The 57,671-nt window shown below is 72.0% G+C and carries 40 protein-coding genes and 1 pseudogene (1 of these 41 running past the window's edge); 23 read left to right on the top strand and 18 right to left on the bottom strand.

The genetic code is table 11. The annotated features are described in order from the left end of the window. Nucleotides 1–1,530 carry the 5' portion of a serine/threonine-protein kinase gene (locus MQP27_RS35285; protein ID WP_242772881.1) on the bottom strand. It extends 162 nt beyond the left edge of the window, so the window shows 1,530 of its 1,692 coding nt (coding positions 1–1,530); its start codon is at nucleotides 1,528–1,530; its stop codon lies beyond the left edge, outside the window. Between the two features lie 366 nt (nucleotides 1,531–1,896). Here MQP27_RS35285 and MQP27_RS35280 point away from each other — a divergent pair, with 366 nt between their 5' ends. The 7 genes from MQP27_RS35280 to MQP27_RS35250 all read left to right on the top strand — a co-directional run bounded on the left by MQP27_RS35280 (nucleotide 1,897) and on the right by MQP27_RS35250 (nucleotide 16,445). After that, nucleotides 1,897–5,754, top strand: coding sequence for an FHA domain-containing protein (locus MQP27_RS35280; RefSeq protein WP_242772879.1), 3,858 nt, complete (start codon nucleotides 1,897–1,899; stop codon nucleotides 5,752–5,754). Nucleotides 5,755–5,902: 148 nt separating this feature from the next. Then, a complete protein-coding gene (locus MQP27_RS35275) occupies nucleotides 5,903–7,276 on the top strand; it encodes an ABC transporter substrate-binding protein (protein ID WP_242772877.1) in 1,374 nt (457 codons plus the stop codon). An 8-nt stretch (nucleotides 7,277–7,284) separates the two neighbouring features. After that, nucleotides 7,285–8,637, top strand: coding sequence for a carbohydrate ABC transporter permease (locus MQP27_RS35270; protein WP_242772875.1), 1,353 nt, complete (start codon nucleotides 7,285–7,287; stop codon nucleotides 8,635–8,637). Beyond that, complete coding sequence (locus MQP27_RS35265; protein ID WP_242772873.1) at nucleotides 8,634–9,515, top strand: carbohydrate ABC transporter permease; 882 nt, start codon at nucleotides 8,634–8,636, stop codon at nucleotides 9,513–9,515. The genes MQP27_RS35270 and MQP27_RS35265 overlap by 4 nt, the downstream gene beginning before the upstream one ends. Nucleotides 9,516–9,648: 133 nt before the next feature. Then, nucleotides 9,649–11,856 carry a bifunctional glycosyltransferase/CDP-glycerol:glycerophosphate glycerophosphotransferase gene (locus MQP27_RS35260; protein ID WP_242772870.1) on the top strand — a complete coding sequence of 736 codons (2,208 nt, stop codon included), beginning with the start codon at nucleotides 9,649–9,651 and terminating at the stop codon, nucleotides 11,854–11,856. Nucleotides 11,857–12,004: 148 nt separating this feature from the next. After that, nucleotides 12,005–14,206, top strand: coding sequence for a bifunctional glycosyltransferase/CDP-glycerol:glycerophosphate glycerophosphotransferase (locus tag MQP27_RS35255; RefSeq protein ID WP_242772868.1), 2,202 nt, complete (start codon nucleotides 12,005–12,007; stop codon nucleotides 14,204–14,206). A 1-nt stretch (nucleotide 14,207) separates the two neighbouring features. Next, the gene (locus MQP27_RS35250) at nucleotides 14,208–16,445 is read left to right on the top strand and encodes a bifunctional glycosyltransferase/CDP-glycerol:glycerophosphate glycerophosphotransferase (RefSeq protein ID WP_242772866.1); all 2,238 of its coding nucleotides are present in this window, start codon (nucleotides 14,208–14,210) and stop codon (nucleotides 16,443–16,445) included. Here MQP27_RS35250 and MQP27_RS35245 read toward each other — a convergent pair. Beyond that, nucleotides 16,433–17,641 (bottom strand): hypothetical protein, encoded by a 1,209-nt coding sequence (locus tag MQP27_RS35245; RefSeq protein ID WP_242772864.1) that lies wholly within the window; start codon nucleotides 17,639–17,641, stop codon nucleotides 16,433–16,435. The two genes, MQP27_RS35250 and MQP27_RS35245, sit on opposite strands and share 13 nt — an antisense overlap. A gap of 118 nt (nucleotides 17,642–17,759) precedes the next feature. Here MQP27_RS35245 and MQP27_RS35240 point away from each other — a divergent pair, with 118 nt between their 5' ends. Then, on the top strand, nucleotides 17,760–19,319 hold the full coding sequence (locus MQP27_RS35240) for a hypothetical protein (protein ID WP_242772862.1): 1,560 nt from the start codon (nucleotides 17,760–17,762) through the stop codon (nucleotides 19,317–19,319). Nucleotides 19,320–19,334: 15 nt separating this feature from the next. On the opposite strand, the gene MQP27_RS35235 is transcribed toward MQP27_RS35240, so the two are convergent. Next, on the bottom strand, nucleotides 19,335–19,748 hold the full coding sequence (locus tag MQP27_RS35235) for an organic hydroperoxide resistance protein (protein ID WP_133046253.1): 414 nt from the start codon (nucleotides 19,746–19,748) through the stop codon (nucleotides 19,335–19,337). A gap of 131 nt (nucleotides 19,749–19,879) precedes the next feature. Between MQP27_RS35235 and MQP27_RS35230 the strand changes: the two genes are divergently transcribed. Continuing rightward, the gene (locus MQP27_RS35230) at nucleotides 19,880–20,365 is read left to right on the top strand and encodes a MarR family winged helix-turn-helix transcriptional regulator (protein WP_242772860.1); all 486 of its coding nucleotides are present in this window, start codon (nucleotides 19,880–19,882) and stop codon (nucleotides 20,363–20,365) included. Here the strand turns inward: MQP27_RS35230 and MQP27_RS35225 are convergent. After that, complete coding sequence (locus MQP27_RS35225) at nucleotides 20,362–21,912, bottom strand: glycosyltransferase family protein (protein WP_242772859.1); 1,551 nt, start codon at nucleotides 21,910–21,912, stop codon at nucleotides 20,362–20,364. The two genes, MQP27_RS35230 and MQP27_RS35225, sit on opposite strands and share 4 nt — an antisense overlap. Nucleotides 21,913–22,004: 92 nt before the next feature. Here MQP27_RS35225 and MQP27_RS35220 point away from each other — a divergent pair, with 92 nt between their 5' ends. The 3 genes from MQP27_RS35220 to MQP27_RS35210 all read left to right on the top strand — a co-directional run bounded on the left by MQP27_RS35220 (nucleotide 22,005) and on the right by MQP27_RS35210 (nucleotide 25,320). Beyond that, a complete protein-coding gene (locus MQP27_RS35220) occupies nucleotides 22,005–23,258 on the top strand; it encodes a glycosyltransferase family 87 protein (protein ID WP_242772858.1) in 1,254 nt (417 codons plus the stop codon). Between the two features lie 86 nt (nucleotides 23,259–23,344). Next, the gene (gene galE / locus MQP27_RS35215) at nucleotides 23,345–24,325 is read left to right on the top strand and encodes a UDP-glucose 4-epimerase GalE (protein ID WP_242772856.1); all 981 of its coding nucleotides are present in this window, start codon (nucleotides 23,345–23,347) and stop codon (nucleotides 24,323–24,325) included. A gap of 29 nt (nucleotides 24,326–24,354) precedes the next feature. Further along, the gene (locus MQP27_RS35210) at nucleotides 24,355–25,320 is read left to right on the top strand and encodes an ADP-ribosylglycohydrolase family protein (protein WP_242772854.1); all 966 of its coding nucleotides are present in this window, start codon (nucleotides 24,355–24,357) and stop codon (nucleotides 25,318–25,320) included. 21 nt (nucleotides 25,321–25,341) lie between these two features. On the opposite strand, the gene MQP27_RS35205 is transcribed toward MQP27_RS35210, so the two are convergent. Both MQP27_RS35205 and MQP27_RS35200 read right to left on the bottom strand, forming a co-directional pair. Continuing rightward, nucleotides 25,342–25,986 carry a response regulator transcription factor gene (locus tag MQP27_RS35205; RefSeq protein ID WP_242772852.1) on the bottom strand — a complete coding sequence of 215 codons (645 nt, stop codon included), beginning with the start codon at nucleotides 25,984–25,986 and terminating at the stop codon, nucleotides 25,342–25,344. Between the two features lie 75 nt (nucleotides 25,987–26,061). Further along, the gene (locus MQP27_RS35200; protein WP_242772849.1) at nucleotides 26,062–26,688 is read right to left on the bottom strand and encodes a TetR/AcrR family transcriptional regulator; all 627 of its coding nucleotides are present in this window, start codon (nucleotides 26,686–26,688) and stop codon (nucleotides 26,062–26,064) included. A gap of 289 nt (nucleotides 26,689–26,977) precedes the next feature. Here MQP27_RS35200 and MQP27_RS35195 point away from each other — a divergent pair, with 289 nt between their 5' ends. Next, nucleotides 26,978–27,895 carry an ABC transporter permease gene (locus tag MQP27_RS35195; protein ID WP_242772846.1) on the top strand — a complete coding sequence of 306 codons (918 nt, stop codon included), beginning with the start codon at nucleotides 26,978–26,980 and terminating at the stop codon, nucleotides 27,893–27,895. After that, nucleotides 27,888–28,775: an ABC transporter ATP-binding protein gene (locus tag MQP27_RS35190; RefSeq protein WP_242772843.1), complete on the top strand. Its 888-nt coding sequence runs from the start codon at nucleotides 27,888–27,890 to the stop codon at nucleotides 28,773–28,775. The genes MQP27_RS35195 and MQP27_RS35190 overlap by 8 nt, the downstream gene beginning before the upstream one ends. Before the next feature lie 80 nt (nucleotides 28,776–28,855). Here the strand turns inward: MQP27_RS35190 and MQP27_RS35185 are convergent, their stop codons facing one another. Beyond that, nucleotides 28,856–33,796, bottom strand: coding sequence for an NAD-glutamate dehydrogenase (locus tag MQP27_RS35185; RefSeq protein ID WP_242772840.1), 4,941 nt, complete (start codon nucleotides 33,794–33,796; stop codon nucleotides 28,856–28,858). 533 nt (nucleotides 33,797–34,329) lie between these two features. Here MQP27_RS35185 and MQP27_RS35180 point away from each other — a divergent pair. After that, nucleotides 34,330–34,896, top strand: a complete 567-nt coding sequence (locus tag MQP27_RS35180; protein WP_242772838.1) for a DJ-1/PfpI family protein — start codon at nucleotides 34,330–34,332, stop codon at nucleotides 34,894–34,896. A gap of 83 nt (nucleotides 34,897–34,979) precedes the next feature. On the opposite strand, the gene MQP27_RS35175 is transcribed toward MQP27_RS35180, so the two are convergent. Further along, entirely contained in the window at nucleotides 34,980–35,645 is a 666-nt protein-coding gene (locus MQP27_RS35175) for an HAD family hydrolase (protein ID WP_242772835.1), read from the bottom strand. A gap of 59 nt (nucleotides 35,646–35,704) precedes the next feature. Continuing rightward, on the bottom strand, nucleotides 35,705–36,220 hold the full coding sequence (locus MQP27_RS35170) for a DUF6912 family protein (protein WP_242772832.1): 516 nt from the start codon (nucleotides 36,218–36,220) through the stop codon (nucleotides 35,705–35,707). Between the two features lie 329 nt (nucleotides 36,221–36,549). On the opposite strand from MQP27_RS35170, the gene MQP27_RS51765 reads away from it, so the two are divergent. Next, nucleotides 36,550–37,353 (top strand): Rv3235 family protein, encoded by an 804-nt coding sequence (locus tag MQP27_RS51765; RefSeq protein WP_242772830.1) that lies wholly within the window; start codon nucleotides 36,550–36,552, stop codon nucleotides 37,351–37,353. Between the two features lie 114 nt (nucleotides 37,354–37,467). Here MQP27_RS51765 and secA read toward each other — a convergent pair whose 3' ends face one another. Further along, complete coding sequence (gene secA / locus MQP27_RS35160; RefSeq protein WP_242772827.1) at nucleotides 37,468–40,308, bottom strand: preprotein translocase subunit SecA; 2,841 nt, start codon at nucleotides 40,306–40,308, stop codon at nucleotides 37,468–37,470. Between the two features lie 281 nt (nucleotides 40,309–40,589). Between secA and MQP27_RS35155 the strand changes: the two genes are divergently transcribed. Together MQP27_RS35155 and MQP27_RS35150 are read left to right on the top strand one after the other, a co-directional pair. Continuing rightward, the gene (locus tag MQP27_RS35155) at nucleotides 40,590–41,171 is read left to right on the top strand and encodes a GNAT family N-acetyltransferase (protein WP_242772825.1); all 582 of its coding nucleotides are present in this window, start codon (nucleotides 40,590–40,592) and stop codon (nucleotides 41,169–41,171) included. A 55-nt stretch (nucleotides 41,172–41,226) separates the two neighbouring features. Then, a complete protein-coding gene (locus MQP27_RS35150; RefSeq protein WP_242772823.1) occupies nucleotides 41,227–42,426 on the top strand; it encodes a winged helix-turn-helix domain-containing protein in 1,200 nt (399 codons plus the stop codon). Nucleotides 42,427–42,446: 20 nt separating this feature from the next. Here MQP27_RS35150 and MQP27_RS35145 read toward each other — a convergent pair whose 3' ends face one another. The 8 genes and pseudogenes from MQP27_RS35145 to mtnA form a co-directional block, all read right to left on the bottom strand. Further along, nucleotides 42,447–43,193 carry a response regulator gene (locus MQP27_RS35145; RefSeq protein ID WP_242772821.1) on the bottom strand — a complete coding sequence of 249 codons (747 nt, stop codon included), beginning with the start codon at nucleotides 43,191–43,193 and terminating at the stop codon, nucleotides 42,447–42,449. A gap of 205 nt (nucleotides 43,194–43,398) precedes the next feature. Then, nucleotides 43,399–44,091, bottom strand: coding sequence for a ribosome hibernation-promoting factor, HPF/YfiA family (gene hpf / locus MQP27_RS35140; RefSeq protein WP_242772819.1), 693 nt, complete (start codon nucleotides 44,089–44,091; stop codon nucleotides 43,399–43,401). Between the two features lie 314 nt (nucleotides 44,092–44,405). Next, a complete protein-coding gene (locus tag MQP27_RS35135; protein ID WP_372511410.1) occupies nucleotides 44,406–45,104 on the bottom strand; it encodes a ComF family protein in 699 nt (232 codons plus the stop codon). 276 nt (nucleotides 45,105–45,380) lie between these two features. Continuing rightward, a pseudogene (locus tag MQP27_RS51915) lies at nucleotides 45,381–45,695 on the bottom strand (ComF family protein); the annotation flags it as partial. Between the two features lie 239 nt (nucleotides 45,696–45,934). Further along, nucleotides 45,935–47,764, bottom strand: a complete 1,830-nt coding sequence (locus tag MQP27_RS35130; protein WP_242772817.1) for an LpqB family beta-propeller domain-containing protein — start codon at nucleotides 47,762–47,764, stop codon at nucleotides 45,935–45,937. Continuing rightward, nucleotides 47,754–49,817 carry an MtrAB system histidine kinase MtrB gene (mtrB, locus tag MQP27_RS35125; RefSeq protein ID WP_242772814.1) on the bottom strand — a complete coding sequence of 688 codons (2,064 nt, stop codon included), beginning with the start codon at nucleotides 49,815–49,817 and terminating at the stop codon, nucleotides 47,754–47,756. Before mtrB ends, MQP27_RS35130 begins: the two co-directional genes overlap by 11 nt. A 1-nt stretch (nucleotide 49,818) precedes the next feature. After that, nucleotides 49,819–50,508 (bottom strand): two-component system response regulator MtrA, encoded by a 690-nt coding sequence (mtrA, locus tag MQP27_RS35120; protein ID WP_187284748.1) that lies wholly within the window; start codon nucleotides 50,506–50,508, stop codon nucleotides 49,819–49,821. Between the two features lie 177 nt (nucleotides 50,509–50,685). Then, entirely contained in the window at nucleotides 50,686–51,834 is a 1,149-nt protein-coding gene (mtnA, locus tag MQP27_RS35115) for an S-methyl-5-thioribose-1-phosphate isomerase (RefSeq protein ID WP_242772811.1), read from the bottom strand. A 140-nt stretch (nucleotides 51,835–51,974) separates the two neighbouring features. Between mtnA and MQP27_RS35110 the strand changes: the two genes are divergently transcribed. The 5 genes from MQP27_RS35110 to MQP27_RS35090 are packed head-to-tail and all read left to right on the top strand — an operon-like array spanning nucleotide 51,975 to nucleotide 57,591. After that, nucleotides 51,975–53,318, top strand: coding sequence for a proline-rich domain-containing protein (locus tag MQP27_RS35110; protein WP_242772808.1), 1,344 nt, complete (start codon nucleotides 51,975–51,977; stop codon nucleotides 53,316–53,318). A gap of 4 nt (nucleotides 53,319–53,322) precedes the next feature. Further along, nucleotides 53,323–54,099: a DUF4129 domain-containing protein gene (locus tag MQP27_RS35105; protein WP_242772805.1), complete on the top strand. Its 777-nt coding sequence runs from the start codon at nucleotides 53,323–53,325 to the stop codon at nucleotides 54,097–54,099. Next, a complete protein-coding gene (locus MQP27_RS35100) occupies nucleotides 54,096–55,292 on the top strand; it encodes a DUF4350 domain-containing protein (protein WP_242772802.1) in 1,197 nt (398 codons plus the stop codon). The genes MQP27_RS35105 and MQP27_RS35100 overlap by 4 nt, the downstream gene beginning before the upstream one ends. Then, complete coding sequence (locus MQP27_RS35095; RefSeq protein WP_242773464.1) at nucleotides 55,292–56,281, top strand: AAA family ATPase; 990 nt, start codon at nucleotides 55,292–55,294, stop codon at nucleotides 56,279–56,281. The genes MQP27_RS35100 and MQP27_RS35095 overlap by 1 nt, the downstream gene beginning before the upstream one ends. Next, on the top strand, nucleotides 56,281–57,591 hold the full coding sequence (locus tag MQP27_RS35090) for a DUF58 domain-containing protein (RefSeq protein ID WP_242772798.1): 1,311 nt from the start codon (nucleotides 56,281–56,283) through the stop codon (nucleotides 57,589–57,591). The genes MQP27_RS35095 and MQP27_RS35090 overlap by 1 nt, the downstream gene beginning before the upstream one ends. The last annotated feature ends 80 nt before the right edge of the window (nucleotides 57,592–57,671 follow it).

The following is a 57,671-nucleotide window of genomic DNA, read 5'->3' as shown; positions in this document are numbered from 1 at the left end:
GCAGCCCTTCAGGCAGCCGAGCCCGGGGATCTTCATCCGGTTGGGGCTGGGCTGCCGCGGCTGCCGCGGCTGACGCGGCTCCCGGACGGGCCGCTGCTGCTCCGGCGGCGGCGCGTAACGCTGCGGCTGCTGGTGCTGCGGCGGGGCGTACTGCTGCGGCTGTTGCTGCTGCGGATAGCCGTAACCCTGCGGACGTCCCTGCGGCCGTCCCTGCGGCGGCCCCTGGGGCCGGTTCTGCTGCTGGGGGCGCGGCTGCTGCTGCGGCCGGGCGACCTGGCGCTGGGGGCGGCGGCGCAGCGGGTCCTCGTTCGGGTCGAGGTACTGGACCTGCGTCTGTTCGTTGCGGTCGCGGGCGGCGCGCAACTGGTTCTGCCAGGGGTGCGGCTGCTCGGGCTGCTGCCCGGCCTGCCCCGGCTGTCCCTGCGGCATGGGCGGCATGACCGCGGTCGGGTCGGCCGCTCCGGTGCTCGGGAGTACGGCGGTGGGGTCGGCGGCGCCGACGGGGCCGGGCCGGCCGGTGTGCGGCAGGACGTTGGTCGCGGCGTTCGGGTCGTAGGCACCGGCGCCGCTGTGCGGCAGGACCTGGGTCGGGTCGGCGGAGCCGGGGACCGTGGCCGGGGCGAGGTCGGGTCCGAGCAGTGCGCCGACCGCCTCCGCGGCGGCGATCTGCCCGCTGTTGGCGTGCACCCCGACGCCCTCGGCGACCACGCGCAGGCCGCGGGCGAGGTTCTCGGCGCTCGGCCGCTCGTCCGGGTTCTTGCGCAGGCACCGCTCGATGACCGTCCACAGGGGGTCCGGGACCGTGGACGGGCGGCGCGGCTCGGCGCTGAGGTGCTGGTGGAGGACTTCGAGGGCGCTGCCGCCGGAGAACGGCGGACGGCCGGTGACCAGCTCGTACAGCAGGATTCCGGCGCCGTAGATGTCGACGGCGGAGGTCTGCGGGCGGCCCTCGGCGGACTCCGGCGCGACGTACGCGGGCGTGCCGACGAACTCGTGGGTGCGGGTCAGGCCCGGGGAGTCGGCGAGGCGGGCGATGCCGAAGTCGGTGAGCATCGGGTGCATCTGGCCGCCCTGCTGGGCGAGCAGGACGTTGGCCGGCTTCAGGTCGCGGTGGACGACGCCGTCGGCGTGGCTGGCGGCGAGCGCGTCGGCGATCTGGGCGGTGAGCAGGGCGGCGCCGACCGGGCTGAAGGGGCCGCTCTCGCGCAGGTAGCGGTGCAGGTCGGGGCCTTCGACGAGGTCCATGACCAGGGCCAGCAGATCGCCCTCGACGACCAGGTCGCGCACCCGCACGATGTTCGGGTGCGTCAGCCGGAGCAGGACGGAGCGCTCGCGCAGGAACCGCATCACGATGTCGGGGTCGCTCGCGAGCTCTTCCTTGAGGACCTTGATCGCGACCATCTCGCCGGGCTGACCGGGCACGGCGGCCTCGGCCCCGGCGGTCTCCCGCTGGCGGGCTCGCCAGACGGTGCCCGTGGCGCCGCGCCCGAGCGGCTCCTCGAGCAGGTACTTGCTGCCTACCGGCCGCACGTCATGCGCTCCCTGCTGCTTGCTTGCGTTCCGACCCACTGTAGTGCCGAGGGCCGCTGGACCGGGTTCTCATCTTTCTGTGCGTCTTACGTACCGGTTGTCGTACATGTTCGAAGGAAAGACGCTCGACTCGGTCCAGCCGGTTGCCCGACCCGGACGTGACCGATCTCAAGCGGTCATGTGTGAAGTACTGATCAGGCACTTTTGAGGGCAGAGCCGACCAATCAAGATCACTTCTGCCGGGAGCGTGGGCGCGTTGTCAGTGGCAGGTGCGAGGATGCGTGCAGTACTTGGCCGACGTGCTCGTGTGGGGTGGGGGGTAGTCCGCGCCCGCGCAGACCCGCGCAGAAGGGACCGCTGACGGCGATGCAGATCCGGCTGACCGTCGTAGACCCGCTGGGCCCGCCCGAGCGGACCCGGGGCCGCACCGCGAGCTGCGACGTGCTGGTCACGGCGCCCGCCGGCACGGCCCTGGCCGCGGTGGCCTCGGCCCTCGCCTCGGCGGTCTCCGGCGACGGGGGCGCGGACCGGGCGGAGCGCGGCCGCGAGAGCGGCGGCCCGGTGGTGCTGTACGCGGGCGCCGAGCGCCTCGACGACCGCCGCTGCACCCTCGGCGAGCCCCCGCTGGTCGACGGCGCGGTGCTGTCCCTGGGCGCCCCGGCCGAGCCCGAGCCCCACCCCGAGCTGGACGACGCCCCGACCCAGCTGCACGTGGTCGCGGGCCCGGACGCGGGCGGCGTCCACCTCCTGCACGGCGGCGAGATCCGCATCGGCCGCTCGGCCGACGCCGACGTCCCCCTCGACGACCCGGACGTCTCCCGCTTCCACTGCGCCATAACGGTCACGGCGGACGACCGCGTCGCGGTGACCGACCTGGGCTCGACCAACGGCACCACCCTGGACGGCACCCGCGTACACACCCGCCCGGTCCGGGTGACCCCGGGCGCGCTGCTGCGGATCGGCGAGTCGGCCCTGCGGGTGGCCGCGGCCGGGGGGCCGGGGGCGCGGGTGGCCACTACTCCGGACGGGGAGGGGCATGTGCGCGTGGCCCCCGGGGGCGGCGGCTCCGCGGGTGCCGGCCCGGGTCGCGCGGAGGGCCTGCCCTCCGGGGATCAGGGACCCGGCGGCGGGTACTCCGTCCGCACGGGCAGGCGTGAGCAGGCGGGCAGCGGGCGCGGTTCGGCGCCGATGCCGCACGCACGCGTGGCGGACGGCGGCGACCCGACCGCCACGGCCTCGCGGGCGACGCAGAGCGCCCAGGGGCATACGTCCGCCGAGCCGCCGGTGGTGCCGGGGCAGGGCGGGGCACCACGGATCGAGAGCCGGGGGGCGGGGCGTTCCGGTGGCATCCCGGCCGACGGCGGGGACACGCACGCGGGACGGTTCGGTGCGCTGGCGTGGGGGACGCCGGGCGGTGACGGCATGGCGAGCACGTCCGACTCGCACACACCGGCGCACGGCACGGCGGCCCACGAGGAGGCGTCCGGTGCACGCGCGCGTGGGGCGGAGAGCTCGGACGGCATGAGCCCGGTGGACACCGGGCCGCAGGAAACCGGCCGCCGCAAGGGCACGCCCCTCCGGGGCACCGACGTACCCGCCGGCGTCCGCAAGCGCGGCGGGCTCTCGGCGTGGGCCCGTCGGCTGGCGGGCGGGCGCGGCGAGCAGACCGCCGACGAGCACGGGATGTACGACGACGGAGACGACCCCGGCACCGAGGCCGGGCCCACCCCGGCCCCCGGCGCTCAACTCCCGGAGACCTGGCCGGATCCCGCGGCGCTGCTGCTGACGGCCCTCGGGCCGGGGCCGCGGCTGTGGGAGCGCGGGCCCGGACACCCGGAGGCGCTCACCGTGCGGCTCGGCACGGCGGACCGGCCCGCGCCCGACGGTTCCGGTCTGCTGCCCGCGGTCCCGGTGACCGCGGATCTGCGCGAGGCCGGTGCGCTGGGCCTGGCGGGCCCCCGCGCCCGGCTCTCCGGGCTGGCCCGCGCGGTACTGGCCCAGCTCACCGCGCTGCACTCGCCCGAGACCCTGGAAATCGTCCTGATCAGCGCGGACCGCTCGCGCCCCTTGGCGGAGCGCACGGCGGAGTGGTCCTGGCTGGGCTGGCTCCCGCATCTGCGCCCCGGGCACGGCCAGGACTGCCGCCTCCTGCTGGCCTACGACCGCGAACAGGCGACGGCCCGCACGGAGGAGCTCCTACGACGCCTGGAGGACCAGCAGGCGGAGCACCGGACCGGCGCGCACCGGACGGCGACGGCACCCTCAGCGACGGCGACGGCCAGGGGTACGAGTGGTCCCCGCGGTGCCGCCCGGCGCCCCTCCTGGGCCCGGGACGACGAGCCGGACGACGGCTTCGCCGGGCCGTACACCGTGGTCGTCGTCGACGGCGACCCCGGCGGCGCCGATGTCCGCCAGGCGGTGGCGCGGCTGGCGTCGGAGGGCCCGGCCGTCGGCATACACGTCGTCTGCCTCGCCGAGACGGCGTCGGCATCGCCCGCGTCCCCGGTGACGGAGACGTACGAGGCGGCCTGCGCGGTGGCACCGGCGTTCCGGGAGTGCGGCGCGGTCGCACTGCTGAGCGGCGACGTGGCGACGGCGCTGCGGCTGATGCGGGTGGCGAGGAGCGGCGCGCTCGACGCGGACGCGGCAGGTGCGCCGAACCCGCCCGGAGCGCCGGGCTCCACGGGCTCCACGGGCTCCACGGGCTCCACGGGCTCCACGGGCTCCACGGGCTCCACGGGCTCCACGGGCTCCACGGGCTCCACGGGCTCCACGGGCTCCACGGCAGCCAACGCCTCCGCAGGCCTCCTCGCCTCGGCGGAAACGGCCAGGCCCACGGCCGCAAGCCCCGTCGGCTCGACGGCCCAGGCCGACCGGACCCGCCCCGCTCACCACCCCTCCCACCCGGGCGACGCCACAGACCGCGTACCGGCCCCGGCGAACACCGCCCCGCACCCCACCCCCATACCCCCCGGCACAGTCGCCCGAGTGGACGCCGTGTCCCTGCCCTGGGCCGAGCGTTTCGCGCGGGCGCTCGCGCCGCTGCGGCTAGACGGCGCGTCCGCCGAGCGGCTCGCGCGGGTCTCCGTGCCGTTGCCCCAAGCGGCGCGGCTGCTGGACGAGTTGGGGCTGGCCCGGGCCACCCCGGCGTCGCTGATGGCGCGCTGGGCCGACGCGGCGGACGACACCGAGTCGCTCGGCGGACGCGCCTGGGCCGTGCTCGGCGCCGGTCCGCGCGGCCCGGTCTGCGCGGACCTCGCCGCCGACGGACCGCACCTGTTGATCGAGGGCCCGGCGGGCAGCGGCCGTACGGAGCTGCTGCGTGCCGTGGTCGCCTCGCTGGCCGCCGCCGAGCGCCCCGACCGCCTGGGCATCGTCCTGATGGACGGCCGGGACAGCGTGGGCGCGGGGGCCGGACACGGCGACGGACTGCGCGTGTGCACGGACGTCCCGCACGTGACGACCCACCTGACCGCCAACGACCCCGTCCGGATGCGGGAGTTCGCCCAGTCCCTGAGCGCCGAGCTGAAGCGCCGGGCCGAGCTGCTCGGCCGTTCCGACTTCGCCGAGTGGCACACGGGCCGCGAGCTGTCGGGCCGGATGGTCGCCCAGCGCCCCGTCTCGGCGGGGGCGGGCGACCTGGACTCCCCGCCCAGCTCGACGATCCGGCTCCGGCCGGGCGCGGCCCGCCGGCAGACGGAGGCGGCACCGCCGCTGCCCCGCCTGGTCGTGATCGTGGACGACCTGGACGCCCTGGTCTCCCCCGCCCTCGGCTCCCCCGGCCGCCCGGCCGCGGGCTCCGTGATGCGGGCCCTGGAGGCGGTGGCGAGGGAGGGCGCGCGGCTGGGCGTGCACCTGGTGGCGGCGACGGGCCCCGACGGCCGTACCGCGGAGACCGAACCGGCACGCCGGGCCACCCTCCGCGTGACCCTGGACGCCCCGGAAGCCTCCCCCGAGGCCCCCGCCCCGGGCCGCGGCCGGCTGACGACCCCGGACGGCCGAGCCACCCCGTTCCAGGGCGGCCGGGTCACCGGGCGCATCCCCCGCACCGCGACCCTGCGGCCCACAGTGGTCCCCCTGGACTGGCAGCGCATGGGCGACCCGCCGACCCGCAGGCCGGTCCGCGAGCTGGGCAACGGCCCCACGGACCTGGCCCTCCTGGCAAGCGCCCTGGAGCGGGCGGCACGGGAAGTCTCGGCGTCGGAGGTGCCGTCGCTGCTCTAGGGTCTGCCCACCCCGCACCTGGTCACGAGCGGATCACGATCCCCGGGTTGACACGGGACGCACTCTTGCCGCCCTACACCCGTCGGCGTAGACCAGATCGCACGGGACAGCGCTCGACGTTCGACGACGAACGAAGAACGGGGCAGTGATGCGCACCACGAGCAGCAAGAACGGGACACGCAGGGCAGCCAGGACAGCCGCCGCTCTCCTCGCGGGAGCGCTCACGCTGGCGCTGTCGGGATGCGGCGGTGACGACAACAAGAGCGACGGCGGAGGCAGCTCCGAGAGCAGCAGCGGTCTGAAGCTCCCCAGTCTCAGCGGCCAGACCCTGGAGGTCGCCGCCGTCTGGACCGGCGCCGAGCAGGACAACTTCATGAAGGTGATGGACGAGTTCAAGAAGCGCACCGGCGCGAAGGTCAACTTCGTGCCGACCGGCAACAACACGTCCACCTTCCTCGGTACCAAGATCCAGGGCGGGAAGCCGCCGGACGTCGCGTTCCTGCCCCAGGTCGGCGTGTTGCACCAGTTCGCGGACAAGGGCTGGCTCAAGCCGCTGGGCGCGGACGCCAAGGCCCAGCTCACCAAGAATTTCTCGAAGGGCTGGGTCGACCTCGGCGCCTGGAAGGGCACCCAGTACGGCGTCTACGCCAAGGCCGCCAACAAGTCGCTGGTCTGGTACAACACCGCGAACTTCGAAGCGGCCGGGATCAGTTCCACGCCGAAGACCTGGAAGGACTTCCTCACCACGGCGCAGACGCTGTCCGACGCGGGCACTCCGGCCGTGTCGATCGGCGGCGCGGACGGCTGGACGCTCACCGACTGGTTCGAGAACGTCTATCTCTCGCAGGCGGGCCCGGACAAGTACGACCAGCTGGCCGCCCACAAGATCAAGTGGACGGATCCCTCCGTCAAGGACGCCCTGACCACGCTCGCCCAGCTGTGGGGCAAGAACGACCTGATCGCGGGCGGCAACAAGGGCGCGCTGAACACGGAGTTCCCGAAGTCGGTCACCCAGACCTTCTCCGGCGACACCCCGGCCGGCATGGTCTTCGAGGGCGACTTCGTGGCCGCGAACATCAACGGCGACACCAAGGCGAAGCTGGGCACGGACGCGAAGGTGTTCCCGTTCCCGGCGGTCGGCAGCGACTCGCCGGTGGTCAGCGGCGGTGACGTGGCCGTGGCGCTGAAGGACGGCAAGGGCGCCCAGGCGCTGCTGACCTTCCTGGCCTCGACGGACGCGGCCGAGGTGTGGGCGGCGCAGGGCGGCATCCTCTCCCCGAACAAGGAGATGGACCAGTCCAAGTACAAGGACGCGATCACCAAGCAGATCGCCCAGCAGCTGATCTCGGCCGGTGACAACTTCCGCTTCGACATGTCCGACCAGGCCCCCGCGGCCTTCGGCGGCACGGCCGGTGTCGGCGAGTGGAAGGACCTGCAGGACTTCCTGCGCAATCCGAAGGACGTCGCGGGCACCCAGCAGAAGCTGGAGGCCGACGCGGCCAAGGCCTACGGCTCCGGCTGACGGCCGACATGACTTCGGTGGCGAACTCGACGGGGGGCGCCGGCGCACTGCCGGCGCCCGCCGCCGAACCGGGCAAGAGCGTCACGGGGACGCGGCTGTGGGTGGCGGTGCTCTTCCTGCTGCCCGCGTTCGTGCTCCTCGGGGCGCTCGTGGTCTACCCGATCGGGTACTCGATCTGGCGCAGCCTCTACGACGCCGACGGCTCCGGCTTCGTGGGGCTGAAGAACTACGGCGACATCTTCGCCAACGACGCCACGCTGACCGCCGTACGCAACACGGCGATCTGGGTCGCGGTGGCGCCCGCGATCGTCACCGCGCTGGGGCTGATCTTCGCGGTGCTGACCGAACGGGTGCGCTGGGGTACGGCGTTCAAGCTGATCGTCTTCATGCCGATGGCGATCTCGATGCTGGCGGCCGGCATCATCTTCCGGCTGGTCTACGAGCAGGACCCCAACCTGGGGGCCGCGAACGCGGTGGCGAAGTCCATCCACGACACGTTCGTCTCGTCGTCCGTCTACCCCAACGCCCGGCCGAACGCGGCGGTCAGCGATCTCAAGCCCTCCGGGGGCGGCTCGTTCACCACGACCGGCACCGTGCGGGCGGGCACGCCGGCCATGCTCCCGCTGGTCGGCATCGCGCCCAACAAGCTGCCGGGCAGCCCCGAGAACGCGAGGACTGCGAGCGGGTCCGGTGTCACCGGCACCGTCTGGCTGGACTTCAAGCTGGGCGGCGGCGGTACGAAGGGCAAGGTCGACCCGGGTGAGAAGGCGCTCAAGGGCGTCAAGGTGGAGGCGGTGAAGGGTGGCAAGGTGGTCGCCTCCGCCAAGAGCGGCGCGGACGGCACCTTCACGCTGCCCGCCTCCGCCGACGGGGCCCGGCTGCGGTTGCCGGCTTCGAACTTCTCGGCGCCGTACAACGGGATCGACTGGCTCGGCCCGACGCTGGTGACGCCCGCGATCATCGGGGCGTACGTGTGGATGTGGGCGGGCTTCGCGATGGTGCTGATCGCGGCCGGACTGGCCGGGGTGGACCGGAACCTGCTGGAGGCGGCCCGGGTGGACGGCGCCAACGAGTGGCAGGTCTTCAGAAGGGTCACGGTCCCCCTCCTCGCGCCCGTCCTGGTCGTCGTCCTCATTACGCTGATGATCAACGTGATGAAGATCTTCGACCTGGTCTACATCATCGCGCCGCAGCCCAGTCAGGACGACGCCAACGTCCTTGCCCTGCAGCTGTTCCTGTCGTCCTTCGGAGGCGGCGGCAACGAGGGCGTGGGCAGCGCGATCGGCGTGATCCTGCTGCTGCTCGTGCTGCCGGTGATGTTCGTGAACATCCGCCGGCTGAGGAGGGAGCGTCAACGATGACCACTCTCGACACGGCCGTGCGCGGCAGGCGTTCCTTCGCCTCCCGGGTGGCGAGCGGTGCGGCGGGCGGGGTGCTGCGGATCTTCCTGATCCTGGTCGCCCTGTTCTGGCTGGTGCCCACCTTCGGGCTGCTGGTCTCCTCGTTCCGCGACCCGACGGACATCGCCACCTCGGGCTGGTGGAAGGTGTTCACGGCACCCAGCCAGCTGACCGCCAAGAGCTACCAGTCGCTGCTGGAGAAGGACGCGATCACGCACGCGTTCTTCAACACCATCTGGATCACGGTCCCGGCCACCCTGCTGGTGGTGCTGCTGGGCGCGATGGCCGGATACGCCTTCGCCTGGATGGACTTCAAGGGCCGCGACTGGTGGTTCCTGGTCGTGGTGGCGCTGCTGGTCGTACCCGTGCAGGTGGCGCTGATCCCGCTGGCCGATCTCTTCGGCAAGATCGGGATCTTCGGCGACATCATCGGCGTGGTGCTCTTCCACGTCGGCTTCGGACTGCCGTTCGCCATCTTCCTGTTGCGCAACTTCTTCGCGGAGATCCCGCGGGAACTCCTGGAGGCGGCGCGGCTGGACGGCGCCGGTGAGACCCGGCTGTTCCTCACCGTCGTACTGCCGCTGGGCGCTCCGGCGATCGCCTCGCTGGGGATCTTCCAGTTCCTGTGGGTGTGGAACGACATGCTGGTCGCGCTGGTGTTCTCCAACGCCGAGTCGCAGCCGCTGACGGTCGCACTCCAGCAGCAGGTACGGCAGTTCGGCAACAACATCGACGTGCTGGCGCCCGGCGCGTTCATCTCGATGGTGGTCCCGCTGGTCGTGTTCTTCGCGTTCCAGCGGCAGTTCGTCTCCGGCGTCATGGCGGGCGCGGTCAAGTAGCCGGAAAGCAAGGCGAAAGGGGGACGCCGTTCACCTGGTGTCCCCCTTATGCCGTACGAAACCGTAACCAAGTCACTCCATCGGCCGTTCCCGGGCAAGGCCCCGTCGTCCGCGCCGACCCCATGGATGTGCCTTGCCCAGGTTCAGTGTCATCGTCCCCGCGTACAAGGTTCAGGCGTATCTCCACGAATGCCTGGAATCGGTGCTGTCGCAGTCGTATCCCGATCTGGAGCTGATCGCGGTCGACGACTGCTCGCCGGACGGATCCGGCGCGGTCATCGACGAGTTCGCGGCCCGCGACCCGCGTGTGCGCGCCCTGCACCTGGCCGGGAACCGGGGCCTGGGCGGCGCCCGCAACGCCGGTCTGGAGCAGGCCACCGGCGACTACCTGGTGTTCCTCGACGGCGACGACACCCTCACCCCGCACGCGCTGCGCTCGATCGCCGACCGCCTGAAGGAGACCGGCGAGCCGGACGTCCTGGTCTACGACTACGCGCGCACCTTCTGGACCGGCGAGACCGTCCGCAACATCGCCTCCGTGCAGCTCACCGAGCAGGGCCCGGCGCCCTTCCGGCTGGAGGACCGCCCGGGCCTGCTGCACCTGCTGATGGTGGCCTGGAACAAGGCGTACCGCCGGGAGTTCGTCCGGCGCGAGGGCTTCGCCTTCCCGCCCGGCTACTACGAGGACACCCCGTGGACCTTCCCGGTCCTGCTGTCGGCGGAGTCGATCGCGACCCTGGACCGGGTCTGCGTGCACTACCGCCAGCGCCGCCGGGGCAACATCCTCTCCACCACCAGCCGCAGCCACTTCGACATCTTCGAGCAGTACGACCGTGTCTTCGCGTTCCTCGACACGCGCCCCGAACTCGCGCGCTGGCGGCCGGTGTTGTTCCGCCGCATGGTCGACCACCTGGCGAAGGTCCTGGCCCGCCGCGACCGCCTCCCGCGCGGCTCGCGCGCCGAGTTCCTGCGCAAGGCCCGCGCCCACTACCGCCGTTACCGCGTCCCCGGCGCCCCCGTCCCCCTCAGCTCCCGCCTCCACCACACCCTGATCCGCTGGGGCCTGCACCGCACGTACGGCACCCTCCGCTCGATGGCGGCCGTCCGCCGCCGCACGGCCAAGCTGACCGCCAGACTCCTGCGCGCCGCCCGCGCGTCGGCCCTCCGCCTGCACTACCGCGTCCAGCTCCGTCTCCCCCTGCGCGCCGACCGCGCGGTCTTCACCACGTACGACGGCCGCCCGCACACCTGCAACCCGGGCGCCCTGGAGGAGGCCTTCCGCGCCCACGCCCCGCAGATCCGCACGTCCTGGCTGGCCCGTCCCGACACGGCCGCCCGCTGGACCGCCCTGGCCCGCTCCAAGTACCTGGTCTCCAACGGCGAGTTCGAGCCCCGCCTGGTCAAGCGCCCCGGCCAGGTTCTGATCCAGACCCACCAGGGCACCCCGTTCGGCCACATGGGCCTCGACCTCCAGGAGCGCCCGGCGGCGGCACGGGACCTGGACTTCGAGCGGCTGCTCGACGGCGTCGACCAGTGGGACTACGTCCTGTCCGGCAACCGCCACTCCACCCTCGTCTGGGAGCGGGTCCACCCGGGCACGTACACCACCCTCGAATACGGCCTCCCCCGCAACGACGTGTTCCAGAGGGCCACTTCGGCCGACGTCGCCCGCATCCGCGACTCCCTGGGCATCCCGGCCGACACCGTCGCCGTCCTCTACGCCCCGGTCCACCGCGACCACCGCCGCACCCAGCACTGCCCCCTGGACCTGGAACGCGTCCTGAACCGCCTCGGCCCCCGCTATGTCGTGCTGGCCCGCACCCCCGGCCCGGTCCCGCACAGCACGCGGATCATCGACGTCACCAGTCACCCGGGCGTCGAGCAACTGGCCCTCGCCTCGGACGCGTTGGTCACCGACTACGCGCCCCTGATGTTCGACTACGCGGGCCTGGACCGGCCGATCGTGATCCACGCCCCCGACGACGACTGGGCGGCCTACCAAGCGGCCCGCGGCACCTACTTCGACCTGCGCGCCTTCCCGCCGGGCGCGGTCGCCCGCAGCGAGGACGAGCTGATCGACATCTTCGCCACCGGCCACTGGCGCGGCTCCCGCTCCGTCCAGCTGCGCTCGGCCTTCCGCGAGCGCTTCTGCCCGTACGACGACGGCCGCGCCGCCGAACGGGTCGTACGGCACGTGGTCCTCGGGGAGACCGGCCTGCCGCCGGTCGTCCCGCTCGCCGAGCGGCACCCCGTGCCCTCCGCGGCCGCGGGCCTCGCGCGCTCCCCGCAGGCCACCGTGCCCCAACCCGGCGGTCCGCTGACCGTCACCGACAGCCTCTGAACGCCGTTCCCACTCCGGGGAGTTCCCATGCCCTCCAGCCCCTCGCGACCCACACCGAGCCGGCCGTCCACCTGGCGTCCCGCGGGGCGGCCGGGGCGCTGACGGCACCCGTACCTCCCGCCCGAACGACCCTGAGAGAAAGAGCAGAATGCCCCGCTTCAGCATCATCGTCCCGTCCCACGGGGTGGCCGGCCGGCTGTCCCAGGCGCTGGACTCGGTCCTCGCGCAGTCCTTCGGCGACTTCGAGCTGATCCCGGTCTGCGACGCCCCGGACGCGCCCGCGGCGGACGTCGTCGCCGGGTACGCCGAGCGGGACTCCCGGGTGAGCCCGGTGCACTCGCCGCCGTCGGCCGGTCTGGCCGGGGCGCGCAACGCCGGGACGCGGGCGGCGACCGGCGCGTATCTGCTGTTCCTCGACGGCGACGACACCCTGGTCCCGGGCGCGCTGACCGCCCTGGACGCCCGGCTCGCGGAGACCGGTGACGTGGACGTCCTGTACGTCGAGCACGAGCGGGTCCCCTGGTGGGAGGGCGAGCCCAGCAACCCGGCCGAGCTGCTCCTGCCGAAGACCCCGGCCGGGCCCTTCGCCCTCGACCAGGTCCCGCAGCTGACCGGAGTCCAGCTCCCGGCGTGGAGCGCGGTCTACCGCCGGGCCTTCCTCGCCGGCCACCGACTCGCCTTCCCCGACGGCCACTTCACCGACGTCGGCTTCGGCGGCCTCGTCGCGCTGCGGGCCGAGAAGGCGGCGGTGCTGCGCCAGGTCGTCGTACGGCATCTCGCGCGCCGGCAGGGCAACCGGCTGAACCTTCCGGGCACCCACCACCTCGAACTCCTCGACCAGACCGAGCTGGTGCTGACCCGGGCCGCCGAACTGGGCCTGCACGAGGAGCGGTTGGTGCCGCTCTTCGACCACCTCTTCGCCGCCGTCCTCAAGACGGCCGCCCACCCCCTCCGGCTCCGCACCGGCCGCCGCGCCTTCTTCCGCCGGGCGAGCGCGCTCTACCGCGGCCACCGCCCGGCCGGCTTCCGCACCCCGGCCGGGAGTCTCGGCGTACAGCACCGGCTCCTGGCGAGCGGGTCGTACGCGGCCTTCCGGGCCCTGCGCGGCGCCAACCAGTCGGCGGCGCGGGCGCTGGAGCTGCTGCCGCGCCCGCAGGGCCTGCGCACACGCCTGCGGTACCGGCGCGCCCTGCGCCGCCCGCTCGACCCCAACCTCGCGGTGTACTGCGCCTATTGGGGCCGCGGGTACGCCTGCAGCCCGGCCGCGATCCACGCCAAGGCGCGCGAACTCGCCCCGCACATCCGCTCGGTGTTCCTCGTCGAGCCCGACCAGGCGCACACCGTGCCCAAGGACGTCGAGTACGCGGTCATCGGCACCGCGAAGTACTGGGACGTCCTCGCCCGCGCCAAGTACCTGATCAACAACGCCAACTTCGCGGACGCCGTCGTCAAGCGCGAGGGCAGTGTGCACCTGTCCACCCAGCACGGCACGCCGCTGAAGAAGATGGGCGTCGACCAGGCGACGTACCCCGTGGTCGCCGCCGCGACCGGCAGCTTCACCAAGCTGCTGGCCCGCGTCGACCGCTGGGACTACAACCTCACCTCCAACGCGCACTCGACGCAGATGTGGGAGCGGGCCTTCCCCGCCGCGCACGAGACCCTCGAGTACGGCTATCCGCGCAACGACGTCTACTACACGGCGACCGCGGACGATGTCGACCGTATCCGGCGGGAGTTGGGCGTCCCTGAGGGCAAGACCGCCGTCCTGTACGCCCCCACCCACCGCGACTACCACACCGGCTTCGAGACCGGCCTCGACCTGGAGGCCTTCTGCGAGGAGGCCGGCGAGGACGTGGTCGTCCTGCTGCGCGCCCACTACTTCTACGACCGCGGTGAGAAGAGGACCACCGGCCGGATCATCGACGTCACCGCGCACCGCTCCTCCGAGGACGTGTGCCTGGCCGCGGACGCGCTGATCACCGACTACTCGTCCATCATGTTCGACTACGCCAACCTGGACCGGCCCGTCGTCGTGTACGCCGACGACTGGGACGTCTACCGGGAGACCCGGGGCGTCTACTTCGACCTGATGGAGCACCCGCCGGGGCCCGTCGCCCGCACCCCCGGTGAGCTGGCCCGGATCTTCCGCGACGGCTCCTGGGCGGGGCCGGAGTCCACCGCCGCGCGGGCCGCGTTCCGCGAGCGGTTCTGCGGGTTCGACGACGGGCGCGCCGCCGAGCGCGTCGTACGCCGGGTGCTGCTGGGCGAGCCGCCCGAGTCGATCCCGCCCGTGATCCCCCTCGCCGAGCGCGTCCCGGCCCCCGCCGCCACTCTCGTAAGGAGCCGCTGACGTGCCCCGCTTCAGCATCGTCGTCCCCGTCTTCAAGGTGCAGGGCTATCTGCACGAGTGCCTCGACTCGGTGCTCGGACAGTCGTACCCCGATCTCGAGGTGATCGCCGTCGACGACCGGTCGCCCGACGGCTGCGGCGCGATCCTCGACGAGTACGCGGCCCGCGACGAGCGGGTGCGGGTGCTGCACCTGCCCGAGAACGTCGGCCTCGGCCGCGCCCGCAACGCCGGACTGGAACAGGCCCGCGGCGACTACGTCCTCTTCCTCGACAGCGACGACTTCTACACGCCGGGCCTGCTGGCCGCCGTCGCCGACCGGCTGAGGTCGGCCGAGGACCCGGACATCCTGGTCTTCGACCACGTCCGCACCCACTGGTGGGGCCGCGGCGGCCCCAGCGACGCCTCCGCCCTGCTGGCCCGCGCCGGCCAGGACGTGTTCAGCCTGCGCGAGAAGCCCGAGTACGTCCACCTGTTCCTGGTCGCCTGGAACAAGGCGTACCGCAGGGACTTCTTCCAGGAGCACGGCCTCCGGTACGCGCCCGGCCTGTACGAGGACGCGCCCGTCACCTACCGCTCGATGGTCCTCGCCGACCGCATCGCCTGTCTGAACCGGATCGGCGTCGAGTACCGGCAGCGGCGGCAGGGGGCGATCACCAAGACGCCCGGGCGCCGGCACTTCGACATCTTCCAGCAGTACGAGGGCCTGTTCGCGTTCCTGGAGGAGCGGGACGACCTCGCGTGGGCCCGGCCGCTGCTGTTCGAGAGGGCCATGGACCACATGCTGTTCGTGATCGCCCGCGAGGACCGGGTGACCCCGTCCGACCGGGCCGACTTCCACCGCGAGATCCGCGCCTTCCACCGCCGCCACTGCCCCGAGGGCTTCACCCCGCCGGACGACGCCCGCGGCACCGAGATGCGGCTGCTCGCCTCGGCGCCCTACCCCGCGTTCGCGGCCCTGCGCGGGGTGCGCGGCCTGCGCCGGATCGCGGGTGCGGGCAAGCGCCGTACGACCGCCAAGGTGTCGAAGGCGGCCCAAAGCGCCTGGTACGCGGCCCAGTTGAGGCTTCCCCTTGACCCGCACCTCGTCGTGTACTCCGCCTCCCACCACTCCGGCGTGTCCGGCGATCCGGCCGCGATCCATGCCAAGGCCCGGGAGATCGCACCGCAGTTGCGCGGGGTGTGGGTGGTGCGGGAGGACGCGGTGGACGCGCTGCCGCCCGGCATCGACCACGTGACGCCGGGCTCGCGGCGCTACCACGCGGTGATGGCGCGGGCCACGTACTGGGTGAACAACGTCAACTGGCCCGGCACGGTGGTCAAACGCCCCGGCCAGATCCAGGTGCACACCCACGAGGGCACCCCGCTCAAGTACATGGGCGCCGACCTGCTGGCCAAGCCCGGTGCCCGGTACGGCTACAGCGTGCCGAAGCTGCTGCACCGCGCCGACCGCTGGGACCTGAGCCTGGTCGCCAACCGGCACTCGGAGCTGGTGTGGGAGCGGGCGTACCCCTGTCACTTCGCGTCGGTCCGCACGGGCAGCCCGCGCAACGACGTCCTCGTCAACGCCCCCGCCGAGCGCGGGAGTTCGGTCCGTGAGCGGCTCGGCATCCCCGCCGACCACACGGTGGTGCTGTACGCGCCGACGCGTCGCGAGTACCGGCGCGGCGGACACGTCGACCGGATCGACCTGGCCCGGTTCGCCGCCGACCTCGGCGCGGGCCACACCCTCGTCGTACGCCTGCATCCGACACTCGCCGCAGGCCCCGCGCGCGGCCTCGGCCTCGCCGATCTGCACGCGCGGGGCGTCCTGGTCGACGCCACCGACGAGCCGCACGTCGAGGACGTGATGCTCGCCTCGGACGTGCTGGTCACCGACTACTCGTCCCTGATGTTCGACTACGCCAACCTGGACCGGCCGATCGTGATCCACGCCGACGACTGGGGCGCGTACGCGGCGAGCCGGGGCGCCTACTTCGACATCACCGCCGAGGCGCCGGGCCATGTGTCGCGCTCCTACCGGGAGTTGGCGTGGCTGTTCGCCTCCGGGACCTGGCGGGACGAGGAGGCGGCAGGGCTGCGGGCGGCGTTCCGGGAGCGGTTCTGCGAGTTCGACGACGGGCACGCCGCCGAGCGGGTGGTACGGCAGCTGCTCCTCGGGGAGGCGCCGGGCGGCGAGGGAGCGGTGGTGAGCATCCCGCGGGCCGCCGACGGCTCGGCGCGGCTGCCTCAGTACAGCTGACTCTCGGGCGCCGGCAGCTGGCGTCCGACGCGAGGGGGCCGGGCCATCGGGTCCCGCCCCCTCTCCCGCAGGCTCTCGACCAGCAGCGGGATGCCGCACACCGGGAGCAGGCTCGCCATCACCAACAGCCTTGGCCCCATGGCCACTTCGGGGTGTCCGGCCTGGTTCACGAACCCGGCGGCCGCGATGCCGGTGATCAGGAACCCGAAGGAGCGGTGGTACCGCAGGGCTCCCCAGGCGCCGGCCGCGAGCAGGAGCGGTTCCATGGGGTGTACGAGCGCGTCGCGCAGCCATTCCCGCCAGAACGCGAGGTTCAGGCGCAGGAATTCGTGCAGGAGATGCGGGGGCACCGGCTTGTTGTAATGGACGGACAACAACTCCTGGACGCTGGCCCGGGTGCTCGGCAGACCGAGCGCGACGACGGTGAGTTCCAGCGCCAGGACGAATGCCGCGGTCGTGGCGAGGAGCACCCGTTCGGGCCGGGGCAATTCCCGTCGCCGTACCCACCGGACGCCGAGGAACAACGCGGTCGCGCCCGCGATTCCGGCCACGGCCAGCAGGGTCTGCGCGTATTTCACGCAAGCCGCCGCGGTGAATGCCGTCAGGGAAATCGCCACGCCCGACGGAATTCTCCCCTGGAGGATCCGGACACAGCCGAGAATGCCGCCGAGCAGAACGCACAACAGCAGCCCCTCGCACATCGGCTGCATCGAGTCCGTGCCCGTCGGCAGCGCGTAGTAGAGGACCTGTCCGAGCAGGGCGAGCGGTACGGACACGCCGAGCCGGCGCAGGATCAGCACCACGCACCCGCTCGCCATGACGGTCACCGCGATCCCCGCCGCCCACAACCCCCTGACCAGGCCGAACGCACGGATGAACGGGACCGTGAAGGCGGGGTAGGCGGGCCTGGTCGCGAAGATCTCGGAGATGCGCGGGTCGCTGAACAGGGCCATGTAGCCGGTGACGTCGGCGCGTTGGGAATTGACCTCGACGGTGTGCTCCATCGCCGTGACGCACTGTCGGTACGCGGAGTTTCCGCCGTCGCCGCCGCGATAGGTGCCGAGGTCCGCGCTCTGCCTTCGCGCGGTCGCGACACGCGCGCTGTCGCAGTAGTACCGGAGCGCCCGCCGGGAGGCCTCTTCGCGGCCGACGCCCTGCAACATGTAGGCGTGCGCGACGTATTGGCGGGTGTCCATGCGGGCACGCCCCTGGATTTCCGCCGATTGAGCGCCGACGAACACCAGGGCGATGACAGAGAACCAGAAAGGGAGCCTCCACATGGTGAAATGACATATCACGACAAAGGGAGAGATTGTGAGCGCCGACGTCCTCGTCCGCCGTATCGTGCACGGTGCTACGGCGTTGCGCGGCGGCGGCACCTGGCGGCCGACGCCGTATCAGTTCTTCGGCTTTCTGTTCTGGCTGGTGATGACGCTGGCCTTCTGGCGGATCCCGCTGTGCTGTGACGCCGGCCAGCACGCGGCGGTGGTCGAACGCCTCAAGGCGAACCTGCTCCACCCGGCCCACTCGATGGCCGACCTGCCGGGCGCGGGCAGCCCCTACTACGGGCCGTACGCCGTCGCGCAGGCCGTCTTCGCGCGGCTGACCGGGCTGTCCGGCTGGGCGGTGCTGCGGCTCGCGGGCCCGCTGCATCTGATCGTCATGCTCACCGGGATCGGCCGGTTCGTACGCACGCTCACGGACCGCCCGTGGGCGCCGGTGCTCGCGCTGCCCTTCATGACGCTGCTGTGGGGCGACGAGCGGATCCTGTGGAGCGGCTACCTGGGGCTGATGTCGATGACGACGAACATCAGCTATCCGTCGTCGTTCGCGATCGGGCTGACGTTCTGGGCCTGGGCACTGACGGCCACGCGCGCGTGCGAGCGCGAACGGGCCGTGCGGTTCGTCGGCCCGAGCGGCCTGGCGGGCTGGTGGGGGTACGCCGGGATCGGCGCCCTGTACGGCCTGATCCTGCTGGTCCATCCGGTGACGGCCGTGTCGGCGGCGGTCGGCGCGGTGGCGGTCGTGGCCGCCCGGCAGCGCGGCTGGCGCCGGCCGGTCGTGGCCCGGTGGGCGGCGGCCGGGCTGGCCGCGCTGGCAACGGCCGCCGTATGGCCGTACTACGACGTCTTCTCGCTCGGCGGCGACACCGCCATGGACTGGATGCACCGGCGGCTGTACGAGCACCTGGCCGGGAACTCCTGGCTGGCCCTCGTCGGGCTGCCCGCGCTGTGGTGGCGGGCCCGGGGCTCGTCCGGACGCGATCCGCTGCTGCTGATGTTCGTGCTGGAGAGCCTGGTGCTGGCGTACGGGTGGGTGAGCGGGCACTACACGTACGCGCGCGTGCTGTGGGCGGTGCTGGTGCCGCTGCAGTTCGCGCTCGCGGTGGAGCTGGCGGCGCCTCGGCCTTGGGGGGCGTTCCGCAAGGCGGTGGGCGCGGTGGCGGCGGTGTGGGCGTGCGTCGGGTTCTGCACGGTGCAGGGCGGGGCCGTGGTGCCGCGGGCGCTGGACCCGGTGGGGCTGGAGCAGCCGCCGCGCTGGCCGACGTACGACTGGGCGGCGCGCTGGGTCCGGCCCGGCGAGGTCGTGCTCACCGACGGCTACACCGCGGCCCACATGATCCCCGGGTACGGGCCGAACCTCGCCGCGCCGATCTGGCCCGACCCGGCCCTGGACGAGGTCCGGCGCCACCGGATGTCCGCCGACGTCCGCGCCTACCTCGCCCCGGACGCGACCCGCGCCGAGCGGGATGCCGTCGTCCGCCGCTACCACGTCCGCTGGCTGCTACTGACGCGGTGGCACCAGGTGCCCGAGGAGGCGGTGGTGGTGGCGTGGAGCCGGCGGACGGGGGAGGTGCTGGCGCGGGTCGGGTGAGCCCGGTCGGCGGTCTTACTCGATGACGAGGTCGACCTCGATGTTGCCGCGGGTGGCGTTGGAGTAGGGGCAGACCTGGTGGGCGGTCTCGACCAGCTTGCGGCCGGTCTCCTGGTCCACCGTGTCCGGGAGTTCGACGCGCAGCGTCACCTTGAGGCCGAAGCCCTCGCCCTGCTTGCCTATGCCGACCTCGGCGGTGACGGCGGCGTCGCTGACGTCGACCTTGGCCTGGCGGCCGACGAGGCCGAGGGCGCTGCCGAAGCAGGCGGCGTAACCGGCGGCGAAGAGCTGCTCCGGGTTCGTGCCCTCGCCGTTGCCGCCCAGCTCCACCGGCGGGGCCAGCTTGACGTCGATCTTGCCGTCGTTGGTGAAGGCGCGACCGTCGCGGCCGTGGGTGGCGGTGGCGACTGCGGTGTAGAGCGCGTCCATGGAAAACCATCCCTCTCGAGTCAAGTCAGTCATGCTCCGGCGGCTCTACCGGCGGCCGCCTCACGACGACAAGTAGAGCACACAATTCAATTGTGCACAACTAAATGGCTCGCAAGAGCTATCCTGGAGGCATGAGTGCGACGCCGACCCCGACACCCTCGACCGACTGGCTCCGCCTGGACCAGCAGATCTGCTTCTCCCTGAACGCCGCCTCACGCGCCTTCGGCGGCCTGTACCGCGGGATCCTCAAGGACCTGGGGCTCACGTATCCCCAGTACCTGGTGATGCTCGTGCTGTGGGAGCACGGCGGGCTGCCGGTCAAGAAGCTGGGCGAACACCTGCGCCTCGACTCCGGCACGCTCTCGCCGCTGCTCAAGCGGCTGGAGGCGGCCGGTCTGGTCCGCCGTGAGCGCAGCGCCCGTGACGAACGCTCGGTGGAGGTCCACCTCACGGAGGAGGGCACGGCCCTGCGGGAGCGCGCGCTGGAGGTGCCGCGGCGCATCGCGGCGGCGACGAGCTTCGACGTGGACGAGATCCGTGCGCTGCGGGCCCGCCTGGACGAGCTGACGGTGGCACTGGACGCGGCGGCTGAGGCGGACGCGGAGGCCGGGGCTTAAGGGGCGCCGGCGCCCGGCAGCGGGCGGCGGACGTACAGCCCGAGGGTGATCCGGCCGCTCGCGAAGTCCTCGACCGGCTTGAAGTGCCGTTCCACGAGCGCGAGTTTGAGGCGTTCGGTGGGGTTGCCCGGGGAGCGGCGGGAGCTCAGGACATAGGCCGGGGCGACGACCCAGACCCGGCGCACGGAGGCAAGCCTGCGCCGCACCTCCCCCGGCGGCGCCTCCAGCCCGCTCAGCGTCCCGGACCGCGCCCCGGACTCCGCGAGCGCCACATCACGGGCCCCCCGGAACCCCCGCGGATACGCCAACGCCCCGACCCGCCAGACCGACGGCAGGAACAGCACGGCGTCACCGGGCCGCGCCTGCCGGGCCACCACGGCGGAGACGGCGGCGAGATTCTCGGGCCGGTGATCGGCGGAACGGTTCTTGAGCTGCAGGGGAAGGCAGACGAGGAAGGCGATCGCGATGACGAGGACGCCGGTGAGGGTGACCGGGTGGGGGTGGGGCAACCGGGGAAATCGGGGGTACGGAAACCTCGGCGCCCTCCGCCACAGGCGCCCCGCCGACGTCACCACCCGGTCCGCCCCCGCCGCCGCCAGCAGCGGCGCCCCCGCGAGGGCGTACAGCACGTACCGGTCGTCGTAGAGCGGCTGGAGTTGGGACGCGAGCATCAGGACGGTCGGGGGCAGTACCAGGAGCGGCAGGGCCACCGACGCCAGTCGCCCCGCCCCGATGCCGACGACCACCAGGGTGACGTACACCCAGAACACCACCCCCGTCCGGCCGACCGCGAAGCATCGTGCGAGGCCCTCGACGTTCGCCCAGCCCGGCGTGCGCAGCCATGCCACCTGCCCCGACTGGGCCTGGGACACCCACACCAGCGGCAGCAGCGCCAGCGCCGCCGCCCCGGCCGCCCGCGCCCAGCCGGCCCACACCGCCCGCGGCACGCGCGCCGCCGCCAAGGTCGCCGCGTGCGCGCAGAGCACCAGGACGGCGAGTTCGTGCAGCAGACAGGTGGCCGCGAGGACACCGCCGTACATCCACCAACGGCGGGGTGCCGGGCGGCTGTCGACGGCCCGCACCAGCAGCAGGGTCGCCCCCGCCGCGCCCGCCGCGACGAGCGCGTAGGACCGCCCCTCCTGGGCGTAGTGGCCGGTCATCGGGGTGATCGCGTACAGCAGGCCGGCCCACAGTCCGACGCGCGGGCGGGCCAGGCGGGTGCCGAGGGCCGCCACCAGGCCCGTCGCCGCCGCGGCCCCGAACACGGACGGCAGCCGCAGGACCACCTCGCCGGGGTGTACGGCCAGCACGGCGTGCATGAGCAGGTAGTACAGGCCGTGCACCGCGTCCACGGTGTGCAGCAGCCGCCAGATCTGCGGCACCGTACGCCGCCCGACCAGGTACGTGACGCTCTCGTCGCCCCACATGCCGCCGCGGTCGAGCCCCCACAGCCCGAGCGCGAACATGACGGCCGTCGGCACCGCCACGGCCACCACCTCGGCACGTACCCGCCTGCGGCCCGGCCGCCCCGCGTCCTCGGTCTCCACACAGCCGATTTTGTGCTGTTAGCAAGCTCTTACCGACGATTGACGGTGTATTAGCGCGCACACGCCATTCGCCCGGCTTACGATCCACCGCGATGAACGCCCTCCGGAACCATCCGCGCCTCGCCCTCGCCGCCGCCTGGCTCGCCACCCGCGCCCTGATGCTCTGGCTGCTCGCGCACGACGCGCTGCCCCGGCTCGGCGACGGCGCGGTCGCCCGGGAGGTGTGGCGGCTGTACCACCACTGGTACGTCGTCCTCGCCCACGGCGGCTTCCCGGCGCACGACCCCCTGTGGCAGTACCCGCCGGGCGCCGGCGCGGTCCTGCTGTCGCCCGCGCTGCTGCCGGGCCTGACGTACTTCCGGGCGTTCGTCGCCCTCACCCTCGTCTGCGACGCGGCGATCACCGTGGCGCTGACCCGCGCGGGCCGGCGTCCCGGCCGCAGCCGGCTCGGCGCCGCCTTCTGGGTCGGCGGTCTCCCGCTCCTCCTGAACGTCCCGCTCGCCCGCTACGACGTGCAGGTCACGGCCCTGGCCGTCATCTCCCTGTTGACGTTGTCGCGCTCCACGCGCGCGTGCGGGGCGTTCGCGGCACTCGGCGCCCTGGTGAAGGTCTGGCCGGTGCTGGTGCTCCTGGGCGTCCCGAGGGGACGCGCGACGCGCTCGGCGTGGGGCTGGGCCGCCGTCACGGGCGCCGGCTCGCTCGCCGTCCTGGCGGCCCTGTTCGCCCACCCCTTCGACTTCCTGCGCCAACAGGGCGGGCGGGGCGTGCAGATCGAGTCCCTGGGCGGCACGGCGCTCGCCTTCGCGACCCACGCCGGCTGGCCGGGGCGGGTCCGCTACCAGTACGGCGCCTTCGAGTTCACGGGACCACACGTGCGTACCGTCGCGCACGCGTGCCTCGCGCTCACGGCGCTCGCCTTCGCGCTGCTGCTCGCGTGGCGGCTGCGGGCCCGGCACCGGACGCCGGCGACCCCGTACGACGCGGCGCTCAGCGCGGTGCTGCTCTTCACCGTCACCAGCCGCGTGATCAGCCCCCAGTACATGATCTGGCTGCTGGGCCTGGCGGCCGTGTGCCTGACCTCGCGGCACACCGCGCAGCGCCCGGTCGCGGTCCTCGTCCTGGCGGCGACCGCGGTCAGCGCGGTCGCGTATCCGGTCCTGTACGGCCAGGTCATGGCCTGCACCTGGACGGGCTGCGCCCTGATGCTCGTACGCAACGGGCTGCTGGCCGCGGCGGCCGTGCTGTCCTTCGCCCGGCTGTGGCGCTCGACCGCGACTGCGCCCACCGTCCGGACACCCCGTGTGTCCCCGGACGCACAGGGAGTGACCCCGGCCGTCCCCGTCTGACAGTCCCGCCTGCTTCACTGTTACCCGGAAGACGGCCCCGACCGTTGCGCGGGAGACGGGCCCACTGACGAAGGGGACGGTCGCACATGACCTGGCTGATCACCGGCGGCGCCGGCTACATCGGGGCGCACGTGGTCCGGGCGATGACCGAGGCGGGCGAGCGGACCGTGGTCTACGACGACCTGTCGACGGGCATCGCCGCGCGCGTGCCGCAGGGCGTGCCGCTGGTGACGGGCTCGACGCTGGACGGCGAGCGGGTGGCACGCGCGCTGGCCGAGCACGAGGTCACCGGGGTCGTGCACCTGGCGGCGAAGAAGCAGGTGGGCGAGTCGGTGGACCTCCCTCTGTACTACTACCGCGAGAACGTGGAGGGCCTGCGGGTCCTGCTGGAAGCGGTGACGGCCGCCTCCGTGCCCTCCTTCGTCTTCTCCTCCTCCGCGGCGGTGTACGGCATGCCGGACGTGGACCTGGTGACGGAGGAGACGCCGTGCGTCCCCATGTCGCCGTACGGCGAGACGAAGCTGGCCGGCGAGTGGCTGGTCCGCGCGACCGGCCGGGCCACGGGCCTGTCCACGGCCTCCCTGCGCTACTTCAACGTGGCGGGCGCGGCGACCCCCGAACTGGCCGACGTGGGCGTCTTCAACCTCATCCCCATGGTGTTCGAGAAACTCACGGAGAACGCCCCGCCGCGCATCTTCGGCGACGACTACGCGACCCCGGACGGCACCTGCGTCCGCGACTACATCCACGTGGTCGACCTGGCGGAGGCCCATGTGGCCGCGGCCCGCGCCCTCCGGTCCGCCCCCGGCCGCGATCTGACCCTCAACATCGGCCGCGGCGAGGGTGTCTCGGTCCGCGAGATGATCGACCGCATCAACGCGATCACCGGCTACGACCGTCCCCCGACGGTCACCCCGCGCCGCCCCGGCGACCCGGCCCGGGTCGTCGCCTCCGCCGACCGTGCGGCCACGGAACTCGCCTGGAAGGCCAAGCACGACGTCCAGGACATGATCGAGTCGGCGTGGGAGGGGTGGGTGCGGCTGCATCCGGAGGCGGCGCGGAGTTGACGCCGACCGGGCTCGCGTAGCCTGCGCGGATGACCGACCGGATCCCTTCCCCGTCCCCTTCCCGCGCCGACCGCGCCCTCGGCACGGTCATCGGCTCTGCCGTCGGTGACGCCTTGGGCGCGCCCTTCGAGTTCGGGCCGGAGGGGGCGTTCTCCGCGCGGTTCCCTGCGCCGGGCGGGGGCGGCGAGATGTGCGGTGGCGGCGGGTGGGACCCCGGCGAGGCGACCGACGACACGCAGATGGCGGTGCTGGTCGGCGAGTCGCTGCTGGCGCACGGCGGCCTCGAACCCGCCGACGTCTTCGCCCGGTTCCGGCGCTGGGCCGCGGCCGAGCCGAAGGACATCGGCCTGCAGACCGAGGCGGTCCTGACCAGCGGCGACCCTTGGGACCTGGCGGCGGCCGTGCACTTCCGGACCAGCCAACGGGCCGCCGGGAACGGCGCGTTGATGCGGGCGGCGACCTCCGCCGTGTTCTTCGCGCGCTCGGGCCGGGAGGCGACGATGGACGCGGCCCGCCGTATCGCCGCCCTCACCCATGGGGACCGGGCGGCCTGGGAAGGGACCGCGGTCTTCCACGAGTTGGTGCGGGTCGCCCTGGACGGGGGCGATCCGCTCACCGCCGTACCGGACACGCTCGCGGTGGTGCACGCCGAGCACCGCGAGCGGTACGCGCGCGTGCTCGCGTCGGACTGGCATCCCGACCTGGCGACGGAGTTCAACGGTGCGGTGTGGCCGTGTCTTGCCTCCGCCGTCTGGGCGCTGCGCACGACTTCCTCGTACGAGGCCGCCGTACGCGCCGCCGTCGACCTCGGCGGGGACACGGACACCGTCGCGGCCGTGACCGGCGGGCTCGCGGGTGCCGTGTACGGCGTCGGGGCCGTTCCCGAGCGCTGGACCACCGCGCTGCACGTGCCCCTGCCGGGCTTCGGTGAACGGGTGCTCCGCGTGGGCGAGTTGGCGGTACTCGCCGGGCGGCTGGACGATCAGGGGGCCTGAAGTCCCGGTTCCTCGGCCGGGCTACTGGTTGTTCAGGTACGTCAGCACGGCCAGCACCCGGCGGTGCCCGCTGTCGCTCGGCGGCAGGCCCAGCTTCAGGAAGACGTTGCCGATGTGCTTGTGCACCGCGCGTTCCGTGACGACGAGCGTCTCGGCGATGGTCGCGTTGTCGTGCCCCTCGGCCATCAACTTCAGCACCTCGCGCTCGCGCGGGGTGAGAGAGTCGAGGGGCGAGTCCTTGCGGCGGGTGAGGAGTTCGGTGACGACCTCGGGGTCGAGGGCCGTACCGCCGGAGGCGACCCGCTCCAGCGCGTCCAGGAACTCGTCCACGCGGCCCACGCGGTCCTTGAGGAGGTAGCCGAGCCCGTTCGCCCCGCCGGTCAGCAGCTCGGCGGCGTACGACTCCTCGACGTACTGGGACAGGACCAGCACCGGCAGCCCGGGGATCTCCTTGCGCGCCTCCAGCGCCGCCCGCAGCCCCTCGTCCCGGAAGTTCGGCGGCATCCGCACATCGAGCACGGCGGCGTCGGGGCGGTGCTCCAGCAGCGCGGGCAGGGTCTCGGGACCGGTGCCGGCGACGGCCACCACCTCGTGCCCGGCCGACGTCAGCAGCAGGACCAGGCCCTCCCGCAGCAGGGCGTTGTCCTCGGCGATCACGACTCTCACGGCTGTTCCGTCTCAACTCCGGTCACCGAACGGCGACCCTCCTGTGGCCACCGGCGGCCGGGGACCGCAGCATACTCACAACGCCTTCACGGCCTCCGCGGTGGCCCGGGCCAGCGCCCCGAGATAGCCCTTCGGCAGCTTCGGGCTGCGGATCACCACGGAACGCCAGTACAGGGGGCCCGAGATCAGGTCGAGGGCCAGCTCGTCGTCGAAGCCCTCGCGGATCTCGCCGCGCTGCTCGGCCGCCACCAGGATCTTGCTGGCGACGCCCTCCTGCCCCTCCCGCAGCGTCTTCTGCATGGCCTCGGCGATCTCGGGGTTGCGGGCCGCCTCGGCCTGCAGGTCCGGGATGATCTGCGAGGCCACCGGGTGCCGCAGCGCCCGGGAGGTCACCTCGTACAGCAGCCGCAGGTCGCCCTCCAGGGAGCCCGTGTCGGGCGTCGGCAGGCCCATCACGGCGATGGCCGAGACGACGTCGAGGACGAGGTGCAGCTTGGACTTCCAGCGGCGGTAGACCGCGGTCTTGCCGACGCCCGCGCGGCGCGCGATCCCCTCGATGGACATCCGCGCGTAGCCGACGGCCGCGAGTTCCTCGAAGACGGCCGCGCGAATGGCTTCGGTCACATCCTCGCGGAGAACGGCCGCTCCGGCGGGAGTACGGCGGCGCGGACGCGTCTGGGACTCCTCGGCGTTCGTCGTCATGCGGTCCAGCATAGGGCGTTGCGACGAAACGGTTGCGTCCTGACGCGGCAGGCGTTGCGACGAAACGGTGTCGTCCCGACGCGGCCCCGGCGGGCCGCCGGGGACAAACGCGTTACGACGAAACGGTTGCGTTCCGACGCCGACTGGGCCTACGCTCACGTTGCGACGATACGGTCCCGTCCCGACGTAAGAGAACGTGAAGAGAAGCGTAAGGAAACGTGGGGCAACGGACCGGCCGGCCGACGGGCCGGACGCCCGCACCCCCCTCCCCCGAGCGAAAGCAGCGGATGTGAGCCAGGTCCTCCACACACCGCCCCCGACGCCGGCCCCGGCCGACGACGATCTCGCGGCGCTGGCCGCCCGGCACGGCCTCTCGGTCAGCGGCGCGCGCCCCTCCCTGCCGGAGTACGTCCGTCAGCTGTGGGCCCGCCGCCACTTCATCAGCGCCTTCGCCACCGCCAAGCTCACCTCCCAGTACAGCCAGGCGAAGCTCGGCCAGGTCTGGCAGGTCATGACGCCGCTGCTGAACGCCGCGGTGTACTACTTCATCTTCGGCGTACTGCTGGACACCAAGCGGAACGTACCGGACTACATCCCGTTCCTTGTTACGGGCGTTTTCATCTGGACGTTCACGCAGAGCTCGATCATGTCGGGCACGCGCGCCATCTCCGGCAACCTCGGCCTGGTCCGCGCCCTGCACTTCCCGCGGGCCGCGCTGCCGATCTCGTTCGCCCTCCAGCAGCTCCAGCAGCTGCTGTTCTCGATGTGCGCGCTGGTCGTCATCCTGCTCTGCTTCGGCGTGCCGGTCGCGGCCTCCTGGGTGCTGGCGGTCCCGGCGCTGATCCTGCAGTTCACCTTCAACGCCGGCGTGGCGATGATCATGGCCCGGCTGGGCGCCAAGACCCCGGACATCGCGCAGCTGATGCCGTTCGTGCTGCGCACCTGGATGTACATCTCCGGCGTCATGTGGAGCATCGAGCGGCTGACCGGCCAGCACAAGGGCCTGCCGAGCTGGGTGGCTCCCGTCCTCAAGGCCAACCCGCCCGCCGTCTACATCGACCTGATGCGCTACTCCCTGATCGACAGCTTCAAGGCCAGCCAGCTGCCGCCCCATGTGTGGGCGCTCGCGACGGGCTGGGCGCTGGTCGCCGGAGTCGTCGGCTTCATCTACTTCTGGAAGGCTGAGGAGACGTACGGCCGTGGCTGAGAACACCTTCGAGATCAACGACCGCGTCCCCGCCGGCCGCACGCCCGCCGAGCGGATCCCCACCGTCGTCGTCGACGGCGTCGACATCGTCTACCGGGTCAACGGCACCGGCGCCGGCAAGGGCTCCGCGACCGCCGCGCTCAACCGCATGCTGCGCCGCAAGCAGGCCGAGAAGGCGGCCGGCGTGCGCAAGGTGCACGCCGTCAAGAACGTCTCCTTCGTCGCGTACAAGGGCGAGGCCATCGGCCTGATCGGCACCAACGGTTCCGGCAAGTCGACCCTGCTCAAGGCGATCGCGGGCCTGCTCCCGGTGGAGAACGGCCGGATCTTCACCGACGGCCAGCCCTCCCTGCTCGGCGTCAACGCGGCCCTGATGAACGACCTGACCGGCGAGCGCAACGTCTACCTCGGCGGCCTCGCCATGGGCATGTCCCGCGAGCAGGTCAAGGACCGCTACCAGGACATCGTCGACTTCTCCGGCATCAACGAGAAGGGCGACTTCATCACCCTCCCGATGCGGACGTACTCCTCCGGCATGGCCGCCCGGCTGCGCTTCTCCATCGCCGCCGCCAAGGACCACGACGTCCTGCTCATCGACGAGGCCCTGGCCACCGGTGACGCGGCCTTCCGCATCCGGTCCGAGGAGCGGATCCGCGCGCTGCGCGAGCAGGCGGGCACGGTGTTCCTGGTCAGCCACAGCGCCAAGTCCATCCGCGACACCTGCGACCGCGTGCTGTGGCTGGAGCGTGGCGAGCTGCGCATGGACGGGCCGACCGAGGAGGTCATGGAGCAGTACGAGGCCTTCACCGGGGACAAGGGCAACAAGCCGAAGCCCAAGGCCAAGCCGAAGCCGAAGCCGACGACCGCCGTGCCGGCCTAGGCTCCCGCACACGAAGAGGGCGCCCCCTGCTGTCCGGGGGCGCCCTCTTCGTCGTACCGCCTACGAGAAGCTCGTACCGCCTACGAGTGCTGGCGCAGCAGCGTGCGCATGGTCCGCATCGCCACCGACAGGTTGGCGAGGTCGAACGTCTCCGAGCCCTGGATCTCGTCCAGGGTCGTGCGCGCCCGGCCCAGGATCGCCGCGTTCTTCTCGTTCCACGCCTTGAAGCGCTGCTCGGGCGTCGAGGTGCCGTTGCCGACGGCCAGGACGTCCGAGGTCAGCGCCGCGTGGGCGGCGTACAGGTCCTCGCGGATGGAGGCGCGGGCCATGGACTGCCAGCGGTCCGCGCGGGGCAGCTCGATGATGCGGTCCATGAGCTGGGTGATGTGCAGCCGGTCGGCGAGGTCGTAGTAGACCTCGGCGACGTCCAGCGGCTCCTTGCCCATGCGGTCGGCGATCGAGACGATGTCGAGCGCCGGGAAGGCGGAGGAGAACCCGGCCACGCGCGTGGCGAGTTCGTCCGGCACGCCGGCCCCCGTCAGCTCGTCGTAGATCTGCTGCCACCACTCCAGGTCCGCGCCGCGCAGCAGCTTGGTCAGCTGCGACCAGACCTGCTCGACGCGCTCGGCGAAGAAGTCGACGGTCTCGGCGAGCTGGAGCGGCTGCGGCCGGTTGTTGAGCAGCCAGCGCGTGCCGCGCTCGACGAGCCGGCGCGAGTGCAGCCGGATCCGGGTCTGTACGGCGGCCTCGACCTGGTTGTCGAGGGCCTCCACCGCGTCCCACACCGGCGCCGAGCTGAAGATCGCGCGGGCCGCGGTCTGCGCCCGCACGATCTCCTCCAGGGACGCGCCCGTCTCCTCGCGCAGTCGGTGCAGATACGTCGTACCACCCGTGTTGACCGTGTCGTTGACCAGCACGGTCGTCACGATCTCGCGACGCAACGGGTGGTTGTCCATGTACTGCGGGAACTGCTCGCGCAGAGCCGTCGGGAAGTAGGCGTGCAGCAGACCACGCAGGTACGGGTCGTCCGGCAGCGAGGTGTGCAGCAGCTCGTCGGCGACCGTGATCTTCGTGTACGCCAGCAGCACGGCCGTCTCCGGGCCGGTCAGGCCCTGGCCCTGAGCGAGGCGTTCGCGGATCTGGCGGTCGGTCGGCAGGAACTCCAGGGCCCGGTCGAGATGGCCCTCGCGGACCAGGTGGCGCATGAAGCGCTGCTGGGCGTGGAGCATGTCCTTGGACTGGGTGAGCGCGTTGGCGATCGCCGTGTTCTGCGCGTAGTTGTTGCGCAGGACCAGGTGGCCGACCTCGTCGGTCATCTCGGCGAGCACCTTGTTGCGCTGCTTGACGGTCAGGTCGCCGTCCGCGACCAGGCCGTTGAGCAGGATCTTGATGTTCACCTCGTGGTCGGAGGTGTCCACGCCCGCGCTGTTGTCGATGGCGTCCGTGTTGATCTTGCCGCCGTGCAGCGCGAACTCGATCCGGCCGAGCTGGGTCAGGCCCAGGTTGCCGCCCTCGCCGACGACCCGTACCCGCAGGTCGGCGCCGTCGACGCGGATCGGGTCGTTGGCCTTGTCGCCGACGTCCGCGTGGGACTCGGTGGAGGCCTTGACGTACGTACCGATGCCGCCGTTCCACAGCAGGTCCACCGGCGCCTGCAGAATCGCCTTCATCAGGTCGGCCGGGGTCATCTTGGCGACCTTGCCCTCGATGCCGAGGGCCTCGCGGATCTGCGGGTTGAGCTGGATGGCCTTGGCGGTACGCGGGAACACGCCGCCGCCGGCCGAGATCAGCTCGGTGTCGTAGTCGGCCCAGCTGGAGCGCGGGAGGTCGAAGATGCGGCGGCGCTCGGCGTAGGAGGTGGCCGCGTCCGGGTTCGGGTCGATGAAGATGTGCCGGTGGTCGAAGGCGGCGACCAGGCGGATGTGCTCGCTCAGCAGCATGCCGTTGCCGAACACGTCACCCGACATGTCACCGATGCCGACGACCGTGAAGTCCTCGCTCTGCGTGTCCACGCCCAGCTCGCGGAAGTGCCGCTTGACGGACTCCCAGGCGCCGCGCGCGGTGATGCCCATGCCCTTGTGGTCGTAACCGGCCGAGCCACCGGAGGCGAAGGCGTCGCCGAGCCAGAAGTTGTACGACTCCGCGACCCCGTTGGCGATGTCGGAGAAGGTCGCGGTGCCCTTGTCGGCCGCGACCACCAGGTAGGTGTCGTCCTCGTCGTGCCGCACGACGTCGGCCGGGGGCACGACCTCGCCGGCCACCATGTTGTCGGTGATGTCGAGCAGGGCCGAGATGAACATCTTGTAGCTGGCGATGCCCTCGGCCAGCCACGCGTCCCGGTCCACGCTCGGGTCGGGCAGCTGCTTGGCGACGAAGCCGCCCTTGGCGCCGACCGGCACGATGACGGTGTTCTTCACCATCTGCGCCTTGACCAGGCCGAGGATCTCGGTCCGGAAGTCCTCACGCCGGTCGGACCAGCGCAGACCTCCGCGCGCGACCTTGCCGAAGCGCAGGTGCACGCCCTCGACGCGCGGCGAGTACACCCAGATCTCGTACGCCGGGCGCGGCGCCGGCAGGTCCGGGATGGCCTGCGGGTCGAACTTCATGGAGACGTACTCGTGCGGCTTGCCGCCCGCCGCCTCCTGGAAGAAGTTCGTACGGAGCGTCGCCTTGATGACGGTCAGGAAGGACCGCAGGATGCGGTCCTCGTCGAGGCTCGCCACCTGGTCGAGGGCCGCGTCGACCTCTTCGAGGAGGGCGTCGACGATCTCGTGGCCCGCGCGCTGGCGGTCCGGCGACATCCGCGCCTCGAACAGGGAGACGAGCAGCCGGGTGGTGTGGACGTTGTTGCGGAGGGTGTCCTCCATGTAGTCCTGCGAGAAGGTGGAACCCGCCTGCCGCAGGTACTTGGCGTACGCGCGCAGCACCATCGCCTGACGCCAGGTCAGCCCGGCGCTGAGCACGAGGGCGTTGAAGCCGTCGTTCTCCGCCCTGCCGGTCCAGGTCGCGGCGAAGGCCTCCTGGAAGCGCTCACGGGCGTCGTCGCCGAGGTAGTCCCCGGTGCCGTTCTGCGACTTGGGCAGACGCAGCCCGAAGTCGTAGATCCAGGCCGTCGTACGGTCCGAGCAGCGCAGTTCGTACGGCCGCTCGTCCGTCACCTCGACGCCGAGCCTGCTGAGGGCCGGCAGCACGGCCGACAGGGAGACGGCCTCGCCCTTGCGGTAGATCTTGAAGCGGCGCTCCTCGGGGGCCGTGCCCACCGGCTCGTAGAGGCTGAGGGCGAAGTTCCGCTCCTCGGTGAGCGCCTCCAGGTGGACGAGGTCGGCGACCGCGGCGCGCGGGGTGTGGTCGGCCTTGTAGCCCTCGGGGAAGCTGTTGTTGTAGCGGCGCAGCAGCTCGGCGGCGCGCTCCTCGCCGCACTCGGCGTTCAGCGCCTCCGCGAAGCCGTCGGCCCAGGAGCGGGCGGCCTCGACCAGGCGGGCCTCGATGCGCTCCTTGTCGGCGTCGGACAGCTCGGGCAGCTCGGTGCCCTGCGGGACCCGGACCACGAAGTGCAGCCGGGAGAGGATCGACTCGGTGTTCCAGGCGGTGAAGTCGACGCTGGTGCCGCCGAGTTCCTCCTTGAGGATGTCGATGATCCTGAGGCGGACGCCGGTGGTGTAGCGGTCGCGCGGGAGGTAGACGAGGGCCGAGTAGTAGCGGCCGTACTCGTCCTGGCGCAGGTAGAGCCTGAGCCGCCTGCGCTCCTGGAGGTAGAGGACCGAGGTGGCGATGGTCTCCAGCTCCGCGGCCGGCGTCTGGAAGAGCTCGTCGCGCGGGTACGTCTCCAGGATCTGCAGCAGGTCGCGCCCGTCGTGGCTGTTGGGCGAGAACCCGGCGCGCTCCAGGACCTCGTCGACCTTGCGGCGGATGACGGGGACCCGGCGCACGGACTCGGTGTAGGCGGCGGAGGAGAACAGGCCGAGGAAGCGGCGCTCGCCGACGACGTTGCCGTCCGCGTCGAACTTCTTGACGCCGATGTAGTCCAGATACGACGGCCGGTGCACGGTGGCACGGCTGTTGGCCTTGGTCAGGACCAGGAGCTTGTGCTCGCGGGCCTTGGCGCGGGCGTCGGCGGGCAGCCGCTCGAAGGACGGGCTGACCGGGTGGCCCTCCTCCTCGGAGTGCTGCGGGTCGGAGCGCAGGATGCCGAGGCCGGTGCCGGGGACGGCGCCCAGGGAGTCGTCCTCGCGCAGCTGGTACTCGCGGTAGCCGAGGAAGGTGAAGTGGTCGGCGGCCAGCCAGCGCAGCAGCTCACGGGCCTCCTCCACGTCCTGCTCGCGCAGGTCGGAGGCGATGGGCTCGGTGGGCAGCTCGTCGGCCATGCGCAGCGCCGCGTCCCGCATCTTGTCCCAGTCCTCGACGGCCTCACGGACGTCGGACAGGACGCGCAGCAGCTCGGCGGTGATCTGCTTGAGGTCGCCGCGGTCGGTCTCGCGGTCGATCTCGACGTGGATCCAGGACTCGGTGTGCGCGTCGTGCGGCCGCTCGCCGCCGGGCTGCGCGGTGAGCACCTCGATCAGCTTGCCGGTGACGTCCCGGCGCACGACGATCTGCGGGTGGATGACGACGTGGATGCCGCGTCCCTGCCGGGTCAGCTCGTTGGTGACGGAGTCGACGAGAAAGGGCATGTCGTCGGTGACGACCTCGACGACCGAGTGGCTGCACGTCCACCCGTTCTCCTCCACGGTGGGCGTGTGCACCCGCACGTTGGCCGTACCCTGCGGGCGGTTCTCGGCCAGCCGGTAGTGGGAGAAGGCGGCTCCGAAGATGTCGACCGGGTCCCGGTCGGCGAGGTCCTCCGGGGCGGTGTGCAGGTAGTAGCGCTGGAGGAACGCGAGCACGGTCTCACTGTCCGGGGTGACCGGCGTGCCCTCGTCCGTCGTCCCGGTCGGTAGGTGCCCCCCGACCGGGCTGTTCTCAGCTACCCGAGCGGCCCTCTCCAGCAGCTCGGCCTTGGCTTCGTCCAGCTTGGTCTGCATTGTCCTCTGGCTCCTGTCGCGCGCCGTTGCGTGACGTAGAAGGAAGTACGGTCTCTTCCCCTGCGGCTCTTCGCCACGGCCCGGGTTCTCCGGTCTGCTCAGACGCTATGCCGCAAGGTCGGATGAGCGGGAAGATATGAGCCATTTTTGAGCCCGCCGGGGAGTGTGACGCTGCTCTCTGCGGCGCTCCCGACCGGCTGCTGTCCGGCATCCCGGGGGCCTTGCGGGCCCCCTCTCGCCCGCGAGGACCAGCGACCGCCGCCCGGTCACGGAGATGATCCGTGCTCACCGGGCGCAGGGCAGGGGCAACAGTGCCCCCGCGAACTATCGCGCTGATCACGCCACCAAGGCTATCGCCCCCCACAGGGGGCCCGTCATGAGCCGTATGTGTACAAAACCGGGGGTGGAACTTTGACGTTCTGCACAGGGGCGAGGGGTGTGGGGGTGTGCGGTACGCCGAGCGGCACGCGCGGTACGCATCGGTCGCCGCGCGCCCTCTTGGCCAGGCCGTCCGCCGGAGGCACGTTGCCGACATGACAGCCAAAATCCTGATCGTCACCGGAGACGCGGCGGAGTCGCTGGAGGTCCTCTACCCCTACCAGCGCCTGCGCGAGGAGGGCTACGAGGTCCACATCGCGGCCCCCGCCCGCAAGAAGCTGCGGTTCGTCGTCCACGACTTCGAACCCGGCTTCGACACGTACACCGAGAAGCCCGGCTACACCTGGCCCGCCGACCTGGCCTTCGCGGAGGTCGATCCCGGCGAGTACGCCGCGATCGTCATCCCCGGCGGCCGGGCCCCCGAGTACCTGCGCAACGACCCCGAACTCCGCAAGATCCTCAAGTCCTTCTTCGACGCCGACAAGCCGGTCGCCCAGATCTGCCACGGGCCCCTGCTCACCGCCGCGGTCGACGGCCTGCGCGGCCGGAGGGTCACGGCGTACCCCGCACTGGAGCCCGACATGCAGTCGGCCGGCGCCACCTTCCAGGACGCGGAGGCGGTGGTCGACGGCACCCTGGTCTCGTCCCGGGCGTGGCCGGACCATTCGGCGTGGATGCGGGAGTTCCTGACGGTGCTGCGAGCGAAGGCGCCGGTCACCTAGTCACTCGGTCGCTCGGTCGCTCGGCCGCTCGGCCGCTCGGCCGCTCGGTCGCTTGGTTGCCGGCGGAGGTGCGTGCCGCCCGCTCAGGCCGCCAGCCGCTCCGCTTCCACGACGGCCTCCGCCAAGGTGTCCACGACCGGCACCCCGACCCCTTCCAGACTGGCCCGACTGTGCGACCCGCCGGTGTACAGCACGGCCCGCGCCCCCACGTGCAACGCGGCCACCGCGTCGTCGGCGGCGTCGCCTATCACCACCGTACGAGCCGGATCGACCATGGCGAGCGAGGCGAGGTGCCGCACCATGTGCTCCGCCTTGCTCCCGCCGGACGGCCCGGTGCGCCCGTCGACGCGTACGAAGTGGTCCGCTATGCCGAACCTCCGCACCAGCGGCACGAGTTCGTCATGCCCGTACATGCTGAGGATCGACTGGCTGCGCCCGGCCTCCCGCCAGCCGGCGAGCAGCTCCGCCGCGCCCTCGGTCAGCCCGCACCGGCCGCGGTGCTCGGAGTAGTACCGGTGGAAGGTCTCGTCCATGACCTCCCACTCGGCGTCCGTCGGCAGCCGCCCCAGCAGCCGCTCGTAGAACTTCGGCACCGGCACGCAGTACAGCGCCCGGTACCGCTCCATCGTGATCGGCTCCAGGCCCAGCTCCCCGAAAGCCGCGTTCGTCGCGCCGATGATCGCTTCGTTGTCGTGGAACAGCGTCCCGTTCCAGTCCCACACGATGTGCGCCCCAGTGTGCATCCCCATGCCAAGAACGTACCCGCCGCCACTGACAATCAAGAGAACGGCAGGTCAAAGGGGGCTTGTCAGTCCCCGAGCCCCACCAGGTTCGGGATCTCCTGCGTGGCGTACCACAGCAGTTCGTGGTCCTCGGCGCCGTCCACCACGAACTGCGCGTCGTCGTCCCCGGCGTCCGCCGCGGGCAGCGCCTCGGCCGCGGCGGCGACGTCCGCCTCAGCGTCGTCGAGGTCGACGTGCACGGCGGCGGCCTTGGCCAGCGGCACGGTCCCGGTCACGCGCACCTCGCCCAGCGCCGCCGGGTCGAGGGCACGGTCGGGGTCGGCGAGGGCCGTGCCGTCGGGGACGTCGACGGCGACCACGACCCGGCGCCGTACCGCCTCGGGATCGGCGGCGAGCAACCGCAGCGAGGCGAGCGCGGCGCGGTTGAGCGCGGCGTACTCCAGCTCCTCGATGTCGTCGGAGAGGTACCACTCGCGCAGTGCGGGCGTCACGGCGTAGGCGACGAAGGGTCCGACCCCCAGCTCTCCCGTCTTGTACGCCTCGGCGAGCCCGGGAAGGGTCAGGGGGACGTAGACGCGCATGGTGGCCGCTTTCGTGGTCGGAGGCTCCGCTGGGCCCCGGGCAAGTGCGGTGGTCCCGCGTCTCCCGGAGGGCCTTCAGGATACGTGCGGTGTCCCCTTTCGAGTCCCCGCGGGCGCCCTCGGGGCCGTCGACCTCGCTCCCGGAATTCACCCTGAACCCCCTTGTGAGCACGGGTTTCGGAGGCCTCCCCTCACCCTGATAGGTGAACTTCCCGGCCGCCCCGGCGCGACCCCGCCCTTCCTTGCGGCGGCGGTCCACACCCCCGTACAAGATCCCCAACGCCAAGTTACCGCCCGGTATCGCCCGGGCCGACTGAACGGGGATCCCGATGCACAAGGTCATGACCAGGGCGCAGCTCCAGCCGGGCACCCGTCCGCCGGGCCGCCGAGACTCCCGCCGCCCCGGCGGCGCCCCGCCACGCAACCCGGGAGCGTCCACGCCCCGCACCGCACCGGGAGACGGCCGCCCGCCCGGAGCCCGCGGCACCGCTCCCTACGGAAACACCAGGCCGACCGACGGCCGCCCCGCGCCGGCCCCCGGAAGCCCCGGCAGGACGGACCGCACGAGCCCGACCACGACCCGAAACGGAACGGCCGCGCTGCCTCCGCCGTCACCCCCTGCCACGCCGTTCACCCACGCTTCCCCTCCGGGCTCGGCGAACGGCCGGGCACCTCACAGCGCCGCTCACCCCGCCCCTCACCCGGCACCGCAAAGTGCCGCCCCGGCAGCCCTGGCCGTCGCCTCCCCCACCGCCACCCGTCCCGCCCAGGCCCTCCGCGCGCCCGTGCCGCAGCCCAGTCCCACCGACCTCTTCGCCGACCGGCTCCTCGCCGTCCTGAGCGGGCAGCGGCCCGTGCACTGGATGCTCCGGCACACGGTCGGCCGTGCCTACGACGAGCTCGCCTGGCTCGCCGAGCGGGGTCCCCTGCGCACCCGTGGCGCGCGTCCCGTCGTCCGTGACATCGGCTACTGCGTCCCGCGCCCCGGCGCCATCGAGGCCTTCGCCCGCATCGGCGCCGGCGACCAGCTGCGCGCCATGGCCTTCCGCCTGGAACAGGGCCCCGACCTGCGCTGGCGCTGCACCGCGGTGGAACTGGGCGGAGCCCGGCCGCCGCGCCCGGCCGACGACTAGCCTCCGCGACCACACACGCCGAAGGGCCGGGCACCCTCGGGTGACCCGGCCCTTCAAGCCGCTGCGCGACCGCGGGCACCGGCACTTACCGGCCCGCGACCACCCTTCGCCTGCTTACTTCTTACGGCGACGCCCGCGCGACTGCTTGCGCCGCTCCGCGCGCGTGAGGCCGTCGGCCTCCGAGCGGACCGGCTCCTCGTCGCCGACGAAGTCGCCCTCGATGGTGCCGCCCTCGCCGTCCACGGTCGGCGCGGAGAAGTGGAGGTTGCGGCGCTGCGGGGCGTCCAGCCCCTTGGCGCGGATCTCCGGCCGGGAACCCGCCTGAGCCGGCACCGCGTCCTGCTTCTCCATGTCGACCGGCGTCGCGTCCTCGACCGGGACCTCCTCGACCTGCTGCTCGACCTGGACCTCCAGGTTGAACAGGTAGCCGACGGACTCCTCCTTGATGCCCTCCATCATGGCGGTGAACATGTCGAAGCCCTCGCGCTGGTACTCGACCAGCGGGTCCTTCTGCGCCATCGCGCGCAGGCCGATGCCCTCCTGGAGGTAGTCCATCTCGTAGAGGTGCTCGCGCCACTTGCGGTCCAGGACCGACAGCACGACCCGGCGCTCCAGCTCACGCATGATCTCGGAGCCGAGCTGCGCCTCGCGCGCCTCGTACTGCTCGTGGATGTCGTCCTTGATGGACTCGGAGATGAACTCGGCGGTCAGACCGGCCCGGTCACCCGCGGCCTCCTCCAGCTCCTCGACGGTGATCTTCACCGGGTAGAGCTGCTTGAAGGCGCCCCAGAGGCGGTCGAGGTCCCAGTCCTCGGCGAAGCCCTCGGCGGTCTCGGCGTTGACGTACGCGTCGATCGTGTCGTCCATGAAGTGGCCGACCTGCTCCTGCAGGTCCTCGCCCTCCAGGACGCGGCGGCGCTCGCCGTAGATGACCTCGCGCTGGCGGTTGAGGACCTCGTCGTACTTCAGGACGTTCTTACGGGTCTCGAAGTTCTGCTGCTCGACCTGCGACTGGGCGGACGCGATCGCGCGCGTGACCATCTTGTTCTCGATCGGCACGTCGTCCGGGACGTTCGCCATCGACATCACGCGCTCGACCATCTGGGCCTTGAACAGGCGCATCAGGTCGTCGCCGAGGGAGAGGTAGAAGCGGGACTCGCCGGGGTCGCCCTGACGGCCGGAGCGGCCGCGCAGCTGGTTGTCGATACGGCGCGACTCGTGCCGCTCGGTGCCGAGGACGTAGAGCCCGCCGAGCTCCTTGACCTCCTCGAACTCCGCCTTCACGGCCTTCTCGGCCCGCTCCAGGGCGGCCGGCAGGGCCGCGGCCCACTCCTCGATGTGCTCCTCGGGGTCGAGGCCGCGCTGGCGCAGCTCGGCCTCGGCGAGGTCGTCGGGGTTGCCGCCGAGCTTGATGTCCGTACCGCGGCCGGCCATGTTGGTGGCCACGGTGACGGCGCCCTTGCGGCCGGCCTGGGCGACGATGATCGCCTCACGGTCGTGCTGCTTCGCGTTCAGCACCTCGTGCTGGACGCCTCGCTTGGACAGCTGCTGCGAGAGGTACTCGGACTTCTCGACCGACGTCGTACCGACGAGGATCGGCTGGCCCTTCTCGTGCTTCTCGACGATGTCGTCGACGACCGCCTCGAACTTCGCGACCTCGGTGCGGTAGATCAGGTCCGACTGGTCCTTGCGGATCATCGGCCGGTTGGTCGGGATCGGGACGACGCCGAGCTTGTAGATCTGGTGGAACTCGGCGGCCTCGGTCATGGCCGTACCGGTCATGCCGGACAGACCGGGCAGCTCCTTGCCGTTCTGGTCGTGGCGCTTGTAGAGGCGGAAGAAGTTCTGGAGGGTGATCGTGGCGAGGGTCTGGTTCTCGTCCTTGATGTCCACCCCTTCCTTCGCCTCGATCGCCTGGTGCATGCCCTCGTTGTAGCGGCGGCCGGCGAGGATACGGCCGGTGTGCTCGTCGACGATCATGACCTCGCCGTCGAGGACGACGTAGTCCTTGTCCTTCTTGAAGAGCTCCTTCGCCTTGATGGCGTTGTTCAGGTAGCCCACCAGAGGCGTGTTCACCGACTCGTAGAGGTTGTCGATGCCCAGCCAGTCCTCGACCTTGGAGACACCGGACTCGTGGATGGCGACCGTGCGCTTCTTCTCGTCGACGTCGTAGTCGCCGGTCTCCTCGACGCCCTTGAGCGGGTTGCCCGCCTCGCCCTTCTTCAGGCGCAGGACCAGCTTGGCGAAGTCGCCGTACCACTTGGTGGCCTGGTCGGCCGGGCCGGAGATGATCAGCGGCGTACGGGCCTCGTCGACCAGGATGGAGTCGACCTCGTCGACGATCGCGAAGTTGTGGCCGCGCTGGACGAGCTCGTCCTTGGACCACGCCATGTTGTCGCGCAGGTAGTCGAAGCCGAACTCGTTGTTCGTGCCGTACGTGATGTCGCACGCGTACTGCTCGCGGCGCTGGGCCGGCGTCATGTTGGCGAGGATGCAGCCGACTTCGAGGCCGAGGAACCGGTGGACGCGGCCCATCATCTCGGAGTCGCGCTCGGCCAGGTAGTCGTTGACCGTGATGAGGTGGACGCCCTTGCCCGACAGCGCGTTCAGATACGCGGGCAGGGTGCCGACGAGCGTCTTGCCCTCACCGGTCTTCATCTCGGCCACATAGCCGAGGTGGAGGGCCGCGCCACCCATGATCTGCACGTCGTAGTGGCGCTGGCCGAGGACGCGCTTGGCGGCCTCGCGCACGGTGGCGAACGCCTCGGGGAGCAGGTCGTCCAGGCTCTCGCCGTCTTCGTAACGCTGCTTGTACTCGTCGGTGAGGGCCCGCAGCTCGGCGTCGGAGAGGCCTTCGAAGTCCTCTTCGATGGAGTTGACCTGGTCCGCGATGCGGTGCAGCTTGCGCAGGATCTTGCCTTCGCCTGCACGCATGATCTTCGAGAGGACGGACACGGGGGTTGGTCTCCTTGCCGGTCGGGCCTGGGACGGTCGGTTTCCATTTGACTTACTGAGCAACGGCCATCGTATGCGAGGACCCGGCCCGGTCGGGAGGCCTGCTGTGACGACGGCCGCCGACTGCTCGGCACACCGCTTCAAATCTTCTTCAAAGGGGACAACGGACGGGCCCCGCGGATGGTGCCGTCCCGCTCCGACGAATTGCGCGAATTGTGATCACCCGCTCACGCACGGCAAAAAATTGGCGTGCCCGTCCGGGCCCCGAGCAGAATCGGCCGATGGACCCCGTGACGCTCACGACCCCCCGCCTTCTCCTTCGCCCGCCCGGCCCGCAGGACACCGACGCCGTCTACAAGGCCGCGCAGGATCCCGAGATCCAGCGCTGGACGACGATTCCCTCGCCCTATCTGCCCGAGCACGCCCAGGCTTTCACGCAGCAGATGGTGCCCGACGGCTGGGCCGACGGCACGATGCTCGACTGGGGACTGTTCCTCCCCGAAGGGGAGGAACTGGTGGGCATGATCGGCCTCTACATGCGCTCACTGAGCACGGCCGAGATCGGTTTCTGGGGCACCAAGGAACACCGCGGCAAGGGTTACGTCACCGAGGCCGTGGCCACGATCTCGCGCTGGGCCTTCGCCGAACTGTCGGTCGACCGCGTGGAATGGCGCGCGGAGGTCGGCAACGCCCCCTCGCGCGCGGTGGCCGAGCGCGCCGGTTTCGTCGTCGAGGGCACCCTGCGCTCCGCGATGATCCATCAGGGCGTCCGCCGCGACGCCTGGGTCGGCGCCCTCCTGCCCTCGGACCTGGGCCTGCCGTCGACGGCGCCGTACCTGCCGGCGCCCGCCTCGCACGACTGACCGCGAAAGCGCAGCTCAGCCCGCGTTGTCAGACCCACCTTCTATCGTGCGGACCATGACGACCCCGCGCCCCACCACCGAGCTCTCGGCAGACGACGCCCGCCGAATCGCCCTGCGCGCCCAGGGTTTCCTCGGCTCCCCCGACCGCAGGGCCGGAGTCCGCGGCGTCCTCCGCCATCTCGGCGCGGTCCAGCTGGACACCATCTCCGTCCTCGCCCGCTCGCACGAGCTCATCCCGTACGCCCGCCTCGGCGCGGTGGGCCGCAAGACGGTCGAGGACGCGTACTGGAACACGGCCGCGACCGGCGAGCCCCACGCCTTCGAGTACTGGTCCCACGCGGCATGCATCCTCCCCGTCGAGGAATGGCCCCACTTCGCCTTCCGCCGCCGCGCCTACCGCGCCCGCCCGCACTGGAACCACGACCTCCCCGACGGCGCCTACGACCAGGTCATCAAGCAGCTCCGCGCCGAAGGCCCGCTCACCGCCACGGAGTTGGGCGGCGCCAAGCGCACCAGCGAGTGGTGGGACTGGTCCGGCGCCAAGGTCGCGGTGGAGCGCGCGCTGATGTACGGCGAGGTGGTGTGCGTGCAGCGCCGCGGCTGGAAGCGGGTGTACGACCTCGCCGAGCGCGCCGTCCCGGAGGCGCTGCTGCACGACGAGCTGGACGACGCGGAGTGCCTGCGCCGCCTGGTCCGCCTGGCCGGCCAGTCGCTGGGCGTGGGCACGCGCGCGGACATCGCCGACTATCACCGTCTCAAGGGTGAGCAGGTCGATGCCGTGATCGCCGACTCGGGCCTGGTCCCGGTCACGGTCGAGGGCTGGGGGAAACCGGCCTGGGCCGACCCGGAGGCACTCGCCACGCCCCCGCGCGGCCGCCACCGCACCACGCTGCTCTCCCCGTTCGACTCCCTGATCTGGGAACGGGCGCGCACGGAGCGGATCTTCGGCTTCACCCACCGCCTGGAGGCATACGTCCCCAAGCCGAAGCGGGTGTACGGCTACTTCGCGATGCCGGTCCTGGCGGGCGGCCGTCTGGTCGGCCGGGTGGACCCGGCGCGCGCGGGCGACACCCTGGTCGCCAAGCAGGTCACCCTGGACGGGCCGAAGGCGGTCCCGGCGGTGGCCCAGGCGCTGGTCGAGGCGGCGAGCTGGGTGAACTGCACCTCCGTACGAGTGGAGCGTGTGGACGCCCCCGAGCTGCGCGAGCCGCTCACCAAGGAGGTGACGCGGGCGCTGATCGCGGCGATGCGCTGAGCGGCGTCGACGAACCCCCGTCAGCGGATTTCGAGGATCTTCTCCCGCATCGCGTACACCACGGCCTCCATCCTGGAGTGCAGCTGCAGCTTCTCCAGGATGTTGCGCACGTGGTTCTTCACGGTGTTCTCGGAGATGAACAACTCCTTGGCGATGTCCCGGTTGTTCATTCCCGTGGCGACCAGCTTGAGGACCTCGAGTTCACGGTCGGTGAGCCGCGGCGCGGGCACGAGTCGGCGCTCGTCGGTGCGCTGGATCATCGATTTGAACTCGGTGAGCAGTTTCGACGCCATGGAAGGGCTGATCTGCGACTGCCCGTCGGCCACCGCGCGAATGGCGGTGGCCACCTCGTCCGTGGAGATCTCCTTGAGGAGATAGCCGGTCGCGCCCGCCTTGATCGCGTCGTAGAGATCGGCTTCCTCGTCGCTGATCGTCAGCATGATGATCTTCGCGCTGGGGGCGACCTCCTTGATGGAGGTGCACGCCTCGATCCCGCCGCGCTTGGGCATCCGTACGTCCATCAGGACGATGTCGGGCAGCAGGTCGGCGGCCTTGTCGACGGCCTCCGCGCCGTCCCCGGCCTCCCCGACGACCTGGATGTCCTCCTCGGCCGCGAGCACGATCTCCAGGCCACGGCGGAAGAGGGCGTGGTCGTCCACGACAAGGACTCTGATCGGTTCCTTGCGTGGAGAGCCCGCGTCCGGGCCCATGCCGACGACGCCGCCGTCGGCATCTCCGTCCTGCATCGGTCCGAAGCTGTCCGCCATCGTTCCTCCCCCTGAAGGCTGTGGCCTGTGGTGCTGTGCCAACGCCAACCCAAGGCAACGGCCCACCGGTTGGGCCATTGCGGCCATGATTCCATGCCCGGGCGACAACGCGGTGACAGAGCGGGGCGCGAAGTGGTCGCACACCGGTGCCCCTGGGGGCGCACAGGCGCTCCAGGGGCACTGGCTCAACTGCCGGCCGCGCGGATCAGCCACCCAGCGTGCCGCCGGGCGCGGGAGACTGCGCCTGGGCGACCATCGGGTCGGTGCTGAGGTGGATGACGCCGTAGTCGTACGCGTGCCGCCGGTAGACGACACTCGGTTCCTTGGTCTCGGAGTCGACGAACAGGTAGAAGTCGTGGCCGACCAGTTCCATCTCGTAGAGGGCCTGGTCGAGAGTCATCGGGGAGGCGACGTGGGTCTTCTCGCGGACGATGAGGGGGCCTTCGCCCTTGACCTCGAGCGAGCCGATCTTCTTCGTGGGGACGCCGTCCGTCTCTTCCTCGTGGACGGGGTGGCCGTTCCCGTTCAGCGTCGCCGCGCCAGGGACGTGGTCGGGGACCTCGGCGGCCGAGATCCGGCGCGCGCCACGGCGCGAGAACCGCTTGTCGTGCTGCTTGCGCAGCCGGGCGTCCAGCTTCTCCGCCGCCAGGTCGAGTGCCGCGTACGGATCGCTGGCCGCTGCCTCCGCCCGGATCACCGGACCGCGGGAGCGGAGCGTGATCTCCACTCGGTCGCAACGGTCGGCCTGTCGGGGGTTGGGCTCCTTGGACACCTCGACGTCGAGGCTGATCACCTTGCCATCGAGCTTCTGGATCTTCTCCAGCTTCAGCTTCTCGGCCACGTGCTTGCGGAACCGCTCGGGCACCTCGGTCTTGCGGCCCTTGACGACGATGTCCACGCAGAACTCCGTTCCCGGATCACTCCGCTCCAGTGGGCGGAGCATCTCCCTTTTGCACCAGGCTCCGGCGAACTCCGGAACCTACGGACTCGGTGACTTCCACCTCCTCCCCCACGGGCAAGATCTCCACTCCACCGGCACGGGTGATTGAGGAAAACCCGCAGCACGGCATTCGCGTATGAGAGGTGTGGCCTGCGCCTTTCTCTCACAACCGAACATATCTCGCCCGGACGGATGTCGTCACCCTCTACCGCGGCGTACCTCCGTTCAGGTGAATTGACCCTGTCATTACCTGCAACGATGCAAGTTTGCAGTCAGTTCCGGTTTATTTCGAAAGAATCAGGCGATGCCGCGACCACGGCCGCGCAGATCACGTCATGGGCGCCTCCTGCCCCTGTCTTTCCCGGCACGGCTCGCCGACGGCCGACCCCTTGGTCCGCCGGCCCGGCGAACGGTTCCCCCATGCCTTCCCGAGCAGCCGCCGTATACACAGCAGTTGTCACTTCCCCCTCTGTCCTGTCCGTCCTGTCCGCCATCGCCGCCCGCACGGCACGCGCCGCCTCGGTCAGAGACGCGCCGGTCGTCATCAGGTCGTCGACGAGCACGACCCGGCCTGCGCGCAACAGCCCTTCCCCACCGGGCGCCACGGTCAGCGCGCCCGCGAGATTCTCCAGCCGCTGCCGGGAGTTGAGCCCCGACTGGTCGGCCACGGCACGCCGCTGCCGCAGCACGGCGAGCACCCGCGCCGGAACCCCGCTCCGCCGCAGCTCCCCCGCCGCCGCAAGCGCGATCCGCCGCGCCGGATCATGCCCCCGCGCCCGCACAGCGGCCCGCCCCGACGGCACGGGAACGAGCAGCACGGGCCGACGGGCATCCACGGCAACGCCGCCCGGCCCGCAGCCGCGCCCGGCAGACGCATCCGTGCGCCCCACGGGCATCGCCGAGTCACCGAACAAGTCACCGAACACTGCTGGCGCACCCGCGCCACGGGGTCCTGCCGACGTGTCCGCCAGGCCGAGCTCCGCCGCCGTACCGCCGCCACCGAGCCCCGCCACCGTGCCCTCGCCACCGAGCTCCGCCACCGTGCCCTCGCCACCGAGCCCCGCCACCGTGCCCTCGCCACCGAGCCCCGCCACCGTGCCCTCGCCACCGAACTCGGCCGAGACACCCACACGACCTGGCCCCGCCGAGACGCCGACGCGACTTGGCTCCGCCGCGACACCCACGAGCCCCGGCCTCTCCATGACACCCCCGCCACCCGGCCCCGCCGTCACACCCCCATCGCCCTCACCCCATCCACATCTCCCTGTCTCCCGCAGCCCCGCCGCCACGGCCCCCGCCAGCGCCGTGCCCAGCGGCGTCGCCAAGGCCAGGGCGCCGCGCTCCTTGTGTGCCAGGAGCACTGCGCGCACCTCGTCGGCGTACCGGGCGGCCGCGTGCACCACGGGCAGCCCGGGCGGCTCCGGCACCGGTCGCACCCGGCTCGGTGCGGCCCCGCTCAGGGCGGCACGGCACTCCGGACAGAGCACCGTGCGAGGCCTCCCGCAGCCTCCGCACTCGGCCGGCAGCACCAGATCGGTGAGGTCCTGCCACCACCCCCGCATGCCCACCACTGTGCCAACGCCCGAGCCACCCGACCACCCCTGTGGATAACTCCCTGTGGACAACTCGCACGGCCCCGAAAACAAGCCTCCGCCTGCTCCACACCCGCGGCCCGGTCCGGCCCGAGAGATCCCCGTCCCGCGCCGACGAACCACAACCCGAAGCTGTCACCGCGCCCCGGACAACCGAAAGCGGCCGCCCCCGACCAGAAGCGACCGCTCTCTTCGAAGCCCTTGTCGGCTCACCCGGGATAGACCGGCGCCATCCCGGACGCGACCAGCTTCTGCCACTGGCCGCCCGACGCCAGCCGCACGATGCCGTCCTCCGAGTACGCCACCAACGGCAGCTGGTCGGACTCGGTCGCCGTGATCTCCTTGACGCCGGTGAGCGCCGCGGGCGCCGGCCCCTCCGGCGTGGAGCCGTCGACCTGGACGTAACGCATGGTCTGCACACCGTCGTGCTCGCGCCCCACCACCACGAGCTGGCTCTCACCGGCCCACGACATGGCGGTGACGTCCTCCAACTCCGGCGTCGCGGAGCGCAGTTCGAGCACCGAGACGGACTTCGGGTCACCGTCCGCACCACGCTCGATCCGCCCGATGAGCAGCGACTTCTTGTCGCCCTTCGCCACCACGAGCGCGATCCGCACCCCGTCGGCGGCCACCCGCACGTCCTCGATCCGCCCGTCCAGGTCCGGCGTCCGGACCACCAGCGGCTCGCCCTTGCCCTGCTCCAACAGGAGCAGCCGCGGGTCGGCGGGGTTGCGGTCGGCCACCCACAGGTCGCCGTTCGCGTCCCAGCTGGGTGCCGTGAGCCGGTCCGCCTCCGTCCTGCCGCCGCTGACCAGCACGGGCTCGCCCAGCGAACCGCCGGACACCAGCGAGGCGACGTACAGCTCCTTGCCGGCCGTGGCGACCCCGGCCGCGGTGTGCTCGTCCCGGGAGACGGCCACCGACCGCAGCGCCTTGGCGCCCTCGCCCAGTGCCCCGGGCACCGGATCGGCCTTGGTGCTGGGGCTGCCGGCCGCGATCCGCACCAGCCGGTTCTTGTTGTCGATGAAGTACAGGTAGGCGGGTTCGTCCACCGAACCCCGCGCGGCGACGGCGTCTTCCCGGTTCTCGGCGAGCGAGCACAGCCGCTTGCCGCCGGAGCTCAGCTCGACCTCGTCCACCGCGGGGCTGAGGTCCTGCAACGTGAACAGCAGCTGCGCCGCCATCTCGCTGCACTTGGTGTTCCCGACCCGGGCGGCGTTCGCGTTCAGCGGCACGGTCAGCTTGTTCTGGTCGTCAGGGGTCAGCGAGCTGACGCCCTTCTGGAGCGCCGTACCGGTCGGGAAACTCGTCCGCACCACCGGGTTCAGCCAGTTCGTCGGGCCGTTGAGCACCGAACGCACCATCTGCGTCATGGGATCGACGCGCCGCCGTACGTAGACGGGATCGGCGACCGCGGTCGGCTGCGGGGCCGTGCGCGCCACGGTGTTCGAGGCGAAGTAGTACTTGTTGACGGACATGTAGTTGCGCTGGAAGTCCGACTTCCCCATGACGACGCCCTGGGGCAGCGAGTCGATGCGCCACTGCTTGGTCTTCTTGTCCAGCGCGAGATGCAGCGGCGCACTGTAGCGCCCGCTCGCGGGCGCGTACGACTGCTGCGAGTCCACCCTCGCGACCTTGGTGCCGGTCAGCGTGTACGACACCTCGTCGGTCTCCTCGCGACCGTTGGTGTGATGGACGTCGGCGCCCGGCCCGTCCGTGAGGACCATGGTGGACAGCCCCGGCCTCCATGCCTTGGACGCCGCGGCGGTCAGGTACTGCCGTGCCGTCGAGTAGTTCGGATCGTCGCTGGTCAGCGCCTCCAGGAAGCCCGACACGATCTCCACGGGCTGCGCGTTCTCCTGCGGCGGCATCGCGAAGACCCGCACCTGTGTGTCCTGCTGCGGCGTGGAGTCGACGCCCCTGAGATCCCCGCTGTCCGGCATCGAGGCACACCCCGCCAGCAGTACGACGCCACAGGCGCCGTACGCCACCGCGCGCGCCCGTCTGCGCCGGGCACCCCCCTCGCGGTCAGCGCCCACGGAATGCCTCCCCTTGCTTCGTCGAGTCGCCCGCACCGGTGTCCGGACGGCTCGCGCTCTCACTCCGTGCCCCGTCCGCCGGGGGCGTCTCGTCCTGCCGCCGCACGCCCGAGGCGGGGCGGGGCACCACACGCGCGCCGTTGCCCGGCAAAGCCGTGGGATCGGCCGTGGGGGCCACTCCGGCGAGCCTCGGGGCAATGGGCGGTATCTGGTCTCCCAGGGGCTGTGCGGGCACGGTGGCGGGCTTGTCGGCGCCTCCACGCGGCAGCCCCGCGTCGTTGAGTCCGCGGTTGCGCCGCGAGTCCTTGGGCTCCAGCGGTATCGGCGAGCCCCGCAGCGGCTCGTCGGCCGTCCTGGGCAGCGTCAGCCGGAACTGCGAGCCGCCGCCCGGCTCGCCCCACGCCTGCAGCCAGCCACCGTGCAGCCGCGCGTCCTCCAGGGCGATCGACAGCCCCAGGCCCGTACCACCCGTGGTACGCGCGCGTGCCGGGTCGGCCCGCCAGAAACGGCTGAACACGCGCGTGGCCTCGCCGGGCTTGAGCCCGACACCGTAGTCGCGCACCGCGACCGCGACCGCCCCGCCCGCCGAGGCGAGCTTGACGACGACGTCCTTGCCCTCGCCGTGCTCCACGGCGTTGACGACGAGGTTGCGCAGCACCCGCTCCACGCGCCGTGCGTCCGCCTCGGCGACGACGGGCTGCTGGTCGCCCAGCACGCGTATGTGCGTGCCCTTGCGCTCGGCGAGCGGCTCGGCCCCGCTGACGACCCGTCGTACGACCTCGCGCAGGTCTATCGGCTCCGCCTCCAGCGCCGCCGCGCCCGCGTCGAAGCGGCTGATCTCCAGCAGGTCGGCGAGCAGCGACTCGAACCGGTCCAGCTGGTCGGCGAGCAGCTCCGCGGACCGCGCGGTCACCGGATCGAAGTCCTCGCGGGCCTCGTGGATGACGTCGGCGGCCATCCGTACGGTCGTCAGCGGCGTCCGCAGCTCGTGCGACACGTCCGACACGAACCGCCGCTGCATCCGCGACAGGTCCTCCAGCTGCTGGATCTTCAGCTGGAGGTTCTGCGCCATCTTGTTGAAGGCCTCGCCCAGGCGGGCGATGTCGTCCTCGCCGGTGACCTTCATCCGCTCCTGGAGCTTGCCCGCGGACAGCCGCTCGGCGATCCCGGCCGCCATCCGCACCGGCGTCACGACCTGCCGCACGACGAGCCAGGCGATCGCCCCGAGCAGTACGACGACGAAGAGCCCCGCGGTCGCCAGCGTGCCCTTGACCAGGCTCAGCGACTTCTCCTCCTGCGTGAGCGGGAAAAGGTAGTACAACTGGTACGGGTCGCCGTTCGGGTCGTTGACCTGCTTGCCGATGACCAGCGCGGGCTGCGACTCCTTGTCGCTGTCCTTGTAGATGATCCGCGTGTAGCTCTGTGCGGCCGTCGTGCTCTCGTTGATCCGTGTGCGCAGGTCGTCGGGGACGCTGGACGTCGGGTCGACTTGGCCGGAGGCGCGTGGCCCGCGCCCGCCGCCGCTGTTGTCGCCCGCTGGCAGCGTCACCACGTCGAAGGCGCCCTGGCCGCCGCTGGAGAGGGACTCGACGAGGTCGCTCATCCACGGGGTGAGGTTCTGCGCCTGCCGTCCGTCCGTCGAATCGGCGGTGTCACCGCTGCCGGTCCCGGCCTCGTCGGCCTTCTGCTTGGCCACCGCGAAACCGCCGGTGGCCTGGCTCTGCGAGGCCTTCACCTTGGCGTCCAGCAGACCGTTGCGCACCTGCCCGATGACGACGAAGCCGAGCAGCAGCACCACGCCCAGCGACATCAGGAGGGTCGTGACCACGACCTTGAGCTGGATGTTGCGCCGCCACAGCCGCATGACGGGCAGCAGCGGCCGCCGTACCCAGCGCATGAACAGCCGCAGCACCGGGCTGCCCTGGACCCCGCCCTGCAGCAGCCCGCCCTCCAGCAGACGCTGCCAACGCGAGCCCGGCGTCTTGTGGCCGACAGGCCGCCCCGCGCGGGCCCCTGCCGGCCCGGACGCCGAAGCGGCACTGTCACCGGTCATTTCAGCTCGGTCCTGCCTTGTATCCGACGCCCCGGACGGTCACCACGATCTCCGGGCGCTCCGGGTCCTTCTCCACCTTGGAACGCAGCCGCTGGACGTGAACATTCACAAGCCGGGTGTCGGCCGCGTGCCGGTAGCCCCACACCTGCTCGAGGAGCACCTCACGGGTGAACACCTGCCACGGCTTGCGCGCGAGCGCCACCAGCAGGTCGAACTCCAGCGGCGTCAGCGCGATCGACTGCCCGTCCCGCTTCACGGAGTGCCCGGCCACGTCGATGACCAGGTCACCGATGGCCAGCTGCTCCGGCGCCGGCTCCTCCGAACGCCTGAGGCGCGCCCGGATGCGGGCCACGAGCTCCTTCGGCTTGAACGGCTTGACGATGTAGTCGTCGGCGCCGCTCTCCAGCCCCACCACCACGTCGACGGTGTCGCTCTTGGCCGTCAGCATCACGATCGGCACGCCCGACTCGGCCCTGATCAGGCGGCACACCTCGATGCCGTCCCGCCCGGGCAGCATCAGGTCGAGCAGCACCAGATCGGGCTTGCTCTCCCGGAATGCGGCCAGCGCCTTGTCACCGTCGGCGACGAAAGACGGCTCAAAACCTTCACCACGCAGCACGATGCCGAGCATCTCGGCCAGTGCCGTGTCGTCGTCGACGACAAGGACTCGTCCCTTCATAAACGACATCATCCCATTCTCATAACGGTGGCGAAGGTGCAGGTGAGCAGCGTCACTGGCCCGTGACGATAGTCGTACTCGACCGTCACTGTCTGCCCCTGTCCCGCGACGTCGGTGTCGGCAACGGATGTCAGCTACCCAGGGTAGGCGCACCGTGACCATGCGACCGGGCCACCGGCTTCCGGCCGATCAGCCGATCGACACCTTCCGCGACCTCGCGCACAGCTCCGCGAGCGCCTCGGCCGTCACCGGCGAAACAGCACCCTCCTCGGTGACGATCGCTGTCACCAGCTCGGGCGGCGTCACATCGAACGCGGGGTTGTACGCCTGCGTCCCCAACGGCGCCACCGGTATCCCGCCCCCGGCCTCCGCACCGGCCGTCGGCACCTGCGGCGCGACGATCTCCGTCACCTCGTGCCCGGCCCGCTGCTCGACCTCGATGGACGCCCCGTCCGGGGTGTCCGGGTCGATCGTCGTCACCGGCGCCACCACGATGAACGGCACATGGTGGTACCGCGCCAGCACCGCCAGCGGATAACTCCCCACCTTGTTCGCCACCGACCCGTCGGCCGCGATCCGGTCCGCCCCGATCAGCACCGCGTCCACCTCACCGGCCGCGAACAGCGAACCCGCCGCGTTGTCCGTGAGCAGGGTGTACGCCATCCCGCTGCGCGCCGCCTCGTACGCCGTCAGACGAGCGCCCTGCAGCAGGGGCCGCGTCTCGTCGACCCACAGCCGCCGCAACTGCCCCGCCCGGTGCGCCGCCAGCGCTACCGCGAACGCCGTCCCCTCCCCGCCCGACACCAGCGACCCGGTGTTGCAGTGCGTCAGGATCCGGTGCCCGCCACCCGGCAACAGCTCCTCCAGCAGCGCCAGTCCGCGCTCGGCCATCCGGGCGCTCGCCTCGGCGTCCTCCCGGTGCAGCTGCCGCGCCGCCGCCAGCGCCGCCGCCGCGGCCCGCCCGGCATCGCCACTCCTGGCGAACTCGGCCCGGTGCGCGGCCTGCGCCCTGCGCACCCCCACGGCGAGATTCACCGCGGTGGGCCTGGCACCCGCCAGCACGGTCGACGCCTCGTCCACGTCGAACCCGCGCGCGGCGGCGAGCGCGACCCCGTACGCCCCCGCGATGCCGAGCAAGGGCGCCCCGCGCACGGCGAGCGACCGGATCGCCTCCACCAGCGCGGACGCGTCCGTACAGACCAGTTCGACCTCCTCGGCCGGCAGCCTCGTCTGGTCCAGCAGGACAAGTACGGGGCCCTCGGGTGGCTCCTCCCAGCGGATCGCCGGTATCTCGGTCGGCCTGCTGTCCTCGCCGTTTTGCGCGTACTGATCAGCCATGCGGTCAGTCTGCCCCTTGTACGGCGGACTATTGAAGGTGTGCAGCCCATACCGCGGCCGGTACCTCCGCCACCACCCCATGGCACGATGGCTGCCAACCTGCCGCCGCGACCGCGGACGGGCACCGTGAAGGAGCGACGATGAAAGACACTCCGGGCTGGGCCTCGCCCGGATCCGCCCCGTCCGACGGACAGGAACCCGGTGCGTCCGGCCCCGCCGAGCCCACCGACCGTCCCGGCGCCACGGAACCCGCCGACCAGCCGGGCCCGGACCCGCAGGGCCCAGGCGCGAACTGGTCCAAGGAGCAGCCGCCACCCGGCCAGTGGTCCGCCCCCACCGGTTCCGCGAGCCCCGGCCAGACCCCGCCGCCCCCACCGCCCGGCCCCGGCTGGGGCGGCAGGCCGCCCGGCGGCCCCAACGGCCCGGGTGGCTACGGCGGTTATGGTCCCCAGGGTGGCTGGGGCGGCGGTTGGAGCGGCGCCTGGGGCGGTCCGCCGCCCGCGGCCAAGCCCGGCGTGATCCCCCTCCGCCCGCTCGGCGTCGGCGAGATCCTCGACGGCGCGGTCTCCACCATGCGCACCTACTGGCGCACGGTCCTCGGCATCTCGCTGACCGTCGCGGTCGTCACGGAGATCGTCGTCATCCTTCTCCAGGGCCTGGTCCTCAACGACACCGCCACCAGCGAGACCCTGAACGACCCGAGCGCCAGCCTCAGCGAGATCACCCGCGCCTTCACCGACGCCATGGTCGGACTCGGTGTCGTCTCCCTCATCACCCTCATCGGCCAGGTCGTGGCGACCGCCATGCTCACGACAGTCACCAGCCGTGCTGTCCTCGGCAAGTCGGTCACCGCCGGCGAGGCCTGGCGCGACGCCCGGCCGCAGGTGCTCAGGCTGTTCGGCCTGATCTTCCTGCTGCTGGTCATCGCCGTCGGCATCGTGTTCGGCGGCACCCTGCCGGGCATCCTCGTGGCTCTCTCCGGATCGGGCGGCCTGGGTGGCGCGCTCGCCGTCCTGGGCGGCCTCGGCGCCGGTGTCGTCGCCCTGTGGCTGATGATCCGCTTCTCCCTCGCCTCGCCCGCGCTGATGCTGGAGAAGCAGGGCATCACGAAGTCCATGAGCCGCTCCGTGAAGCTCGTCCGCGGCTCCTGGTGGCGGGTCTTCGGCATCCAGCTGCTCGCCACGGTCATCGCGAACATCGTCGCGTCGATCGTGGTCATCCCCTTCACGCTCATCGCCGCCGCCTTCAGCGGGGACGGCATCGTCGGCTTCTTCAACGGCGCGAGCAGCGGCCTCGGCTGGACCTTCCTCATCATCAGCGGCATCGGCTCGGTGATCGGCTCCATGGTCACCTTCCCGATCACGGCCGGCGTCACCGTGCTCCTCTACATCGACCAGCGCATCCGCCGCGAGGCCCTCGACCTCGACCTGGCCCGCGCCGCCGGTCTCCAGGGCTACGGCACCGAAACCGGCTCGGGGAGCTGATGCGGTGAGTCCGACGGGGGGAGTTCTCACGGCGGCATTCGCGCACACCGCCGAGTCGGCCGTACGGGCCCTGCTGCGCGCCGGCGACACCGCCGTACTGTCGCTCGCGCGCTCCGGCGACGAACCGCCGGTGACGATCCCGCGCGACCCCGCGCGGGAGGCGGCCCGGCGCGAACTGTCCAAGCGCATGTACCACGAGAACGACCCCAGCCTGTTCCAGCGCGCCCTGAACGCCTTCTGGGACTGGGTCGACAAGCTCTTCGGCACGGCCGCGTCCGCGACACCCGGAGGAGCGCTCGGGCTGGTCGTCGTCATCGTGGCCGTCGTCGCCGCGCTGGGGGCGCTGTGGTGGCGCCTGGGCACCCCGCGCCGTGAACCCGCCTCCGCCGCCGCCCTGTTCGACGACCGTCCCCGCAGCGCCGCCGAACACCGCGCGGCCGCCGAGGCACACGCCGCCCAGGGCCACTGGAACCAGGCCGTCCAGGAACGCATGCGCGCCATGGTCCGCTCCCTGGAGGAGCGCGCCCTCCTGGACGCCCGCCCCGGCCGCACCGCCGACGAGGCCGCCGCGGAAGCGGGCCGCGCGCTGCCCTCCCAGCTGGACCGACTGCGCGCCGCCGCCCGGGACTTCGACGACGTCACGTACGGCGGCCGCAGGGCGAGCGAGACGTCGTACCACCGCATCGCCGAACTCGACCGCGACGTCGAACGCACCAAGCCCCAGCTCACGAGCAGCACTTCCAGCACGGCCCACAACGTCCGCCAGGGAGCCGCCGAATGACCGCGGAGGCCACGCTCCCCACCACCTCGGCCTCGCCCACCGCCCGCCAGGTGTGGACCCGCGCGCGAGGCATCGCCCTCGCCGTCGTCCTCCTGCTGGCCGGGGCCGTCGTCATCGCCGTGGTCCGCTCCGACACCCGGCACGGCGACCTCGACCCGCGCTCCGTCGACCCCTACGGCAGCCGTGCCGTCGCCGAACTCCTCGCCGACCGCGGCGTGTCCACGCGCGTGGTCACCACCCTGGACGAGGCCCGCGCCGCGGCAACCCCGGACACCACCCTCCTGGTGGCCGTCCCCGACCTGCTGACGAACCGTCAACAGTCCGGCCTGCACTCCGCGATCAGCGACTCCGGCGGCCGCACCGTCCTCGTCGCCCCCGGCAGCTCGTCCGTCGAGAAGCTCGTACCCGGCGTCACCGCCGACCCCGCCACCAGCTTCGACTCGACGCTCGCCCCCGCCTGCCGGCTCCCCGCCGCCCAGCGCGCGGGCAGCGCCGACACGGGCGGCATCCGCTACACCACCACCCACCTCGACGCCGACAAGTGCTACCCCAGCGAGCGCCTGGCCACCCTGCTGCGCGTCCCCCAGACCTCCGGGGACGGCGACACCGTCGTCCTCGGCGCGCCGGACATCCTCTTCAACGACCGCCTCGACGAGCAGGGCAACGCCTCGCTCGCCCTCCAACTCCTCGGCTCGCGCCCCCATCTGGTCTGGTACCTCCCCTCGCTCTCCGACTCCTCGGCCGCCGGCTCGGGCGACGAGAAGAGCTTCTTCGACCTGCTCCCCGACGGCTGGATCTGGGGCACGGTGCAGCTCTTCGTCGCGGCAGCCCTCACCGCCCTCTGGCGGGCACGCCGACTCGGCCCTCTCGTGCCCGAAAGACTCCCCGTCGCGATCCGCGCCTCCGAGACCGTCGAAGGCCGCGCCCGCCTCTACCGCAAGGCGAACGCCCGCGACCGCGCGGCCGCCGCTCTTCGCTCCACCACCCGCACCCGCCTCGCCCCCCTCGTAGGCGTCCCCATCTCCCAGGCGCACGCGCCCGAGGCCCTGCTCCCCGCCCTGTCCGCCCACCTCCACGGCGACGGCCAGGCCCAGCACTCCCTCCTCTTCGGCCCGCCGCCCGGCGACGACGCGGCCCTGATCGCCCTCGCCGACCAACTCGACGCCCTCGAAAGAGAGGTACGCCGTCCATGATGGCCCCGACCACTGACAACGCCGGGAACACCGGGGACCCGGGCCGAGCCCGAGCCTCCCTGGAGGCCCTGCGCGCCGAGATCGCCAAAGCCGTGGTCGGCCAGGACCCCGCCGTGACCGGCCTCGTCGTCGCCCTCCTCTGCCGCGGACACGTTCTACTAGAAGGAGTCCCTGGAGTCGCCAAAACGTTGCTCGTCCGCGCCCTCGCGTCCGCACTCGAACTCGACACGAAGCGCGTCCAGTTCACTCCGGACCTCATGCCGAGCGACATCACGGGCTCCCTCGTCTACGACGCCCGCACCGCCGAGTTCTCCTTCCAGCCCGGCCCGGTCTTCACCAACCTCCTCCTCGCGGACGAGATCAACCGCACCCCGCCCAAGACCCAGTCCTCCCTCCTGGAGGCCATGGAGGAGCGCCAGGTCACGGTCGACGGCACCCCCCGCCCGCTCCCCGAGCCCTTCCTGGTCGCCGCGACCCAGAACCCGGTCGAGTACGAGGGCACGTACCCCCTGCCCGAAGCACAGCTGGACCGTTTCCTCCTCAAGCTCACCATCCCCCTCCCCTCCCGCCAGGACGAGATCGACGTCCTCACCCGCCACGCCGAGGGCTTCAACCCGCGCGACCTGCGCGCCGCCGGCGTCCGCCCGGTCGCCGGCCCCGCCGACCTCGAGGCCGCCCGCGCCGCGGTCGCCAAGACGACGATCTCCCCCGAGATCACCGCCTACGTGGTCGACATCTGCCGCGCCACCCGCGAGTCCCCGTCCCTCACCCTGGGCGTCTCCCCCCGCGGCGCGACCGCCCTCCTGGCCACCTCGCGCGCGTGGGCATGGCTCACCGGCCGCGACTACGTCATCCCGGACGACGTAAAAGCCCTGGCCCTCCCCACGCTCCGACACCGCGTACAGCTCCGCCCGGAGGCCGAGATGGAGGGCGTGACGGCCGACTCCGTCATCAACGCGATCCTCGCCCACCTCCCCGTACCCCGCTGATGGCGCTCACCGGACGCGCCGCGCTACTCGCGGCCCTCGGCTCCCTCCCCGTAGGCATCTGGGCCCCCGGCTGGACGGGCATCCTCGCCGTCAACGCCCCGATCGCCCTGGCCTGTGCCTGCGACTTCGCCCTCGCGGCTCCGGTACGACGCCTCGGCCTGACCCGCTCCGGCGACACCTCCGCACGCCTGGGCGAAGCCGCCGACGTGACCCTGACAATCACCAACCCGTCCAATCGCCCGCTACGCGCGCGCGTGCGTGACGCCTGGCCCCCGAGCAGCTGGCAACCAGGCACCGAGGTCGAGGCATCCCGCCACCGCCTGACGGTCCCCGCGGGCGAGCGCCGCCGCATCACCACCCGCCTACGCCCCACCCGCCGAGGCGACCGCCAAGCAGACCGCGTAACAATCCGCTCGTACGGCCCCCTCGGCCTCTTCTCCCGCCAAGGCACCCACAAAGTCCCCTGGACGGTCCGCGTCCTGCCGCCCTTCACCAGCCGCAAGCACCTCCCGTCGAAGCTCGCCCGCCTCCGCGAACTCGACGGCCGCACCAGCGTCCTCATCCGCGGCGAGGGAACGGAATTCGACAGCCTTCGCGAGTACGTCCCCGGCGACGACACCCGCTCCATCGACTGGCGCGCGACGGCCCGCCAGTCCACGGTCGCCGTACGCACCTGGCGCCCCGAACGCGACCGCCACATCCTCGTCGTCCTCGACACCGGCCGCACCGCCGCGGGCCGCGTCGGCGACGCCCCCCGCCTCGACGCCTCCATGGACGCGGCCCTGCTCCTGGCCGCCCTGGCCTCCCGCGCCGGCGACCGCGTCGACCTCCTCGCCTACGACCGCCGTGTACGCGCCCTCGTCCAGGGCCGCACCGCCCGCGACGTACTCCCGTCCCTGGTCAACGCGATGGCCACCATCGAACCCGAACTGGTCGAACTGGACGCCCGAGGCCTCACCGCCACGGCCCTCCGTACGGCCCCACGCCGCTCCCTGATCGTCCTGCTCACGAGCCTCGACACGGCCCCCGTCGAGGAAGGCCTCCTCCCCGTCCTCTCCCAACTCACCCAGCGCCACACGGTCCTGGTGGCCTCGGTGGCGGACCCGTACATCGCACGCATGGCGCAGGCTCGTGGAAACACCGACGCGGTGTACGAGGCAGCAGCGGCCGCCCAGGCCCAGAGCGAACGCCACCGCACCGCGGAACAACTCCGCCGCCACGGGGTTACGGTCGTCGACGAGACGCCGGATGAACTGGCGCCGGCGCTGGCGGACGCGTATCTCGCACTGAAGACGGCGGGTCGCCTGTAATGGGGCGGCCCGTTGGGGATTGGGGCCCCTAAACGCAGAAAACCCCCGCACCAAATGATGCGGGGGTTTTCCCAAAATTT

The organism is Streptomyces cylindrosporus, from assembly GCF_022698165.1.
GTDB lineage: Bacteria > Actinomycetota > Actinomycetes > Streptomycetales > Streptomycetaceae > Streptomyces > Streptomyces cylindrosporus.
This window is presented reverse-complemented; position numbering and strand designations above follow the sequence as displayed.

Excerpts from the sequence above, each read along its gene's own strand:
- MQP27_RS51765 (WP_242772830.1), top strand. The coding sequence starts at position 36,550 with ATGCACAAGGTCATGACCAGGGCGCAGCTCCAGCCGGGCACCCGTCCG.
- mtrA (WP_187284748.1), bottom strand. The coding sequence starts at position 50,508 with ATGATGTCGTTTATGAAGGGACGAGTCCTTGTCGTCGACGACGACACG.
- MQP27_RS35210 (WP_242772854.1), top strand. The coding sequence starts at position 24,355 with ATGACCGACCGGATCCCTTCCCCGTCCCCTTCCCGCGCCGACCGCGCC.
- MQP27_RS35145 (WP_242772821.1), bottom strand. The coding sequence starts at position 43,193 with ATGGCGGACAGCTTCGGACCGATGCAGGACGGAGATGCCGACGGCGGC.
- MQP27_RS35180 (WP_242772838.1), top strand. The coding sequence starts at position 34,330 with ATGACAGCCAAAATCCTGATCGTCACCGGAGACGCGGCGGAGTCGCTG.
- MQP27_RS35270 (WP_242772875.1), top strand. The coding sequence starts at position 7,285 with ATGACTTCGGTGGCGAACTCGACGGGGGGCGCCGGCGCACTGCCGGCG.
- MQP27_RS35150 (WP_242772823.1), top strand. The coding sequence starts at position 41,227 with ATGACGACCCCGCGCCCCACCACCGAGCTCTCGGCAGACGACGCCCGC.
- MQP27_RS35275 (WP_242772877.1), top strand. The coding sequence starts at position 5,903 with ATGCGCACCACGAGCAGCAAGAACGGGACACGCAGGGCAGCCAGGACA.
- MQP27_RS35185 (WP_242772840.1), bottom strand. The coding sequence starts at position 33,796 with ATGCAGACCAAGCTGGACGAAGCCAAGGCCGAGCTGCTGGAGAGGGCC.
- MQP27_RS35255 (WP_242772868.1), top strand. The coding sequence starts at position 12,005 with ATGCCCCGCTTCAGCATCATCGTCCCGTCCCACGGGGTGGCCGGCCGG.
- MQP27_RS35280 (WP_242772879.1), top strand. The coding sequence starts at position 1,897 with ATGCAGATCCGGCTGACCGTCGTAGACCCGCTGGGCCCGCCCGAGCGG.
- galE (WP_242772856.1), top strand. The coding sequence starts at position 23,345 with ATGACCTGGCTGATCACCGGCGGCGCCGGCTACATCGGGGCGCACGTG.
- MQP27_RS35095 (WP_242773464.1), top strand. The coding sequence starts at position 55,292 with ATGGCCCCGACCACTGACAACGCCGGGAACACCGGGGACCCGGGCCGA.
- MQP27_RS35200 (WP_242772849.1), bottom strand. The coding sequence starts at position 26,688 with ATGACGACGAACGCCGAGGAGTCCCAGACGCGTCCGCGCCGCCGTACT.
- MQP27_RS35110 (WP_242772808.1), top strand. The coding sequence starts at position 51,975 with ATGAAAGACACTCCGGGCTGGGCCTCGCCCGGATCCGCCCCGTCCGAC.
- MQP27_RS35170 (WP_242772832.1), bottom strand. The coding sequence starts at position 36,220 with ATGCGCGTCTACGTCCCCCTGACCCTTCCCGGGCTCGCCGAGGCGTAC.
- MQP27_RS35235 (WP_133046253.1), bottom strand. The coding sequence starts at position 19,748 with ATGGACGCGCTCTACACCGCAGTCGCCACCGCCACCCACGGCCGCGAC.
- mtnA (WP_242772811.1), bottom strand. The coding sequence starts at position 51,834 with ATGGCTGATCAGTACGCGCAAAACGGCGAGGACAGCAGGCCGACCGAG.
- MQP27_RS35100 (WP_242772802.1), top strand. The coding sequence starts at position 54,096 with ATGACCGCGGAGGCCACGCTCCCCACCACCTCGGCCTCGCCCACCGCC.
- MQP27_RS35245 (WP_242772864.1), bottom strand. The coding sequence starts at position 17,641 with ATGGACACCCGCCAATACGTCGCGCACGCCTACATGTTGCAGGGCGTC.
- MQP27_RS35155 (WP_242772825.1), top strand. The coding sequence starts at position 40,590 with ATGGACCCCGTGACGCTCACGACCCCCCGCCTTCTCCTTCGCCCGCCC.
- MQP27_RS35175 (WP_242772835.1), bottom strand. The coding sequence starts at position 35,645 with ATGGGGATGCACACTGGGGCGCACATCGTGTGGGACTGGAACGGGACG.
- MQP27_RS35230 (WP_242772860.1), top strand. The coding sequence starts at position 19,880 with ATGAGTGCGACGCCGACCCCGACACCCTCGACCGACTGGCTCCGCCTG.
- MQP27_RS35220 (WP_242772858.1), top strand. The coding sequence starts at position 22,005 with ATGAACGCCCTCCGGAACCATCCGCGCCTCGCCCTCGCCGCCGCCTGG.
- MQP27_RS35265 (WP_242772873.1), top strand. The coding sequence starts at position 8,634 with ATGACCACTCTCGACACGGCCGTGCGCGGCAGGCGTTCCTTCGCCTCC.
- MQP27_RS35090 (WP_242772798.1), top strand. The coding sequence starts at position 56,281 with ATGGCGCTCACCGGACGCGCCGCGCTACTCGCGGCCCTCGGCTCCCTC.
- mtrB (WP_242772814.1), bottom strand. The coding sequence starts at position 49,817 with ATGACCGGTGACAGTGCCGCTTCGGCGTCCGGGCCGGCAGGGGCCCGC.